Genomic DNA, 56,369 nt, shown 5'->3' with positions numbered 1-56,369 from the left:
CTGCCTGATTTGACCAAAATTCTGCAGGGGATGCCGGGTACCGCACACCAGTTGCTGCAGATCTTCTCCGGGGTGCTACTCAAATACGAACCGCGCCTGAAAAGTATCAATGTCATTCTGCTTGACCAGGAAATCCCCGGCGAATTGCGTTACGCCATTGATGCCGAGCTAAAAGGCATCGGCCTTGTCCGCTACGGCACGGAGTTTATGCCGGAAGGGCGAGTGCTGATTCGCCACCTCAAACAGCAGAATTATCTCGATACCAAATCCCATATACAGGGCTCATTTATCTGACGAAAACCACAGGGAAAGTATGTCAGCCAAAGCACGATTTATGAAAAAACTGCAGGAGCAGCCCCGCAGCCGCGTTTTTGACAGCAAAAGTCAGGCCGATATTGCCGAGTTTTGTGAGCGAATGAACCAGCTTCAGGAAACAATGGAAAGCTGGCTCAGCGGGATGGGCATCAGCATTGAAGCGATGCCGGTGTCGGTTCTCGACGCCTTTGCGGGCAACCATTCCTTCACCGTCCCCGCTATTGCTTTGCGTTATGGAAACCGATTGGTGAAATTTACCCCTGTGTTTTTGTACGGGCAGGGTGTGACGGGGGGGATCGAAGTGACGCTATGCAGTGACGGTCGCATTACGCCGTTATACCGCCTGTTTATGCGTTCGGGAGAGGATGCGAACTGGTCATTCAGTACATTTGGCCGCCCGGCGGCTCCCCGAACGGTATTCAGTGAAAATGCATTTTTCGACATGATTAGCGTACTGCTACCAGAGTAAACCTCGCTTTCTGCTTATCCTCAGGGATGGAACCACTATGCACGATGTTCAACCTCGCCCGGTGAAAACCGGCAGTGACCCACGTCAGCTACCTGATTTTATTGCGCTGCGCGATGAGATGGCCAAACTCACCCATCCGGCACGTCCCGACGTGAACTGGTCGCAGGTGGAGGCGCTATCGCTCTCATTATTTGAGCTAAATGGCGTCGAGTTACAAACCGGTGCGTGGTATACGCTTGCACGTAGCCACCTGGCCCGTATCAATGGCCTGAATGAAGGGCTGGCTATCCTGAATGCCCTGCTGAGCCATCAATGGGCGCAGTTCTGGCCGCAACCGATTCATGCTCGCGCAGAAATCCTCAACGGGCTTTTGCAGCGCTTGCAGAAGCTTTTTCGCACATTTTCACTCGATCATGGTGATTTGTCTGCGCTAGTGCAGACAGAAGGGCTGCTACGATCCATCAATGATATTTTGGTGCGTCAGGAGCTGAAACATGTCTGCCTGACTGCGCCGCTGATGCAGCAGATACAAGGTGCGTTGACACGTCTTGAAAACAGCTCGGCACAAGACAGTGGACTGCAGGCGGTGACGCTGCCACCACAGGCGCTGGTCGCGGAATCGGCCCTGGAAAAACCCTCTTCTGCCAGCCGCCTGGTGTACGTTATTCGTCCTGAGCCAGAGTTGAATGTGCAGGTCGTGCATGCGGCAACACCGCAGCCGAAGCGCTGGCCGGTGTTTCTGGCGGGGGTCTGTTCCGCATTGGTGTTGAGTTCTATTGCACTCACTGGCTGGCACTATATATCCAGGGTAGATGAGGCTACGGATGCGCTTGCAGCTTCGGTGGCTCCTCTTCCTCAGGCGCTGAGCAGTGCTCAAGTGCAGACACTTCAGCAATCTGATAAAGACAAACTTGACCCTACAGGCTGGCTGAAAAATGCATCATTGCAGCTGGACAGTCTGGCCGCACTTCCTCCTGACTGGATATATCAGTATGGCAATGGGTTGCTGGCACAGGCAAAAGTGCTGTGGCCCCAGAAACCCGAAGTCGCTGAACTACAGCAGAAGTGGCAACAACGACAGGCCGAAAACAAACTCTCTGCAAGCGCATTAACTGGCTGGCATGAAGGCATGCAGCAACTTCAGGTGTTGGCCGACAGGCTCAATACGCTGGACGGACAGAAAGGCAAATACATCACCGTCAGCGAACTGAAATCCAGCGTCTACCAGATGATGAACAGCTTTAGCCAGACGATCCCTCTGGAGGAGCAACTACGTGTGATGCAGGGCCAGCAGGGCGATGCCGCACTGGTTACGCAACAGCAAATTCAGCGTCATTTGAACGGGGTGACTCAGTTATTTGCGGAGCAAAAATCTCCCCCTGTAACGCCTTAAAAAGGTGATGACAGCTTCGGTTTGGCAAACAGAAAGGAGGCACTGCAGGAGAAGTAGAATTGTCGAAGACATGATTAGCAAAGTGGAAAGCACTGCAGAAAAAGATCGGGTAACTCGGGATGAAATGATTCTGGTGGTTGCGACGATAATGAAAGCGATGATGGGGCTTAAAACGAAAAACGGACGTCTTTCGACGTCCGTTAATACTGAATTTGGTGCCCGGACTCGGAATCGAACCAAGGACACGGGGATTTTCAATCCCCTGCTCTACCGACTGAGCTATCCGGGCAACGGGGCGCATTAAACCCGATCTGCCCCCGGTCGTCAACGAAATTTGTTGTTTTCGTTACAGACTGCGCAATCTCTCACCATTTCGCCGCAAACTTAAGCGAAAAGGTGCGTCCAGAGCGCAGAGAGCGGCATGGCGATCAATAGTGCAGGCAGCATATTCACCACGGCAAACATCTTAATTCCGCAGATGCGCAACCCGGTTGCCAGCAGGAGCAGTCCGCCAACGGCAGTGAAATCGGCCATCATCGCCGGCGTTGTCAGCGGGAGAATCAATGTGGCGCAGGTGGCGAGCGCCAGCTGGATTATCAGCATCGGGACGCAAATCACCGCAACGGCGACGCCAAGGGTAGTGGCGAAAATGGTGGCGGTGAAGAAATCGAGAAACGCTTTCGCAATCAATATGCTCGGGTCGCCAGTCATCCCTTCCTGCATCGAACCAAAAATCCCCGTACCGCTGGCGCAAAACAGAATAATGATTGCTACATAGTTCTGAATAAACGACTCGTGCGTGCCGTGTTTCGCTTTGCCGCCTGGTCGGGAAATCAGGTTTTTGGCTCTACTCACCGCACTGTTAATGCCTTTTTCCAGATAGCAGAATTCGCCAATCAGCGCGCCGAGCAGGGTCGCCAGCACCATCACCGGCAGGTTGGCGCATTTGATCACCAGCAGAATGCCAATCCCTGACGACGCCAGACCGAATATAGAAGGCATAGATGAGCGAATACGCTCCGGCAACCGCTGACTCAACACTGCGCCGAGAACACCGCCCAGCAATACGGCTCCCGCATTGATAAATGGCCCGATAACCACGCTTAACTCCTGTTACTTAATCATTGGTATTGCATGATTATGACATGTTAGTGCTGCATTACGCTTGGCTTTGGGTGGTTTAATGCATAATGATTCCTTCTTGCACCTGAAAATAAAAGGTGACATTATTGCGCGAATTTTCTCCTCCCTGTCTCACCACTCGGTGAGGGTAACTGCGCTTATGAAAACCATGAAAATCGCCGTCAGCCGCGAGCTGCTCTCTTCTGTGTCTACGCACCGTGAAAAGGTGACGCTGGACAATACTGATTTCACCGATGTGGCGGCAGTCGTTATTTCGACGGCTGACAGTCGCAGCGGCATTCTTGCGTTGTTGAAACGTACGGGCTTTCAGTTACCGGTGTTCATTTTCTCGCAAGAGCCAATGGAAGTGCTGGATGGCGCGGCCGCGGTTATCTCGGGAAAAGCTCAGGAGTTTCTGGAACTCGAAACTGCAGCCAGCCGTTACGAAGAGAATCTGTTGCCACCCTTTTTCGACACCCTGAGCCAGTATGTGGAAATGGGCAACAGCACCTTTGCCTGCCCGGGACACCAGCACGGTGCATTTTTCAAAAAACACCCAGCAGGGCGGCAGTTCTATGATTTCTTCGGGGAGAACGTGTTCCGCGCCGATATGTGCAATGCTGATGTGAAACTGGGCGATCTTTTGATCCACGAAGGGTCCGCTAAGCACGCGCAAAAGTTCGCGGCAAAAGTGTTCAACGCGGATAAAACCTACTTTGTGCTGAACGGTACGTCGGCGGCCAACAAGGTCGTGACCAACGCGCTGTTGACCCGCGGCGACCTGGTGCTTTTTGATCGCAACAACCATAAATCTAACCACCACGGGGCGCTGATCCAGGCGGGGGCCACGCCGGTTTATCTGGAGGCTGCACGTAACCCGTTTGGTTTTATTGGCGGGATTGACGAGCACTGCTTTAATGACGCTTATTTGCGGGACCTGATCCGCGAGGCGGCTCCGGAGAAAGCCGACGAGGCGCGTCCATTCCGCCTGGCGATCATTCAGCTTGGCACCTACGATGGGACGATCTACAACGCCCGTCAGGTGATCGACAAGATCGGTCATCTGTGTGACTACATCCTTTTTGACTCGGCCTGGGTGGGCTACGAGCAATTTATTCCGATGATGGCGGAATCATCCCCGCTGTTACTGGAGCTGAACGAGAACGATCCGGGCATTTTCGTGACCCAGTCGGTGCATAAACAGCAGGCCGGGTTCTCGCAAACCTCTCAGATCCATAAAAAGGATAACCATATCCGCGGCCAGGCACGTTTCTGTCCGCACAAGCGGCTGAACAATGCGTTTATGCTGCATGCCTCCACCAGTCCATTTTATCCGCTGTTCGCAGCGCTGGATGTGAATGCCAAGATCCACGAAGGGGAAAGCGGACGCAGGCTGTGGGCGGAGTGCGTCGAGCTGGGTATTGAAGCGCGCAAGGCAATCATTGCCAACTGTCATATGATCAAACCGTTTATCCCACCAGTGGTGGCGGGGCGGCCGTGGCAGGATCATCCGACGCATGCCATCGCCAGTGAGCTGCGCTTCTTCAGCTTTGAGCCGGGTGCCAAATGGCACGGGTTTGAGGGGTATGCCAGCGAGCAGTACTTTGTCGACCCGTGCAAGCTGCTGCTGACCACGCCGGGCATTGATGCCGAAACGGGGGAGTACACGGATTTCGGGATCCCGGCGACGATTCTGGCACACTACCTGCGTGAAAACGGTATCGTGCCGGAGAAATGCGATCTCAACTCGATCCTGTTCCTGCTGACGCCCGCCGAAAGCAGCGAGAAGCTGGCGCAGCTGGTGGCGATGCTGGGGCAGTTTGAACAGCATATCGAAGACGATACGCCGCTGGCTGACGTGCTGCCGACGATCTTCCAGAAATACCCGGTGCGCTATCGGGATTATACGCTCCGACAGCTGTGTCAGGAGATGCACGATCTCTACGTCAGCTTCGACGTGAAGGATTTGCAGAAGGCGATGTTCCGCAAGGAGAGCCTGCCGGAGGTGGTGATGAATCCGCAGGATGCCAACCAGGCGTATATTCGCGGTAACGTAGAGCTGGTGCGCATACGAGATGCAGAAGGACGCATTGCTGCCGAAGGGGCGCTGCCATACCCGCCAGGCGTACTGTGCGTGGTACCGGGTGAAATCTGGGGCGGGGCGGTACAGCGTTACTTCCTGGCGCTGGAGGAGGGCATTAACCTGCTGCCGGGCTTCTCGCCGGAACTTCAGGGTGTGTACAGCGAGAAGGATGCCGATGGGATCAAGCGGCTGTATGGGTATGTGTTGAGATAGTACAGGCTGTTGCCCTCGCCCTAACCCTCTCCCTGTGGGAGAGGGCACATTTCATCAAACCGCACTACGCCTGTACATCCTCCTCGGATGCCCAATCTTGCCGTACAGCATCTCCACCGTCAGAAACCCCGCTTCCACACAGTGCTCCAGATAGCGCCGGGTAGTAGTTTTACTTAACCCGGTTTCCTGTACCACCTCATCGACTGAAAAACAGTGTGTGGCCTGATCGTTAAACAGCGCCTGCACCCGCGCCAGCGTATTTTCCTCAATGCCTTTGCTGCCGTTGTCCTGGCGGTAGTTTTTCGCCTGTAGCTGATACAGCGAATCCACGTTTTGCTGGTCGACAATCTTCCAGACGCGCTGTTGCTCGGCGAATTGGACAAACCGCTCCAGCGACTGGCTGAGCCGCTTCCAGGAGACGGGTTTGAGGATGTAGTCGAACGCGCCATTACGAATCGCCTGGCTGCAGGTGTCCATATCGCTGGCGGCGGTGATGAAAATCACCGAGCAGTTGGCACGGGCGAGCATGGGGTTATTGATAAGCGAGATACCTTTGCCATCAGGCAGATAGTTATCCAGCAGCACGAGCTGCGGCTGTTTGCTTTCAAGCTCTGCCTGGGCTGCAGCCAGCGACGAGGCAATGCCCACCAGCCTCAGACGCGGATGCTTGCCTATCAGCTCCGCGTGCAGCTGCGCCAGCTCGTTCTCGTCTTCCACAATCAGTACGTCGATAAGTTCATGTCGCATAGTCGGTGTTTTCCAGTTGCCGGGCGGTTCCCGTGGCCGGGATAAACAAGGAGAAAATGGCGCCGCGCGGGGTATTATCGGCAACTTCTATCGCGCCGCCAGCCTGCGTAACATAGCTTTCGATCAGATACAGGCCAATCCCATGATCGCCGCGCGTTTTGGTGGTGATACCGCGTTCAAATATCCTGTCACGGATCTCCGGTTGAATGCCCACGCCCTGGTCCGCCACTTCAATAATCAGCTCCTGTTCGCTGAGCTTAATCAGTACCTCCACCGGCGCGTGGGGCAGTGGCGACCGCTGCGTCGCTTCAATGGCGTTATCCAGCAGGTTACCAATAATTGAAATCAGCTCTTGCTCCCCAAGGGGCAGGAACTGTCTGTCCAGTCGACAGGCCGGGTCGAAACTCAGTTCGACACCTTTCTCCCGCGCGCGGGCGGCTTTCCCCAGCAGCAGACCGCACAGAGTTGGAGAGCTGAAGCGAGAGGAGATAAAGTCCAGCAACTCCTGGGCGTGTTCAGACTGCGCCTGAATGTAGCCAATCGCCTCTTCATAGCGTCCCATATGCAGCAGGCCGGACAAGGTCGTCATCCGGTTTAACTGCTCGTGGCGCATAATGCGCAGGTTATCTACATAGCGTTTTACCTGGCTGAGCTGGGCGCTAAGCGAGTCTATTTCATTGCGATCGCGGAACGTGATCACCCAACCCTGCAGCGACCCCTCAAGCATGATGTGCACCCGGCTGGCAATCACCGTGAGATCGTTAAAACGGCAAATCTCGTCGTGGGTATCTTTCGCCAGCATCGTCTGGGTGTCGAAGAACGGGACCGGATCGATCACCTGGCTTATCAGCTGTCCGCGCAGCTCGCGGGCCGGCTGGCTCAGACCCAGCAGTTTGCGCGCTGCCTGGTTGATCACTTCAATGCGCCGCCGATCGTCAATGGCAATCACCCCTTCATAAATAGACTCCATCATCGCCTTTTGCTGGCGCACCAGCAGGCCGATCTCTCGCGGTTCGAGGGAGAAAATCTGCTTCTTAATGCTGCGGGTAAAGAACCAGGAGAAGATGAAGAGGGCTATCAGCAACAGCACGGCGGCAATCAGGATATTGACGACTTTACTGACGGTAACGGTCTCAAGGTAGCTGGTGAGATAGCCTACCGAAACAATGCCCACTACCTGCCCGGCATCGTTGAAAATGGGGGCTTTACTGCGTAACGAAATGCCCAACCCTCCTTTACGGATGGTGGTGGTACTTTTTCCCTGCAAAACGGCTTCGTTGTCTCCGCCAACCAGCGTAGTACCAACTCTGTCAGCAAAAACGGAATGAAAAAGGTGCTGTCCCTTATTATCTCCAATCACAATAAAGCTGGCGTCACTGTGTGAAGCTATTTTCTGCATAAAGTCGTGAATGCTTTTGATATCTTTTTGTTCAACTTCATCACGTAATGTAGGAATAATCGCAATTTCTTCTGCCTGTATTTTGGCTCGCGCACTCATTTCCTGATAAAGCTGTTTACCGACGTCGACATAATAATATCCGCCCAGTAACGCAAAAAGTACTGAGAAAAAGGCAACCAGCGAAATAAACAGCTTGATCTGGAAAGATACTTTCATAACTATCACGCGAGGTAGCAACAAAGAAAGCCAATATATCATCTTTTCTCGAGTGGATGACCGCTTTGCCGAAAACTTGTGATCCCTTGCACAGCAGGGGCTATAAAAGATTTATCCGGAAGACTTATGCGCTTTAGAGCGCGCAAAAAAATGTTATTTGTTTGTTCAAATCGGAAAAGAAACCATAAAAACCACGATAATAAATAAGGTGTAAATCACATTAAATAAAAGAAACCATTAAAACCATAGCTGCCATTAAAACTTCGCTTTTAATATGCCATCCCTCACATAAAGTAAGCCTTTGTGACTCTAAGCTGAATACACAAAATAACTAAGGGGCTTATTATGAGCACAACTGACGATTCTTTCTCTGTTACCCACGACCCGATTGAAATTCAGCGACCTTCGCTCAAAGAGCGCTGGTGGCATATTATGGATACCTGGAAAGTGGGGATTATTCCTCTGCCGCTGTTCGTTCTGGCGGGTGCGCTGATTGCGATTGATTGTCTGGGCGGGAAACTGCCGAGTGATATCGTGGTAATGGTGGCGACGCTGGCTTTCTTTGGCTTTGCCTGCGGCGAGTTTGGCAAACGCCTGCCGATTGTCGGCAAGCTGGGCGCGGCGGCGATTTGCGCCACCTTTATCCCTTCCGCGCTGGTCTATTACGGCCTGCTGCCGGATGTGGTGGTCGAGTCCACGACCAAGTTCTACAAATCTACCAACATTCTCTATCTCTACATCTGCTGCATCATTGTCGGCAGCATCATGAGTATGAACCGCACGGTACTGATTCAGGGCTTCCTGCGCATCTTCTTCCCGATGCTGTGCGGCGAAATCGTCGGCATGCTGGTGGGAATGGGGGTCGGTCTGGCGCTGGGTCTTGAGCCATTCCAGATCTTCTTCTTTATCATTCTACCGATTATGGCGGGCGGCGTTGGGGAAGGGGCGATCCCGCTCTCTATCGGTTATGCCACCCTGTTGCATATGGACCAGGGCGTGGCGCTCGGTCGCGTGTTGCCGATGGTGATGCTCGGTGGTCTGACGGCGATCATTATCTCCGGCTGCCTTAACCAACTGGGTAAACGCTACCCACACCTGACCGGTGAAGGCCAACTGATGCCAAACCGCGCCAATGCGGATACCTCCGTCTCTCAACCTGCCTTCTCCGGTAAAGCGGATGTCACCACGATTGCTTCTGGCGCGCTGCTGGCGGTACTGCTCTACATGCTGGGGATGCTCGGTCACAAACTGATTGGTCTGCCCGCACCGGTTGGCATGCTGTTTATGGCGGTACTGGTGAAGCTGTGCAACGGTGCTTCCCCGCGTCTGCTGGAAGGTTCTCAGGTGGTCTACAAATTCTTCCAGACCTCAGTGACTTACCCGATTCTCTTCGCCGTTGGCGTGGCGATCACCCCGTGGCATGAGCTGGTGGCCGCGTTCACAGTGAGCAACCTGTTAGTCATCGTCAGCACTGTTTCTGCACTGGTGGCGACCGGTTTCTTCGTCGGTAAAAAGATTGGTATGCATCCGATTGATGTCGCCATCGTCTCCTGCTGCCAGAGCGGCCAGGGCGGTACCGGCGACGTGGCGATCCTGACCGCAGGCAACCGTATGAGCCTGATGCCATTCGCCCAGATTGCAACCCGTATCGGCGGCGCGATTAACGTCTCTATCTCACTGCTGATTCTGGGCAACTTCCTCGTTTAAGTTTTCAGGAAAGAACAATGAAACTCGCAAGCTTTTTATTCCAGGGAAAACGCAGCTACGGCATCGTGCAGGCCGAAGGTGTAATTGATTTAGGTCGCCGTCTGGGCGACCGCTACAGCGACCTTAAAGCGCTGTTGCAGGGCAACGGGCTGGCGCAGGCCACCCGTTATCTGAACGATGCCGTGGATGTACCTCTGAATGCCATCACCTTCTTACCGGTAATTGAGCAACCGGAAAAAATCCTCTGCGTGGGCATGAACTACGCCGATAAGCGCAAGGAGTTTGACCAGCATAACCCGGCCCCGACGCTGTTTGTACGCTTCCCGGATTCCCAGACCGGCCACAACGAGCCGGTACTGAAACCGCGCCATTCCAGCGAATTTGACTATGAAGGCGAGCTGGCGGTGATCATCGGCAAAGGCGGGGAGAACATCAGCCGTGACGACGCGCTGCGCCACGTTGCAGGTTACAGCTGCTACATGGACGGTTCCGCCCGCGACTGGCAGCACACCTGGTTCACCGCCGGGAAAAACTGGCGTCAGACCGGAGCGTTTGGCCCATGGATGGCGACGGCCGATGAGATCCCGGACCCGCATCAGCTGGCGATCCGCACCTGGCTGAACGGCCGTATGGTGCAGGAGGACAATACCAGCAGCATGATCCACAAGGTCGCGGAGCTGATCGAGTACATCAGCACCTTTACCCGCCTCAGCCCAGGCGATGTGATCATCACCGGCTCCCCTGGCGGTGTGGGTAAAAAACGCAACCCGCCGCTGTTTATGAAAGAGGGCGATCGCATTGAGGTGGAGATCGAGCATATCGGTCATCTGAGCAATGTGATCATGGAAGCGCCAGCCACCGGGCTTGCGGTAGCACACTAAGTAAGGCGGCAGTATGCAATCGCAACCCATTGATTTTCGCCACACCCTCGTGGCGAAACACCCGGAACGCTTAAGCCAGATCCGTTACCTGCTGGCAGACAGCGGCCTTGGCCTGGACAACGACATTGAGCTGTTTGTCGAAGCCTGGTCCGGCACGCAGTTAGTGGGTTGTGTCGGACTCGCCGCAAACGTCATCAAGTGTGTGGCCGTAAACGAGCAGCTTCGTGGGGAGAACCTCAGCGCGCGCCTGCTGGCAGAGGTGCAAAATGCGGCGCTGGAGCGCGGCCATTTTCACCTCTTCCTCTGCACCCGCCCGTGCAACAGGGAGCGCTTTGCCCGCAGCGGCTTCTGGCCGATTGCGCAGAGCGGCAACAACGCCGTACTGATGGAGAACACCCCGCAGGGGATTGAGCGCTACTGCCGATCTCTGCGCGCGAAGCGCAAGTGCGGGGAGAAGATTGGCGCGATAGTGATGAACGCCAATCCGTTCACTCTCGGCCATCGTCATCTGGTGGAGCAGGCGGCAGCGCAGTGTGACGCCCTGCATCTGTTCGTGGTGCGCGAAGACGCCTCGTTCTTCCCCTTCAGCGCACGCATCGAGATGGTGCGGGCGGGCGTGGCGCATCTGCCGAACGTGGTGGTGCATGAAGGCTCGCAGTACATCATCTCCCGCGCCACATTTCCGGCCTATTTCCTGAAGGAGACCGGCAAAGTGCAGCAGGCGTGGAGCGAAATCGACGTGCTGATCTTCCGGGACTTCATCGCCCCGGCGCTGGGGATTACCCATCGCTTTATTGGCTCGGAGCCATTTTGCGATATCACCCGTCAGTACAACCAGACGCTGCACGACCTGCTGGCCACGCATATCGAGGTGGTGGAGATGCCGCGCATCAAGGCCACCGGTAACGCTATTTCGGCGTCAGAAGTACGCCGCTTACTCAAGACACAGCAGTTTTCCCGGATCCGGGAGATTGTCCCGGACTCCACCTTCGCGCATCTCGAAACGCATTACCGTGCGAGTGCGGAAGTCGCTTAATTACCAGGAATTTATCATGAAAATTGTTAGGGAGGCGCTGGCCGGAACGCAGGAGTCCAGCGACCTGATGGTGAAAATCGCTCCCGCTCACGGCGAGCTGGAGGTTGTCATCCACAGTGAAGTTATTAAGCAGTTTGGCGAGCAGATCCGCCAGGTGGTCAACGACACATTGCGCGCTATGAACGTGCACCAGGGATTAATCATTATTGAAGATAAAGGGGCGCTGGACTGCGTGATCCGCGCCCGCCTGCAGAGCGCACTCCTGCGTGCTGCGGATGAACAGGCTATCAACTGGGGGGCGCTGAAATGAGCAAACTCCGTCGCAGCATGCTGTTCCTGCCTGGTGCTAACGCCGCCATGCTCTCAACCGCGTTTATCTACCGTCCTGACTCCATCATGTTTGACCTTGAAGACGCCGTCGCTCTGCGCGAGAAAGACACCGCCCGCATGCTGGTGTTCCACGCGTTGCAGCACCCGATGTACCAGGATATCGAAACCGTGGTGCGCATTAACCCGCTGAGCACGCCGTTTGGCTTGCTGGATCTGGAAGCCGCCGTGCGGGCTGGCGTGGACGTGATCCGTCTGCCGAAAACCGATACTCCGGATGACATCTACGAACTGGAAGGCCACCTGGAGCGCATTGAGCAAGAATGCGGGCGCGAGGTCGGTTCTACCCGTGTGATGGCGGCCATAGAGTCAGCCATTGGTGTGATTAACGCCGTGGCAATTGCCCGCAGCTCTCCGCGCTTGATCGGTATCGCGCTGGCCGCCTTTGACTACGTGATGGATATGCAGACCGAGCGCGGCGACGGCACCGAGCTGTTCTACGCCCGCTGTGCCGTGCTGCACGCCGCTCGTGCGGCAGGCATCGACGCCTTCGACGTGGTGTGGTCAGACGTTAACGACGAGGCCGGGTTCCTGCGCGAGGTCGATCTGATCCGCAAGATGGGCTTTAACGGCAAATCGCTGATTAACCCGCGCCAGATCGACCTGTTGCATAACGCCTACGCCCCGACGCAGGAAGAGGTGGATCACGCCAAAAGGGTGATTGAAGCGGCAGAAGAGGGCGAGCGCAACGGGCTGGGCGTGGTGTCGCTCAATGGCAAAATGGTGGATGCACCGATTATTAACCACGCGCAGGTGGTGCTGGAACGCGCGGCGGCTTCCGGCGTGCGTCGTTAAGGATGAGATAATGAATCAGACAGAACTGCTCCATGTGAATTTTCCCCATCTGCGGGACTTAAAACCCTTTGATACCGCCCACAGCGCGACGCCGTGGCTGAACAATCCAGAAGAAAAACATACCCGTAAACTGTGTGCTTCTGTTGAAGAGGCCGTGTTACGTAGCGGCTTGCAGGACGGGATGACCATTTCGTTTCACCATGCGTTTCGCGAAGGCGACCGGGTGATCAATAACGTCGTGGCACTGTTGGCGAAGATGGGTTTCAAAAACCTGACCCTGGCCTCCAGCTCACTGATGACCTGCAACGATGCGTTGATTGAACATATTGAACGCGGCGTGATCACCCGAATTTATACTTCCGGAATGCGCGGCAAGCTGGCGGATGCCATCTCTCACGGCCTGATGGACGAGCCGGTGCAAATTCACTCCCACGGTGGGCGCGTGAAGCTGTTGCAGGACGGCGAGCTGAACATCGACGTGGCGTTTCTTGGCGTGCCATGCAGCGATGAGTTCGGCAATGCCAACGGCACGCACGGCAAATCGAGCTGCGGCTCGCTTGGCTACGCCATGGTGGACGCGCACTTTGCCAGCAAGGTAGTACTGCTGACCGAAGAGCTAGTGCCGTTCCCCAATATGCCCGCCAGTCTGGTGCAGGACCAGGTGGACTACATTGTGCAGGTCGAGAGCGTGGGCGATCCGGCGAAAATTAGCGTCGGCGCGGCGCGCGTCACCAGCAATCCGCGCGAGCTGATGATTGCCCGTTATGCGGCCGATGTGATTGAGCACTCCGGCTACTTCAAACCAGGCTTCTCGATGCAGACCGGCTCCGGCGCGGCGGCCACCGCCTGTACGCGCTTTATGGAAGAGAAGATGGAGCGCAGCGGCGTGAAGGCACGTTTTGCGCTCGGCGGCATCACCGGTAGCCTGGTGGATCTGCACGAAAAAGGGCTGATCGAAAAGCTGCTGGACACCCAGTGCTTTGACGGCCAGGCAGCAGCATCGCTGGCGCGCAACCCGAACCACGTGGAGATCTCCACCAACGTTTATGCCAACCCGGGCAGTAAGGCGGCAAGCTGCGACCAGCTCGACGTGGTGATCCTCAGTGCGCTGGAGATCGACGTTGATTTCAACGTCAACGTTATCACCGGTTCCGACGGCGTGATGCGCGGCGCCTCCGGCGGGCACTGCGACGTGGCCGCCGCAGCGAACCTGACCATTGTGGTCGCGCCACTGCTGCGCAGCCGCATTCCGACGGTCGTGAAGCGAGTCACCACGCGCCTCACGCCGGGCGAAAGCATCGACGTGCTGGTTACCGATCACGGCATTGCGGTCAACCCGGCGCGCCCGGAGATCCGCGAGCGGCTGCTGGACGCCGGGCTGAAGGTTGTGGATATCAACGCGCTTTACGAACGGGCGATTTCCCTGACGGGCGTGCCCAAACCGATTGAATTTACCGACAAGATCGTCGGGGTGATCCGCTACCGTGATGGCAGCGTGATCGACACCGTTCGACAGGTGAAGGAGTAGTTATGACTTTAGCGACACCCGTGCGGGCGGGTGTCAGCCTGGACGAACTGCTGGCGGCGAAAGAGTGCCGCGCAGCGCGTCAGGCTGACTGGCTTACGCACTATCAACAACCGGTGATTTCCCTCACGTTGGTTACGCCAGGAGAAATCAAAGACAGCCTGCGCTATCGCAATACCATGGGCGTGGCATTACAGATGTGCGATCAACTGCTGTGGGAAAACCACTGGCAGGTGCTCGACCGCCAGGTGCTGTGGTTGCCAACCGGGCCCGAAGCGCTTTGGTGTGTGGCCCATCCGGCGGTGGAAATCAAAGCGCACTGTGCGGAGCTGGAGCAAACGCACCCGCTCGGCAGGCTGTGGGATCTGGACGTGATCTGCCCTCAGCACGGCCATGTTGGGCGCCAGTCGCTGGGAACCAATCTCAGGCGCTGTCTGATTTGCGATGAACCGGCCCACGCCTGTTCCCGTTCGCGTAACCATCCCGTTGAACAGGTGGTTTCTCGCGTGGAGAAGATGATCGATGACTGGTTTGCTCGCGACTAAACCGCGCCGGGCTGACGTGCCTGCGCTTGCCGAAGCGGCGTTGTGGCAGGAGCTGGAACTGACGCCCAAGCCGGGGCTGGTGGACAAACTCAATAACGGTTCCCATCGCGATATGGACCACGCGCTGTTTGTCCGCAGTATTGCGGCGATTACGCCGTGGTTTTCGCGCTTTGCTGAACTCGGCAACGCGCATGCAGATAGGCCCGCAGATGAACAGCTACGGATTATTCGCCCTATGGGAATGGCCTGCGAACAGGCGATGTATGCCGCGACGAACGGAGTGAACACGCACAAAGGCGGAATTTTTGCCCTGGGTTTACTGTGCTATGCCGCCGGACGTGTGAAAAATGTCTCCCCAGAAAGCCTCTGCTGTGAGGTAAGTAACATCTGCAGTGGGATGGTGTCGCGGGAGCTGGTCGCCCGCAGCGGACAGGCGACGGCGGGAGAGCGTCAGTTTCAGCAGTACGGTTTAACCGGCGCGCGCGGTGAGGCAGAAAGCGGCTTTGCTACGGTGCGTAAGGCGCTGGCGCAATGGAACGGGCATTCACTTCACGGCCTGCTGTTACGCCTGATGGCAGTCAATCAGGACAGTAATCTGGTGTCACGCGGTGGCATTGAGGGGCTGCGCTATGCGCAGGGATATGCGCACGAATTACTGGTGAACGGCTGGGATCGTGAGGCGTTGCTTAGAATGGATAAGGCATTGATTGAACGCAATCTGAGTCCTGGCGGTAGCGCGGATTTGTTGTCGGTGGGTTGGGTGTTGTCAAAATTACCCCTCTCCTGAAAGGAGAGGGGATAACGATTAATGCGCGATAGGCTGCGCGCCGTGCGCTTCGCGGACGTGCTTGTACTTGAACAGCGCGATAAACGCGAAGAACAGCACCAGCGAATATGCTGCGAAGATGAGCCACACTGGCTGCCAGTTGGTGATGCCGTTAGTGGTATACATCTCAACCACTTTACCGCTCACCACACCGCCCAGAATACAGCCGAAGCCGTTGGTCATCATCAGGAACATGCCCTGCGCACTGGCGCGGATTTCGGGCTTCACCTCTTTTTCCACAAACACCGAACCGGAGATGTTGAAGAAGTCGAAGGCACAGCCGTAAACAATCATCGACAGAACCAGCAGCACGGTACCGAACGGGCTTGGGTCGCCATAGGCGAACAGACCGAAGCGCAACATCCACGCCGCGATACTGATAAGCATCACGTTCTTGATGCCGTAGCGGCTCAGGAAGAACGGGATGGTCAGGATGAACAGCGTCTCAGAGATCTGAGAGATGGACATCATCACTGACGCATGTTCAACGATAAAGCTGCCAGAGAACAGCGGGTTGTTATCGAAGCTGTGCAGGAAGGTGTTGCCAAACATGTTGGTGATCTGCAGCTCAGCTCCCAGCAGCATGGAGAAGATAAAGAAGATCGCCATGCGTTTGTTTTTGAACAGCGCGAACGCGTCCAGGCCGAGCATGGTACTCCAGCTCTGGTTTTTCTGCTGGTTTGAGACCGGAATATGCGGCAGCGTCAGGGTGAAGATCGCCAGCACCACGGAGAGCGCTGCACCGATATAGAGCTGCATATGGCTCAGTTCGAAGCCTGCGAAGCTCACGCCCCACATCGCCATAATAAAGCCGATGGTGCCCCAGATACGGATTGGCGGGAAATCGGTCACGATATCCATATCATTGGATTTCAGGCGGTAGTAGGAGATGGTGTTGATCAGCCCAAGCGTTGGCATGTAGGCCAGCGAGTTAAGCAGGATCACCATGAACATCGCCCCCGGCGTGGTTACCTGGGCTGCCATAAACAGCGTCCCCGCGCCTACCAGATGGCAAAGCATGTACAGCCATTTCGCACTTAACCACTTATCCGCCACGATACCCAGCAGCGTTGGCATGAAAACAGCCGCAATACCGAGCGAGCTGTATACGGCACCGATTGACGCGCCATCGAACTTGAGCGTCACAAACATATAGGAGCCGAGCGTAGTCAGCCAGCTACCCCACAGGCAGAACTGCAGAAACGACAATATTTTAAGCTGCAGCTTAAGGTTCATGTTACTTTCCTCACAAGTGAGCGGGAGATATGTTGTTTTGGGAACATTCAGGGTTGTTATTTGATGCAATTCTATCAGTTGGCAACGATATGTTTTGTTACCTCCCGCAAAAAAATGCAATCCACATTAATTTGCAGTTTGGATTGTGATGCAAATAACATTTTCGTATGGGTGGGGGAAACAGAACACCTTCTCCGTTTAGGAGAAGGTGTGTTGATCAACGGCGGCGGTAGTTTTTCTGTGCCGTATTCACCTTATACAGATAGCGGCGGGATTCCGCAGACGGGTGGCGAGTGGTGAGGGTTGAGTAGACATCCCCCGGCGCCATGCTGTTGATGATGTTTGCGGCTTGAACCTTGTCATTCGAGAACACGCGCAACACGCTGCCCGCACCACCGTTATACGCAGTAATCACCGCATAACGACGTGACGTCGGGTTATCAATTCCGCCCAGGTACACATTGTTGAGCATGGCCAGGTAAGCCGTACCGGTATCAATGTTGCTCTGTGGGTCGAACAGATAACCGCGGCTTGGTGTGCCGGATTTCCCCTGAGCACGGAAGACATCTTTACCGGCGCTGTGTTGCACAACCTGCATCAGCCCCAGAGCATCGGAACGACTTACCGCGTATGGGTTAAAAGAAGATTCCGTTTGCATGATCGCCAGGATCAGCGACTCATCCACACCATATTTACGTGAGGCCTGACGCACCATTCCCAGGTACTTATGCGCACGCTTGTCGAGGTGGTTCGGGACGAGGTTGATGGTGATGCTGTAGATAATCTTCAGGCCGTTTGAGCGGCTTTTCAGACGGGTCTGCAGCAGATAGTCAGCAAATTTTGTGGCGCGACCTTCCCAGCGGATTGGCTGTCCGGTCTGATCGACCACCTGACCGTACAGGAACGGCTCTTTCGAGATCGTAATATCGTCGGCATCGGAGTAGAGATCGATAGAGCCTGGATCGTCACCCATCAGCAGGGTTTTGATAATTGCCTGCCTTAACCGTGCCGCCGGATCCGTACCTGCGATGGTCTCTATCGTGATCGTACCTTCATCAAAGTTGATGTGGCTACGGGTCAGATAAGCGTCGGTGTACTTAACGTAGTCCTTAGGTCCGGCAATAAGAACTTCGTTAAATCCCCATATATTCTCGATGTTGTGGGCAAACTGCCCCATCAAAATGTCAAAACCGTTGGTGTCCTTGATCCAGGCTTCGTTGTATTCTTCGCCTTTTTTTGACGAACACGAGACAAGCAACGGCGCAACAAGGGCTAGCGCTAAAAGTTTTTTCATCATTCCGGGAGTGCGTGTTGTGTTTGCTTTAACGGCGGGGGCATCCCCGCGCGCTGTTATTTTTCCGGCGGCGTATAGCCTTCGATGTGTACGTCTTTGCCTTCAAACAGGAAGCTCACCATCTCCTGCTCCAGCAGCTTGCGGTGTTCCGGGTTCATCATGCTGAGTTTTTTCTCGTTGATCAGCATGGTCTGTTTTTTCTGCCACTGTCCCCAGGCTTCTTTGGAGATTTCGTTATAAATGCGCTTACCCAGATCGCCCGGATAAAGCTGGAAGTCCTGGCCTTCAGCGTCACGCTGCAGGAAAGTACAAAAAATCGTTCTGGCCATACTCATTCCTCTTTTTTAGCCGATGCTAAACCATTGCACCGGCACGTAATTGCTGTAACAGGCGCTCCACGGGAGCCGCCAGCCCGACTGATGGCGGTTGCGCTAAGTTATACCAGAGAGCAGTGCCTTCATCCATGCATGAGGTGAATGAGGACACGGGAAGCCACATCGGAACAATATCCAGATGGAAATGGCTAAAGGTGTGGCGAAACGCGGTCAGTTGCGTCAGATTATCGGCAGCAATCCCGCGCTTTTTAAGCCATTCGCGCAGCAAATCTTCATCTTCAAACTGTGGGAAACAGTACAGACCACCCCACAAACCGCTCGGTGGACGCTGGGCGAGGAAGACTTCGTCGCCGTGTTGCATCAACAACATATAGCCCGTGCGCTCCGGCAGCGTCTGCTTAGGTTTCTTGCCCGGATACTGCGCCCATGAATGGTTGGCATACGCCACGCAGAGATTATTGACCGGGCAGAGTTCGCATTTCGGTTTCGAGCGCGTGCAGACCATTGCGCCGAGATCCATCATCGCCTGGTTAAAACGCTCAACGCCTTTGGCTGGGGTCACGTCTTCACTGATCTCCCAGAGCCGTTTTTCAACGTCTTTCTTCCCTGGCCAGCCATCGACGGCATAGCAGCGTGCCAGTACGCGTTTTACGTTGCCGTCGAGGATCGGGAAATGTTTGCCGAGTGACAACGAGAGAATGGCACCTGCGGTTGAACGTCCGACGCCAGGCAAATCTGCCACCTCGTCGAAGGTTTCCGGGAATTGTCCGTTGTGGCGCGTCGCGACCTGCTGTGCGGCCTTGTGAAGGTTGCGTGCGCGGGCGTAATAGCCAAGCCCCGTCCACAGGTGTAGCACTTCGTCCAGCGGCGCATTGGCCAGATCGGTCACTGTCGGGAAACGCGCCATAAAACGCTCAAAATAAGGAATCACCGTGGCGACCTGCGTTTGTTGCAACATCACCTCGGAGAGCCATACTTTGTAAGGCGTTTTTTCAATTTGCCAGGGCAGGGTTTTACGCCCGTATTTGTCGTACCAGTCCAGCACCTGGGCTGAAAATTGAGAGGCTTGCATGGTCATCGATTCGCATAATCAGGGACGCAGATTGCAGCACAGCGTCAATCTGCTGTAAACCGGATCTTTCCCATGCTTGCATAGAAGCCTTAACTTTGGATAATGCCCGTTTCCCGAACATTCTCACAAGCAGACAACTCTTTTATGAAAAACGACGTCATTTCACCGGAATTTGATGAAAACGGTCGCCCGCTGCGCCGTATTCGCAGCTTTGTCCGCCGTCAGGGTCGCCTGACTAAAGGGCAGCAACATGCGCTGGACAACTACTGGCCGGTGATGGGCGTTGAGTTCACAGAACAGCCTGTCGATTTTGCCGAGCTGTTTGGCCGCGAAGCGCCTGTGACGCTTGAGATTGGTTTTGGTATGGGGACCTCGCTGGTGGCCATGGCCAAAGCCCGCCCTGAGCAGAACTTCCTCGGCATTGAAGTACACTCGCCTGGCGTAGGTGCATGCCTGGCAACGGCTCATGAAGAGGGCGTTGAGAACCTGCGCGTGATGTGTCACGACGCGGTGGAAGTGCTGCACAAAATGATTCCTGACAATTCTTTGAACATGGTTCAGCTCTTTTTCCCTGACCCATGGCACAAAGCACGTCATAATAAACGCCGTATCGTTCAGGCTCCGTTTGCAGAGCTGCTGAAAAGTAAGTTAAAACTGGGCGGTGTCTTCCACATGGCGACCGACTGGGAACCTTATGCGGAACATATGCTGGAAGTAATGTCTTCGCTGGACGGGTATAAAAACCAGTCTGAAAGCAATGACTATGTACCGCGTCCGGATTCGCGTCCGGTAACGAAATTTGAACAGCGTGGCCATCGTCTTGGCCACGGTGTATGGGACTTAATGTTCGAGAGGGTGAAATAATGGCAAAGAATCGTAGCCGTCGTCTGCGTAAAAAAATGCACATCGAAGAATTCCAGGAAGTGGGTTTCTCCGTTGCGTGGCGTTTCCCGGAAGGCACCAGTGTAGAACAGATCGATCAGGACGTAGATGCGTTCATCAATGACGTGATCGAACCTAACAAACTGGCCTTCGACGGTAGCGGCTACCTGGCATGGGAAGGTCTGATCTGCACCCAGGAAGTGGGTAAATGCACCGAAGAACATCAGGCTCTGGTACGCAAATGGCTTGAGGACCACAAACTGGAAGATGTCCGCGTCAGCGAACTTTTCGACGTTTGGTGGGACTAATTAAGAAGTCAAGGGCCAGCATTAGCTGGCCCATTTTGTCTGAGGGAGTGTTTAAGATGCGCAAAACGTTGCTGGCTGTTGCTTTGATGGCAACCGGATTCACCGCCCATGCGGATTACAAATGTAGCGTCACCCCGCGTGATGACGTGGTGTTAAGCCCGCAAACCGTTCAGGTCAAAGGCGAAAATGGCGATCTGGTGATTACGCCGGATGGTAACGTGACGTTTAATGGCAAGGTGTACAACCTGACTGCCGCGCAGCGTGAGCAGGCGAAAGACTACCAGTCCGATTTGCGTACCGCGCTTCCGTGGATTGACCAGGGCGCTCTGACACGCGTTGAGAAAAGTCGCGTTGCGCTGGACAAGATCATTACCAAAGAAGTGGGTGAGAGCAGTAATATGCGCTCCCGCCTGACAAAGCTCGATAAACAGCTGAAAGAGCAAATGAACCGTATTATTGAGCATCGCACCGATGGCCTGACGTTCCACTACAAAGCGATTGATCAGGTCCGTGCTGACGGGCAGCAACTGGTGAACCAGGCGATGGGCGGCATTCTGCAGGACAGTATCAACGAGATGGGTGCTAAAGCGGTGCTGAAGGGCGGCGGTAACCCGCTTCAGGGCGTGCTGGGCAGTCTGGGCGGCCTGCAGACCTCAATTCAGAACGAGTGGAAGAACCAGGAAGATGATTTCCAGCAGTTCGGCAAAGACGTGTGTAAACGCGTGGTGTCGCTGGAAGATAGTCGGAAGGCGCTGGTGGGGACGTTGAAGTAGGATCTCTGCGCGCTGGGCCCCTCACCCCGGCCCTCTCCCACAGGGAGAGGGAGTAAGAGTTCCCTCTCCCTGTGGGAGAGGGTTAGGGTGAGGGCATCAGGCATTGCAGTCGTTGAAGAATGATATTTAACACTTCTTCTTCGTTAACGCGAAATTCATTATTCCAGAACCGCGCAACCTCCCATCCGTTAGTTTTCAAATACGCAGTCCGTCGCTGATCGTAGGCCTCTTGGTTCTGATGCTGTCCACCGTCCAGCTCGATAATCAGCTTTGCCTTAAAACAGGCAAAATCCACGATATACGCGCCAATCGGCATCTGGCGGCGAAACTTATATCCAAAGAAACGACGACCTCGAAGCAAATACCAGAGGCGTAATTCTTCGGGCGTCATTTGTTTACGCAGTTGTTTTGATTTTTCCACCCCCACACTCTGCCAGCCTTTCCCTCAGCTGGCAGAACGGGATGCAAAATCCTGAATCAGCCTTCAGGGATCTTCAGCGAGGAACAGCTCAAGAAGAGAGTTTAAGAACAGTTTGCCGTGCTCAGTGATTTGCCAGTATTCATCACACTCGGTCAGATACCCCTGCGCCAGCGCTTCGTCAATCTGCGGACGAATCACCGCTTCCGGCAGGCCGGTGTAGAGTTCGAACTCTTTACGTGGCGCGGCTTCCAGCAGACGGAAGCGGTTCATAAAGAACTCAAACGGCTTATCCGCCGCCTCGACGTCATGCTGACGCTCCAGGTAGCGGCCTTCCATATACCCACGCGGGTGGCGAGTCTTGGCCGTGCGCAGAATACGCCCGTCCGGGAACGTCACTTTACCGTGAGCGCCGCAGCCAATCCCCAGGTAATCACCGAAACGCCAGTAGTTCAGGTTGTGCTGACACTGGTAGCCCGGCTTCGCGTACGCGGACGTTTCATACTGCTGGTAGCCCGCAGCGGTCAGAAGCTGATGGCCCTGCTCGAAGATATCCCACAGCGCGTCGTCATCCGGCAGTACCGGCGGGCGGGAACCAAACAGCGTGTTCGGCTCAATGGTGAGCTGGTACCACGACAGGTGCGGTGGGTTCAGCTCAATCGCCTGGCGTAAATCGTCCAGCGCCTCGTCCAGCGACTGGTCCGGCAGGCCGTGCATCAAATCAAGGTTAAAGCTGCGCAGGCCCAGGCCTGTCGCCAGCTTTGCCGCACGCTTCGCCTCTTCCGGGCCGTGAATGCGCCCCAGACGTTTTAACTTCGGTTCGCTAAAGCTCTGCACGCCGATGGAGATACGGTTAACGCCCGCACGTTGATAATCGACAAAACGGTCAGCCTCAACAGTGCCGGGGTTGGCTTCCATCGTGATTTCAGCATCAGCTGCCAGGTTCAGGCGAGCACGCACGCCGTCCAGCAGCGTTTGCATCGCCGGACCTGACAGCAGGCTCGGTGTACCGCCACCAATAAAAATGGTCTTAACTTCACGTCCCTGTGCGTAAGGTACATCGGTATCCAGGTCGGCCAGCAGATGTGCAACGTAGTCATCGTGCGGCACTTCACCTTTCAGCGCGTGCGAGTTGAAATCGCAGTACGGACATTTCTGCACGCACCACGGGATGTGAATATAAAGACTCAGAGGTGGCAAATTAGCCATTACGTAACGCTTCCAGTAACAGTTTCAGTGCGCGTCCACGGTGGGATATCGCGCTTTTCTCTTCACGGGTCAGTTCCGCCGCGGTTTTACCCTCAGACGGGACAAAGAAAATCGGGTCATAACCAAAGCCGCCATTGCCTGCTGCTTCACGGGTAATCACACCCGGCCAGCTACCGTGGCAGACGATGGGGGTTGGGTCTTCCGCATGACGCATATACACCAGCACACAGTGGAACTGCGCGGTACGCTGTTCGGCAGGCACATCTTTCAGTGCAACAAGCAGCTTTTCCAGATTCTGCTGGTCGGTTGCATCTACGCCAGAATAGCGCGCGGAGTAGATCCCCGGCGCGCCACCGAGAAAATCCACGGCAAGACCGGAATCATCGGCAATTGCGGGCAGGCCCGTTATCTGCGAGGCATGGCGCGCTTTCAGGATCGCGTTTTCGATAAACGTCAGGCCTGTCTCTTCGGCGGAATCAACACCGAGTTCGGTCTGGGCAACCACATCCAGCCCAAAATCATTTAATAGCGAGGCCAGCTCGCGTACTTTACCGGCATTACCGGTCGCGAGAACAACTTTCTGCATGGTTTAGTCCTGTTCTGTCAGAGCCGCGACTTCCGTCGGGATAGATTGCGGGTTGAGGATTTTTACCTGTTTATGCCGCCCAAGTTCGCCTTTTTCGATGATGACCTGGCTTTTCGCCACGCGAAACTGTTTTGCCAGATATTTGGTCAAATGCGCGTTCGCCTGGCCGTCAACGGGTGGGGCAGTGATGGCGACTTTTAACTCGTCGCCATGCAGTCCAACAATACTGTCGCGGCTGGCTTTCGGCTGAATATACAGCCGCAAAACCAGCCCGTCAGCGCAGGTGCTTACTGCGCTCATAGCGCCATCCACAGCCCCGGCAGCAGCATATCGCCCGTGGACTGTAACAGCTCTGCGATGCCCATGTTGATCACGTAGAGCAGCAGAACCAGGATCATTGGGGAAAAATCGATGCCGCCCATAGACGGAAGCAGGTTACGGATCGGGCGCAGCAGAGGTTCTGCCAGTTGCATCAGCGCGTACTCCACCGGGCTACGACCCTGGCTCACCCAGCTCATGATTGCCATGACCAGCAGCACCCAGAAGATCAGCAGACCGACGGTTTTAATCAGAATCAATACCGCTGCAATCCAGATAATCGGCTGGAAGGTGATGACCATAAACAGCACAATCGCTTTGATAATGCTCAGAATAAACGCCACCAGCACAGAAGCGCTGTCGATGGGACCCATTGCCGGGATAATACGACGCAGCGGTCCGACAACAGGCTGCGTGATTTTCACGACAAACTGCGAGAATGGGTTGTAAAAATCAACACGGGCCCACTGCATCCAGACGCGCAGCAAAAGCGCCATCGTATACAGCTCAATGACCGTTGAGAGCAGGAAAGTCAACGTCTTCATGGCGTTCCTCAGGTTTCCTTATTATTTTGAGTAGTCGCGCGCACCGAAAATTGCCGTACCGATGCGCACCATAGTGCTGCCTGCCGCGATGGCGGCTTCCATATCATCCGACATGCCCAGAGAAAGCGTGTCTACCGTTTGATAGCGCGATTTAAGCGACTCAAATGCTACAGCCATTTGCTGTGCCACGGCAAACTGCCTTTCATAACTTGACTCAGGCGCCGGTATTGCCATCAGCCCACGCAGGGTTAAACGCGGCAATGCGGCGACTTCAGCCGCCAGCGCATCCAGTTCGTCCAGAGTAATGCCGGACTTGCTGTTTTCGTCACTGATGTTGACCTGAATCAGCACATTAAGAGCGGGCATTTCAGCCGGACGCTGCTCGTTCAGGCGGGTAGCGATGCGCAGACGGTCTATGGTATGACACCAGTCGAAGTGTTCCGCGACCAGTCGGCTTTTGTTTGACTGCAGTGGCCCAATAAAGTGCCATTGCAGATCCGTAACCCCCTGTTCCTGGAAGTCGCGAATTTTATCCACGCCTTCCTGCACATAGTTTTCGCCAAACGCCCGCTGGCCAGCATCAATTGCTTCTGCGATGGCGCTCGCAGGCTTAGTTTTGCTGACTGCAAGTAACGTAATTTCTTCTGAAGCACGGCCGCAACGTGTTGCTGCAGCTGAGATTTTGTCCCGGACCTGTGCCAGGTTATGCGCAATGTCGTTCATTTTCCGAGGAGTAGTCTATGGATGTGGAAGAAATTGTGGCCCTTAGTGTAAAGCATAACGTCTCCGATCTACACCTGTGCAGTGATTCACCACCCCGATGGCGCAGATTAGGCCGTCTTGAACCGGCACCGTTTCCGCCCCCTGATGTCGAGTCATTGCTAAAAGCGTGGCTCAACGATGAGCAGCAAGGAGCCTGGTGGGCAAACGGGCAGGTGGATTTTGCCGTAACCATTGCCGGAGGCCAGCGTTTGCGCGGCAGTGCCTTTAAACAGATGAAGGGGGTCTCTGTGACGCTACGGTTGTTGCCGCGAAGCTGTCCGCAACTCTCTTCGCTGGGGGTACCACGGGCTGTGCCGGAACTGCTAACGAACGACAACGGATTGATTCTGGTCACGGGGGCAACCGGCAGCGGCAAATCCACCACGCTGGCGGCGATGGTCGATTTTCTCAACCGCAATACTGACGGCCATATCCTGACGCTCGAAGATCCGGTGGAGTTTATGTACCAGAGTGAACGCTGCCTGATACAGCAACGAGAAATTGGCCAGCACAGTCCGTCATTCGCCGAGGCGCTACGTAGCGCGTTACGCGAGGATCCTGACATTATTCTGCTGGGGGAACTGCGCGACAGCGAAACGATCCGCCTGGCGCTGACGGCGGCTGAAACCGGGCATCTGGTGCTGGCAACATTGCATACGCGCGGTGCATCCCAGGCGATTGAACGGCTGGTCGATACGTTCCCGGCTCAGGAAAAAGATCCGGTGCGTAATCAACTGGCCAGCAGCCTGCGGGCGGTGCTGGCGCAAAAGCTACTCCCCGATCTACAGGGCGGTCGCGTGGCGCTGTATGAGCTACTGGTGAATACCGCTGCCGCGGCGAATCTCATTCGTGAAGGAAAAACATGGCAACTGCCCGGCATCATTCAAACCGGTCAACAAATGGGGATGCAGAACTTTGACCAGAGCCTGGCAGAGAGGCGGGCACAGGGGCGACTTCAGGCTCCCTGTGCTCAGTAGCCCTGTTCGAAATAGCTTTCGAGAATGATGACGGCAGAAGCAGAGTCTACGCTGCCTTTGTTGAGCGCCCGGAAACCCCCGTGCTCAAACAGACCCGCACGCGCTTCGACAGTGCTAAGACGCTCGTCGTGAAGCTTCACGGAGACGCCAAAGCGGCCATGGATTTTATTGGCAAACTTCCGCGCTCTGGCGGTCAGTGGCTGCTCTGTACCATCCATATTCAGCGGTAGTCCAACGATAACATCATCCGGCTGCCACTCTTTGAGCAGACGCTCAATCAGATTCCAGTCAGGCGTGCCGTCGTTGGCCTTCAGAGCCGTTAGCGGACGGGCAGTACCCGTGATGCGCTGACCCACGGCGACACCGATGCTTTTCGTACCAAAATCGAAAGCCAGAAGTGTTCCGCTCATCAGGCGTGCCCCGCTACGCCAGGCATGGTCAGAATATCAATGCCAATCAGTTTCGCCGCCTCACGCCAGCGATCGGCGATAGGGGTTTTAAACAGGATATTCATGTCCGCAGGTGCCGTAAGCCAGGCGTTATCGAGAAGCTCTTGCTCAAGCTGACCTTTTTCCCATGACGAGTAGCCCAGCGCCACCAGTACTTCAGAAGGCTGCTCTGCAGTTCCCAGCGTTTCGAGCACGTCGCGTGAGGTTGTGATGACGGTATTATCAGAGATTCGAATACTGGAAGAGAACTCAGGCGGCGTGTGCAGGATAAAACCACGATCTTCTGCAAGCGGTCCGCCCAGCATCACCGGTTTATCAAGCCGGATTTCCGGCAGGCGGGCTTCAGCCGAAATTTTCAGCTTTTCCAGAATCCCCTCAACCTGGAGGTTTTCCAGCGGTTTGTTGATGATGATACCCATCGCACCGTCTTCGTTGTATTCGCAAATATAAACCACGGCGCGGCGAAAAATCGGATCCTGGAGAGCAGGCATGGCAATAAGAAAGTGATGCTGTAAATTCATTGTCAGAGGTACTGTTTCCTGGTTTAAAAAGCGACAGCACCCAGTATGCGGACAAACTGTGGGGCTGTCACTAATAGTATTAGTAAGTTATTTCTGGATACGTTTCTCGATCGCGTCCATCAGCATTCCGGTAATCGAAATCGGGAATTCCGCTTCGATTTCACGAATGCAGGTCGGGCTGGTAACGTTCACTTCGGTCAGGCGGTCGCCAATGATATCCAGACCCACAAAAATCAGACCTTTGGCTTTAAGCGTCGGGCCGACACGGCGGGCAATTTCCCAGTCGCTTTCTGTCAACGGACGCGGCTCGCCGCGGCCACCTGCCGCCAGGTTGCCACGGGTTTCTCCACCCTGCGGAATACGTGCAAGGCAGTAAGGAACCGGTTCGCCATCCACGACCAGAACACGTTTATCCCCATCTTTAATGGCCGGAAGGTAGTTCTGTGCCATGCAGTAACGGGTGCCGAGTTCAGTCAGTGTTTCAGCAATCACACCAATATTCGGGTCGCTTTCTTTCACGCGGAAGATTGACGCACCACCCATCCCATCCAGCGGTTTCATGATGATATCGCCGTGCTTCTGCCAGAATTCCTTCAGCTGCGCCTTGCTGCGGGTCACCAGGGTTTCCGGCGTCAGGTCAGAGAACCAGGCGGTGTAGAGCTTCTCGTTACAGTCGCGCAGGCTCTGCGGTTTGTTGACGATCAGAGTGCCTTTCTCTTCGGCACGCTCAAGAATGTAGGTGCAGTAGATGTATTCGGTGTCGAACGGCGGATCTTTACGCATCAGGATGACGTTCAGATCGGCAAGCGCAATATCCTGCTCGGTGCCGAATTCATACCATTTGTCGTAGTTCTGCTCGACGTTAACGATACGGGTGCGCGCGCGGGCTTCACCGTTGATCAGGTAAAGATCGTTCATCTCCATGTAGTGGAGTTCATAGCCACGACGCTGCGCTTCCAGCAGCATTGCGAAGCTGGAATCTTTCTTGATATTGATGTTTGCGATGGGGTCCATCACGATGCCGAGCTTGATCATGTTCTTCTCCGTTAATGCTTCAACCCAGATCGCCAAACCGTACCTGTAGCGCGGTAATGGCCGTGAGTGCCGTTGTCTCAGTGCGCAGAACGCGAGGTCCCAACAGAATATCAGTAAACTGGTAACGTGCCGTCATCGCAATTTCGTCGGCCGACAGGCCACCTTCCGGGCCAATCAACAGGCGTACGCGCTCAACGGGCAGCGGCAGCGTATTGATGCTGGCGCTGGCGCGCGGATGAAGATTGAGCTTCAGCCCACTGTCCTCTTCTGCACACCAGTCCTCCAGATCCATCGCCGGGCGGATCTCCGGAATACGGTTGCGGCCACTCTGTTCACAGGCCGCAATAGCGATTTTCTGCCACTGCTGGATCTTTTTGTTCAGACGTTCCGCATCCAGTTTAACGCCACAGCGCTCAGAAAAAAGTGGCGTAATGAGGCTTACACCCAGTTCAATCGATTTCTGGATGGTAAATTCCATCTTTTCACCGCGCGACATTACCTGGCCTAAATGAATATGCAGCGGCGATTCACGGTCATCCACTTCGCCACGCAGCACATTTACGTGGACACTTTTCTTATCCGCGCGTGTGATTTCGGCGTCGAAAACCTGATTAGAGCCGTCAAATAGCTGTATGGCCTGGCCAGCACCCATGCGCAGCACGCGGCCAACATGGTTGGCGGCTTCATCAGACAGTGCGATTTCGCGGCCTGCGGTAATCAGTTCAGGGTGGTAGATGCGAGGGATGCGCATAGTCAGAAATTCCATTAGTCATGCGATGTAAGCGAATTGCCGCTAGTGTAGGTTAGCTCTTTTGCGCCTGGCAAGCCCGCTGGACATAAGGGTTATGATTCCCCTGGACTTTAGCGATACGCTCATCACGCTGGCATTCCCACTCCGTTACCGGGTATTGCTTATCCCATGCATTGAACAGCAGGGTTTGCTGGCGTGAAAGGTTGAGGTCGTAACGGTCACGCATATAGAAGTAGGTGCGGGCGATACTGCCGCGCGCGCGGGCTGGGGGCTCGGCGACTTTCTCTTTGAAATCAACCTTCATACCGCACTGTCCGTACTGGCCTTCGCCACCGTTCCACTGGCTGTACATAAAATTGCCGCGGTCGCCGTTCACTTCACCCACGGCGGGTTGCAGGTTATGCATATCGCTTTCCATCTGGCGATAAACCGGGTCGCTGGCGCAGTTTTTACGTCCGCCATCCTGCCAGCACTGACGCTGGTGGCCAAACTGCCATGCCGGCACCACATGTTCCCATTCGATGCGGCTGGCGCGATTCTCGTTTTTACGCACTTTATAGCCGCAGGACTCCAGGTCAACGATCCCTTTTTTACCCTGCCAGTTAATTTTACAGCCGCAGTAGAAATCGCCTGGCACGTCAGCGTTGACCTTTACACCGGCCGCTTTAGCCTGAGAGAAACTGTTGATACCATCGGCCAGCACATGGCCTGAGAATGCCGTCGCCAGAAAAGCGACCGCGAGAGAGAAATTACGGGACATCTTACACTCCGTGTCAAAACGAGCCCGCAACGTAACGAATGTTGTTCCTGTATGCAATCAGTCAGATCAGGAAAGTTCCTGAAAGTTCAGCTGATTATTCCGCGATCAGCGGCTCGCCGCATTTGACGCAGCGGTAGGTTGCCTCGCCGCGCACCACGCGATTGTGACGGCGAACGGTGAGCTGATGCTGCTGACACTGGCAGCGGTAAGGGAAGGTATTGCGGCGTACTGATTCCAGCTCGAACTGATGGGTTCTGCGAGCCGGAACACCGAGCACGGCTTCCATCATCCATTTCCACTCTTTTCCGTGGGGCGCGACGCGGCCAAATTGTTTCCACACCAGAAGATGGGCCAGCTCGTGCGGAACCACTTCCTCGATAAACGCCTGCTGGTTTTCCATCATTAACACCGGGTTAAGGTGGATCTCGTAAGACTCCAGCCACGCTGTGCCCGCTGCGGTTCCACGCTGCTGGTAGACGAGTTTGGGTTCAGGATAATTGCGGCCGAGCTTCAGGTTCGCCTGGGCGAGTTTTTCCCGCAGGCTGCGCATAACGGCTTGCTGGATGGCAATGGGGAGACGGGGTGCTTTCATAGGGGCAGAGCATAAAACGCGAAGCGGGGAGGTGCAAGGGGCGCCTCCCCGTGAGGGGATTAGTCGTGGGCGCCGATTTCGCGCAGCGGACGACCTTTCATCAGGTTACGTTCTATATGTTCCAGCGAAACGTGTTTGGTTTCTGGAACCAGCCAGATAGTCAGAACAATAAAGAACAGGTTCAGACCGGAGTAAATCCAGAATGTGTTGGCATTCCCCAGACTGTTGAGCATTGTCAGGAAGGTTGCGCCGACAATCATGTTTGCCACCCAGTTGGTCGCAGTTGAGCAGGTGATACCAAAATCACGCCCTTTCAGTGGCTGAATTTCGGAGCACAGCACCCAGATCAGCGGGCCGGCACTCATCGCAAACCCGACGATAAACATCAGCAGCATACCTACCGCGAAGTACTGGGCTGTTGGTGAGTGAATACCCACATGCATCATTGTACCGAGGACGCCCATACCGGCCGCCATCACCAGGAAGCCCAGCGTCAGCGTTGGCTTACGTCCCCAGCGATCAACCAGGCCGATGGCGATAAAGGTCGCCAGCACGTTGGTCAGACCCACGATGACGGTACCCCACATCTGCTCGGTGGTGTTGGTGTAACCCGCCAGTTCAAAGATTTTTGGCGCGTAGTACATGATGACGTTCATCCCGGTGAACTGCTGCATCACTTGCAATAACACGCCCAGGAATACGGCGCGACGGAAGTTACTGTTCTCTTTAAACAGCGCCCAGCCGGACTGTTTCACCTTCAGGCTTTCGCGGATCTCTTCCAGCTCGTTTTTCGCTTCTGCGCTGGTATCACGCAGGCGCAGCAGCACGCGTTCTGCATCAACGAAGCGGCGTTTGGCGGCAAACCAGCGCGGGCTGTCCGGCAGGAAGAAAACACCAATCAGCAACAGAATTGCCGGGATGATGATCACGCCGAGCATCCAGCGCCATGCGCCGCTGTAGCTAAATGCGGTATCGGAAAGGTAGGCCCCCAAAATACCGATGGTGATCATCAGCTGGTACATGGAAATCATACTGCCACGGATTTTCTCAGGGGCGATTTCTGACAGGTAAAGCGGGGCGGTATAAGAGGCAACGCCCACGGCGAGACCCAGCAGCACGCGGGAGACCAACAGCACCTCTACGTTTGGCGCCGCCGCCGAGAACAGTGAACCGGCCACAAACAGAATAGCGCCGATCATCAGGCTTTTTTTACGGCCCAGTTTGAACGAGAGCCAGCCGCTGCCAACCGCACCAACCGCTGCACCGAACATCATGGAGCTCACCACCCATTCCTGAGTGTGGGCACTTATTTGAAACTCATCGGTGATGAAGGGGAGCGCGCCGGCAATCACGCCGATATCCAGGCCAAAGAGTAATCCTGCCAGGGCTGCGAGGAAGCAGACGAAGAAAGTCATCGCCTTGTTGGACGTACGCCCCTGTTTTTTATTGTCAGGCATTATGCCCTCCAGTTGGGTTATCAGTTTTATTGATATTAAGGTTAGGTGAGCGACCCGCAAAAATATGTGAGATAAATCACAATGGTGTAATCGGTTACACTAGCTTGTAACCGTCAATAAAATTAACGCTTTGAAAATATAGAGGAAAATTTGGTGAGGTGCATCGCGAAAGACGACATTTCAGACTTAACTGAAATGAGATGTAACAGCAGAAGAAAGGCGATCATGCAAAGAGATTTTTCTGAAATCGGGGCATATCCAGTGTGGTGTAATCGATACCATTATCTCTAAAATGCAAAAGGCCAGCACGAAGGCTGGCCTTTTAAACAACAACTGTCAGTCGATTATTTCAGACCGGCAGCTTCACGCAGCAGAGCGGCTTTGTCGGTTTTTTCCCATGGGAAATGTTCACGACCAAAGTGACCGTATGCCGCGGTTTCTTTGTAGATTGGGTGCAGCAGATCCAGCATCTGGATCAGGCCGTATGGACGCAGGTCGAAGAACTCGCGCACCAGCAGCGTCAGCTGTTCTGAAGGGACTTTCTCAGTACCGAAGGTTTCAACCATGATGGAGGTTGGTTCAGCGACGCCAATAGCGTAGGACACCTGAATCTCGCAACGATCGGCCAGACCTGCAGCAACGATGTTTTTCGCAACATAACGTGCAGCATACGCCGCAGAGCGGTCAACTTTTGATGGATCTTTACCAGAGAACGCACCGCCACCGTGACGCGCCATGCCGCCGTAGGTATCAACGATGATTTTACGACCGGTCAGACCGCAGTCACCCATTGGGCCGCCGATAACAAAGCGTCCGGTTGGGTTGATGAAGAATTTGGTTGCAGAGCTCAGCCATTCGGTCGGCAGAACCGGCTTGATGATCTCTTCCATCACTGCTTCTTGCAGGGATTTCTGATCGATATCTTCGGAATGCTGGGTAGACAGAACCACCGCGTCAATCCCGACGATTTTGCCGTCGTCATACTGGAAGGTCACCTGGCTTTTTGCATCCGGGCGCAGCCACGGCAGGGTGCCGTTTTTACGCACTTCAGCCTGACGCTGCACCAGACGGTGTGCGTAGGTCACAGGTGCTGGCATCAGCACGTCGGTTTCGTTGGTTGCATAGCCGAACATCAGGCCCTGGTCGCCCGCACCCTGTTCCAGTGGATCGGCGCGATCAACGCCTTGGTTGATGTCTGGAGACTGTTTACCAATTGCGCTCAGTACCGCACAGGAGTTGGCATCAAAGCCCATATCAGAATGCACATAGCCGATCTCACGCACCGTGTTACGGGTGATCTCTTCGATATCAACCCATGCGCTGGTGGTGATCTCACCGCCAACCAGAACCATGCCTGTTTTGACATAGGTTTCACACGCTACGCGCGCTTTAGGATCCTGGGTCAGGATCGCGTCCAGCACTGCATCGGAGATTTGGTCAGCAATTTTATCAGGATGTCCTTCTGATACGGACTCGGACGTAAACAGGTGTTTTGCCATGTTTTATTTCACCTAAGAGGAATTTGGTTAGCTCAAGCTGCTGTGTGGATTAGCCAAAGGAGATAATTCTACCAAGGCCTGCAGGTTTTTGACACTGGCAGTATGAGTGTTAATCAGTATAGATGGATTAACATCTGGACGTCTATTTTAGGTCACTTCTTCACCCGATTTCCAGTTTTTTTTGACTAACCTCTCACTCAGTTGAAATTACGGCTGGCAATAATTCCTGACGGCCCTGGCAACACGCACATTTATCTTTTGCTTTTTACCCCTGTTCTCGGTATAAAACGCGGCGCGCGGCTCATACAAAAAAGCGCTCGATGAACTCATCGTGTCGCCACTTCCAGCCGGGTTAAGCAGTGAACTTTTAGCTTTGGCTTGTGGTCCGTTTCAGCAGAGGCGGCCGTGGAGGTGATACGAGATAATGAACCATCGTTTTCCGCTAATTCAGCGCAGCCGTTCTGGCGCGCATTTGATTCCCGCAACCCGCATTTCTAGTCTGCAAACCTGCCGATGTTATACCCATCTCGGCGCTTCTCAGGATTCCAGGGCCGGTCACGCTTTGTGAAAACTGAACAAGGGCGCTCTTGTTAATACAAGAGTTTTCTCGTGGTTTCGCCGAACCTTGTCATACAGAGTTCGGATACGTGTTTTACAATGATATGAATAAGAAACCGGTCGCACGGTCTGGATTTCAGCATACTCTGCTGGGAAACGGAGCCGTTTATGGGTTGTTATCGCCGTATAACGCTGCGATAGTAGTCAACTGTTTTACACTTAATACAAAGAGTTGAGGTTCGCTATGTCTGACGACATGTCTTCTTTTTCGCCTTCGTCAGCGGGCGAACAGGGTGTACTACGTTCTATGCAGGAGGTTGCGATGAGCTCCCAGGAAGCCAGCAAGATGCTGCGCACTTACAATATTGCCTGGTGGGGCAATAACTACTACGACGTCAACGAACTGGGCCACATTAGCGTTTGCCCGGACCCTGACGTCCCTGAAGCGCGCGTGGATCTCGCCAAACTGGTGAAAGCCCGCGAAGCACAGGGCCAGCGTTTGCCTGCACTGTTCTGCTTCCCGCAGATCCTGCAACACCGCCTGCGTTCGATTAACGCCGCGTTCAAACGTGCGCGTGAATCCTACGGTTATAAAGGCGACTATTTCCTGGTTTACCCGATCAAGGTGAACCAGCACCGCCGCGTGATTGAATCGCTAATCCACTCCGGCGAACCGCTGGGCCTGGAAGCAGGTTCAAAAGCAGAACTGATGGCCGTGCTGGCGCATGCGGGCATGACCCGTTCGGTTATCGTCTGTAACGGCTATAAAGACCGTGAATATATTCGTCTGGCGCTGATTGGCGAAAAGATGGGTCATAAGGTCTATCTGGTTATCGAGAAGATGACCGAAATCGCTATTGTGCTGGAAGAAGCCGAGCGTCTGAACGTGATCCCACGCCTCGGTGTGCGTGCGCGTCTGGCCTCTCAGGGGTCTGGTAAATGGCAGTCCTCCGGCGGCGAAAAATCCAAGTTCGGCCTGGCGGCGAACCAGGTACTGCAACTGGTGGAGATCCTGCGCGAGCGCGGTCGTCTGGACAGCATTCAGCTGCTGCACTTCCACCTCGGTTCGCAGATGGCCAACATTCGCGACATCGCGACAGGCGTACGTGAGTCGGCGCGTTTCTACGTTGAGCTGCACAAGCTTGGCGTGAATATTCAGTGCTTCGACGTGGGCGGCGGCCTGGGTGTGGACTATGAAGGCACGCGTTCTCAGTCTGACTGCTCTGTGAACTACGGCCTGAACGAATATGCTAACAACATCATCTGGGCGATTGGCGATGCGTGTGAAGAACACGGTTTGCCTCATCCGACGGTGATCACTGAGTCCGGCCGTGCAGTAACCGCGCACCATACTGTGCTGGTGTCCAACATTATCGGCGTAGAGCGTAGCGAAATTTCCGAAGCCACACCGCCGCAGGATGATGCGCCTCGTTCCCTGCAAAATATGTGGGAAACCTGGCAGGAGATGCACGAACCTGGCACGCGCCGTTCCCTGCGCGAGTGGCTGCACGACAGCCAGATGGATCTGCACGATATTCACGTTGGCTACTCTTCAGGTAACTTTAGCCTGCAGGAGCGCGCGTGGGCCGAACAGCTCTATCTGAACATGTGTCATGAAGTGCAGAAACAGCTTGACCCGAGCAACCGCGCGCACCGTCCGATTATCGACGAGCTGCAGGAACGTATGGCGGACAAGATTTACGTCAACTTCTCCCTGTTCCAGTCGATGCCGGATGCATGGGGTATCGATCAGCTGTTCCCGGTTCTGCCGCTGGAAGGGTTGAACCATGCTCCGGAACGTCGAGCGGTGCTGCTCGACATCACCTGTGATTCCGACGGCGCTATCGACCACTACGTGGATGGCGATGGTATTGCGACCACCATGCCAATGCCGGAATACGACCCTGAGAACCCGCCAATGCTGGGCTTCTTCATGGTCGGGGCATACCAGGAGATCCTCGGCAACATGCACAACCTGTTCGGTGATACCGAAGCGGTTGACGTGTTTGTCTTCCCGGATGGCAGCGTGGAAGTGGAGCTGTCTGACGAAGGGGATACAGTGGCGGACATGCTGGAATACGTTCAGCTGGATCCGAAAACGTTGCTCACCCAGTTCCGCGACCAGGTGAAAAATACCGGTCTTGACGAAACATTGCAGCAGCAGTTCCTGGAAGAGTTTGAAGCGGGTCTGTACGGGTACACCTACCTGGAAGACGAGTAAGGTAAATCTCCCTTTCCCTATGGGAGAGGGGCGGGGTGAGGGCATCAGACCGCACAATGCCCTATACTCTCTTGAACCCGTATGAATTAGCGGCGATAATTCGCCCCAATATGCTATTTACGAATCAATCCCTTCCTCGTCGGGTTTAACGACGCGGAGGGGATTTTTTTTCATCTGTTTTTAATGAATCGACTTTAAAAGAGGTCAGGACATGAGCACTTTAGGTCATCAGTACGATAACTCTCTGGTATCTAACGCGTTTGGTTTTTTACGCCTTCCGATGAACTTCCAGCCGTACGACAGCGATGCCGACTGGGTTATCACTGGCGTGCCATTTGATATGGCAACCTCCGGTCGTGCCGGTGGGCGTCATGGCCCGGCAGCCATCCGTCAGGTATCGACTAACCTGGCCTGGGAGCACAACCGCTTCCCGTGGAACTTTGACATGCGCGAGCGTCTGAACGTGGTGGACTGCGGTGACCTGGTGTATGCCTTCGGCGACGCGCGTGAGATGAGCGAAAAACTCCAGGCGCACGCCGAGAAGCTGCTGGCTGCCGGTAAGCGCATGCTCTCCTTCGGTGGTGACCACTTCGTGACCCTGCCGCTGCTGCGCGCCCATGCCAAGCACTTCGGTAAAATGGCGCTGGTGCACTTTGATGCACATACCGACACTTATGCGAACGGCTGCGAGTTTGACCACGGCACCATGTTCTTCACCGCGCCAAACGAAGGCCTTATCGATCCAAACCACTCCGTGCAGATCGGTATTCGTACTGAGTTCGATAAAGATAACGGCTTTACCGTACTGGACGCCTGCCAGGTGAACGATCGCGGTGTTGACGACATCATCGCGCAGGTGAAGCAGATCGTGGGCGATATGCCGGTCTACCTGACCTTCGATATCGATTGCCTGGATCCAGCGTTTGCTCCGGGTACCGGTACACCTGTGATCGGCGGCCTGACTTCTGACCGTGCCATCAAACTGGTTCGTGGTCTGAAAGATCTGAACATCGTCGGGATGGACGTGGTGGAAGTGGCTCCGGCTTACGATCAGTCCGAAATTACCGCTCTGGCTGCGGCGACGCTGGCACTGGAAATGCTTTACATCCAGGCGGCGAAAAAAGGCGAGTAAGTTTAGCGGTTAAGTAAAAGCCCTCACCAGCTGGTGAGGGCTTTTTTGTGCTTTTGAAAAGGAGGCACAACAGCCTCCTTCTGAAATTATTTAATTCCGTCTGCGGCCATACGGTCGCGAATATGCTGCGCGCGTTCTTCTGAGGCTGGGTGATCATCAAACATTGAGCTTTGACGTCCTGCTTCCAGTTTGGCCAGTTTTTCGAAGCTGGTGGCTAAACCTGATGGATTAATGCCGCGTTTGCGCAACAGGTCGTAGGAGTAGTCATCCGCTTCGGACTCCTGACGCTGGGAGAACTGAGAATTAACCAACTTCTCTCCGACATCGCCAAGCTGCGACTGCGACAGGCTACCAACAATACCGCCCGCTGAAGCCGCCGCCGCGCGAATAGCATTGGTACCTAAGGCAACTTGCATCCCTTTCTTCACGTGACCGAGCGCAACGTGGCCCATTTCATGGCCGATAACCGCTTCAACTTCGTTGTCGGTCATCATATCCATCAGCCCGCTATAGACGCGGATACAACCGTTCGCCATCGCGAAAGCGTTCACGTCTTTGGCCATGTAAACCTTGTAGTTTACCGGCTGGCCGTTGATGTTATCGCCCAGCGCGGAAGCAATCTTATTCAGACGCTGCGTGTAGGTACTGTTAGCAGGGGCAAGTGTGGCTTTTCCGTCCATATCTTTACAGGCCTGGTCGCTCAGCGCTTTTACCTGCGCGTCGCTCAGGGAATAAGCCTGAAAAGCTTCTGCGCCTGAGGTCATCAGGCCGTTAGAATCCATATTCTGACAGCCACTCAGCAGGAGCGTTGTTCCCAGGGCCAGCACTATTGCACGCATTTTCATGTGGTTGCTTCCGTACTCGTTAATCTGAATAAAATCCGAAAAGTACACCGGCAACGAAGCCGGGGTCGGGCTAAGTATAAGGAATATCTACGGGGCCGGGCGAGCAGATTGCGCAACATGCGAGCATGATCCAGAGATTTCTTAAGCTGCAAAAGAATGCTCCATGTACATGGCATGCCGCTTGGGTTACATTGTTGGCACTTTTTTCCGGCGTAGCCCAAAACGCGCTGTCGTCAAGGGCATGGCCTTTAACAGTCCGATCTGGAGTTAAAATGTCCTCACGTAAAGAGCTTGCTAATGCTATTCGTGCGCTGAGCATGGACGCAGTACAGAAAGCCAAATCCGGCCACCCAGGGGCCCCTATGGGTATGGCTGATATCGCCGAAGTCCTGTGGCGTGATTTCCTGAACCACAACCCGCAGAACCCGGCATGGGCTGACCGCGACCGTTTCGTGCTGTCCAACGGCCACGGCTCTATGCTGATCTATAGCCTGCTGCACCTCACTGGCTACGATCTGCCAATTGAAGAGCTGAAAAACTTCCGTCAGCTGCACTCCAAAACTCCAGGTCACCCGGAAGTGGGTTACACCGCTGGTGTTGAAACCACGACCGGTCCACTGGGCCAGGGTATTGCGAACGCTGTGGGTATGGCGATTGCTGAGAAGACCCTGGCGGCGCAGTTCAACCGTCCTGGCCACGACATCGTAGACCACTTCACCTACGCGTTCATGGGTGATGGCTGCATGATGGAAGGCATTTCTCACGAAGTGTGCTCCCTGGCGGGTACCCTGAAACTGGGCAAACTGGTTGCGTTCTACGACGACAATGGTATCTCCATTGACGGTCACGTTGAGGGCTGGTTCACCGATGACACCGCTAAACGTTTTGAAGCCTATGGCTGGCACGTTGTGCGTGGTGTTGATGGCCACGATGCTGACTCGATTAAACGTGCAGTAGAAGAAGCGCGCGCTGTCACTGACAAACCATCCCTGCTGATGTGCAAAACCATTATCGGCTTCGGTTCACCGAACAAAGCCGGTACCCACGATTCTCACGGTGCGCCACTGGGCGACGCGGAAATTGCATTGACGCGCGAAGCGCTGGGCTGGAAACACCCGGCATTCGAAATCCCATCTGACATTTATGCTCAGTGGGATGCCAAAGAAGCAGGTCAGGCGAAAGAAGCCGCATGGAACGAGAAGTTCGCTGCGTATGCTAAAGCCTTCCCACAGGAAGCTGCTGAGTTCACCCGTCGCATGAAAGGCGATATGCCGTCTGACTTCGATGCAAAAGCGAACGAGTTCATCGCTAAGCTGCAGGCGAACCCATCTAAAATCGCCAGCCGTAAAGCGTCTCAGAATGCGATTGAAGCATTTGGCCCACTGTTGCCTGAATTCCTGGGCGGTTCTGCTGACCTGGCGCCTTCTAACCTGACCCTGTGGTCCGGTTCTAAAGCGATCAATGAAGATACTGCCGGTAACTACATCCATTATGGTGTACGTGAATTCGGTATGACGGCAATTGCTAACGGTATCTCCCTGCACGGTGGTTTCCTGCCGTATACCTCTACCTTCCTGATGTTCGTAGAGTACGCACGTAACGCCGTACGTATGGCTGCGCTGATGAAACAGCGTCAGGTGATGGTCTACACCCACGACTCCATCGGTCTGGGCGAAGATGGTCCAACTCACCAGCCGGTAGAGCAGGTGGCTTCTCTGCGTGTGACTCCGAACATGAGCACATGGCGTCCATGTGACCAGGTTGAATCCGCAGTGGCGTGGAAATACGGTGTTGAGCGTCAGGATGGCCCAACCGCACTGATCCTCTCCCGCCAGAACCTGGCACAGCAGGATCGTACTCCAGAGCAGTTGGCGAACATCGCTCGCGGTGGTTATGTGCTGAAAGATTGTGCAGGTCAGCCTGAACTGATCTTCATCGCTACCGGTTCTGAAGTTGAGCTGGCTGTTGCGGCATGGGACAAACTGTCTGCCGAAGGCGTTAAAGCGCGTGTGGTCTCCATGCCGTCTACCGATGCGTTCGACAAGCAGGATGCTGCATACCGCGAGTCCGTACTGCCTAAAGCGGTTACTGCTCGTGTGGCGGTGGAAGCGGGTATTGCTGACTACTGGTTCAAATATGTGGGCCTGAATGGCGCAATCGTCGGTATGACCACCTTTGGTGAGTCTGCACCGGCAGAGCTGCTGTTCGAAGAGTTCGGTTTCACCGTTGAGAACGTTGTAGCGAAAGCGAAAGAACTGCTGTAATCGCCGTTTCGCCCGGTGGCGCTATGCTAACCGGGCCTACAAATGGCTCGAAAGTAGGCCGGGTTAGCGCTAGCGCGCCACCCGGCTTTTTTGTTGTCATTATTCCACCAAAAATGTGACGCAAGTCATATAGCTCGCTTATTCATCTGGACAGACATTCCTTTTATTCCCCGATTCGCTTATTCTTGCTGAAGCGTTTCAGTCGATTAAATGTTCGACAATTGACCAATCAATCGCAGTTTGTGACAGCAAGGATTCCCCTTCGGGCGTAGCTGGATTACTCTTTCAGCCACCTCAAACCCAGGGATAGCTTTGCAGGAGATCTATGACCGTACGCGTAGCGATTAATGGCTTCGGTCGCATCGGACGTAATGTGGTTCGTGCTTTGTATGAATCCGGACGTCGGGCGGAAATGACCGTGGTGGCAATCAATGAACTGGCGGATGCTACGGGCATGGCGCATTTGTTGAAATATGACACCAGCCACGGACGCTTTGCCTGGGATGTGCGCCAGGAAAGAGATCAGCTTTTTGTCGGTGATGACGCTATTCGTGTGCTGCATGAGAACAGCATTACCGGGCTACCCTGGCGTGAATTGGGTGTGGATGTGGTGCTTGACTGTACCGGCGTGTATGGCAACCGCGAACATGGCGAAGCCCATCTGGCAGCAGGTGCGAAAAAAGTCCTGTTTTCTCATCCCGGCAGCAACGATCTCGACGCGACCGTCGTGTTTGGCGTCAATCAGCATGAGCTGCAAGCTGAACACCGCATTGTCTCCAACGCCTCCTGTACCACTAACTGCATTATTCCGGTCATTAAACTGTTAGACGATGCATATGGCATTGAATCCGGCACGGTGACCACGATTCACTCCGCCATGCACGATCAGCAGGTGATCGACGCCTACCATCCGGATTTACGACGCACTCGCGCGGCGAGCCAGTCAATCATTCCGGTGGACACAAAACTGGCTGCAGGGATCACACGTATTTTCCCGCAGTTTAATGACCGTTTTGAAGCGATTGCCGTGCGCGTTCCGACGATTAACGTCACTGCAATTGACCTTAGTGTGACGGTGAAAAAACCGGTAAAATCCTGTGAAGTCAACATGTTGCTGCAAAAAGCGGCACAGGGTGCATTTCATGGTATAGTTGACTATACGGAATTGCCGTTGGTCTCAGTAGATTTTAACCACGACCCGCACAGCGCCATCGTTGATGGCACTCAAACGCGCGTCAGTGGCGCACACCTTATCAAGACGCTGGTTTGGTGTGATAACGAATGGGGCTTTGCTAACCGAATGCTCGACACAACGTTAGCAATGGCCGCTCAAGGTTTCAGGTAAGACGCATCGTGCGTCTGCAAAACTTTAAGAATCAACGAGAGGATTCACCATGTCTGTAATTAAGATGACCGATCTGGATCTGGCTGGTAAACGCGTTTTCATCCGTGCTGATCTGAACGTACCGGTTAAAGAGGGTAAAGTGACCAGCGACGCGCGTATCCGTGCATCTCTGCCAACCATCGAACTGGCTCTGAAGCAGGGCGCTAAAGTGATGGTAACCTCCCACCTGGGTCGTCCAACCGAAGGCGAGTACAACGAAGAGTTCTCTCTGCTGCCAGTTGTTAATTACCTGAAAGACAAACTGTCCAACCCGGTTCGCCTGGTGAAAGATTACCTGGACGGCGTTGAAGTTGCTGCCGGTGAACTGGTTGTTCTGGAAAACGTTCGCTTCAACAAAGGCGAGAAGAAAGACGACGAAGCACTGTCCAAAAAATACGCTGCACTGTGCGACGTATTCGTAATGGATGCTTTCGGTACGGCTCACCGTGCGCAGGCTTCTACCCACGGTATCGGTAAATTCGCAGACGTAGCCTGTGCAGGTCCTCTGCTGGCTGACGAACTGGAAGCGCTGGGTAAAGCACTGAAAGAACCAGCTCGTCCAATGGTTGCTATCGTTGGTGGTTCTAAAGTTTCTACCAAACTGACCGTTCTGGACTCCCTGTCTAAAATTGCTGACCAGCTGATCGTTGGCGGTGGTATCGCGAACACCTTCGTTGCTGCTCAAGGTCACAACGTGGGTAAATCCCTGTACGAAGCAGACCTGGTTGACGAAGCTAAACGCCTGCTGAGCACCTGTGATATTCCAGTTCCAACAGATGTTCGTGTTGCTACTGAGTTCTCTGAAACTGCAACGGCGACCCTGAAGTCTGTAAACGACATCAAAGACGAAGAGCAAATTCTGGACCTGGGCGACGTTTCTGCACAGAAACTGGCTGAAATCCTGAAAAACGCAAAAACTATCCTGTGGAATGGTCCTGTTGGCGTGTTCGAATTCCCGAACTTCCGCAAAGGGACTGAAATCGTTGCTAACGCTATTGCAGACAGCGAAGCGTTCTCTATCGCAGGTGGTGGTGACACCCTGGCGGCAATCGACCTGTTCGGTATCGCTGACAAGATCTCCTACATCTCCACTGGTGGCGGTGCATTCCTCGAATTCGTGGAAGGCAAAGTACTGCCAGCAGTAGCAATGCTCGAAGAGCGCGCTAAGAAGTAAGCCATTCAAGGGCAGGGAAACCTGCCCAATTTTCAGCGCGCTTTTAAGAGCTCGCACCTTTTCTAACGGCCGAAGATACAGGACTAAGCAACATGTCTAAAATTTTTGATTTCGTAAAACCTGGCGTTATCACTGGTGATGACGTACAGAAAGTGTTCCAGGTAGCTAAAGAAAACAACTTCGCTCTGCCAGCAGTTAACTGCGTAGGTACCGACTCCATCAACGCCGTACTGGAAGCCGCTGCAAAAGTTAAAGCACCGGTTATCGTTCAGTTCTCTAACGGCGGTGCTGCGTTCATCGCTGGTAAAGGCGTGAAAACTGACGTTCCTCAGGGTGCTGCAATCCTGGGTGCTATCTCTGGTGCGCACCACGTACACCAGATGGCTGAACACTACGGTGTTCCAGTTATCCTGCACACTGACCACTGCGCGAAGAAACTGCTGCCGTGGATCGACGGTCTGCTGGACGCGGGTGAAAAACACTTCGCTGCTACCGGTAAGCCACTGTTCTCTTCTCATATGATCGACCTGTCTGAAGAGTCACTGCACGAAAACATCGAAATTTGCTCCAAATACCTGGCGCGCATGGCCAAAATGGACATGACCCTGGAAATCGAACTGGGTTGCACCGGTGGTGAAGAAGACGGCGTGGACAACAGCCACATGGACGCTTCTGCACTGTACACCCAGCCAGAAGACGTTGATTACGCTTACACCGAGCTGAGCAAAATCAGCCCACGCTTCACCATTGCAGCGTCCTTCGGTAACGTGCACGGCGTTTACAAACCAGGTAACGTGGTTCTGACCCCAACTATCCTGCGTGATTCTCAGGAATATGTGTCTAAGAAACACAACCTGCCGCACAACAGCCTGAACTTCGTCTTCCACGGCGGTTCCGGTTCTTCTGCTCAGGAAATCAAAGATTCCGTAAGCTACGGTGTAGTGAAAATGAACATTGATACCGATACCCAGTGGGCTACCTGGGACGGTATTCTGCAGTACTACAAAACTAACGAAGCTTACCTGCAGGGCCAGCTGGGCAACCCGAAAGGCGAAGACCAGCCGAACAAGAAATACTACGATCCACGCGTATGGCTGCGCGCAGCGCAGACTTCCATGGTGACCCGTCTGGAGCAGGCTTTCAAAGAACTGAACGCGGTTGACGTTCTGTAATATGAATTTGCCCCAATAAAAAAGGCTTCCTTCGGGAAGCCTTTTTTTTAGCCTGTAATGCAGGTTCCTTTTTTGCCCGCCAGTATTTGCGGTGCATCGTTGAGCGCGCCGATAAACGCTGTGTTTCCCGTTTGCTGCACGAACTGTATCACTGCTGCTGCCTTCGGCCCCATCGCGCCGTCCGGAGCGGCAAAAGGTGCTAGCTCCTGCAACGTGACATGCCGAAGCGGGCGAGCCTGCGGCGTTCCCCAGTTTTCGTAGACCGCATCGGCATCGGTCAGGATCAATAAATGATCGGCATGAATAGACTGCGCCAGCACCGCTGCGGTCAGGTCTTTATCGATGACCGCTTCCGTCCCCTCATAGCCTTCTCCCTGAGCGATCACCGGGATCCCTCCGCCCCCACAGCAAATCACTAAATGCCCGGCGTCCATCAGCGTCGAGATTGCCTTATCATCAACGATTTTTAGCGGAAGCGGAGAGGGGACCACGCGACGGATATAATTACCGTCTGCTTTCATAATCCAGCCGTAACGCGACTCAAGCGCTGCCTGCTGCTCGGGTTGATATACCGGGCCAATGTATTTTCCCGGCAGGGAAAATGCGGGATCGTGTACATCTACCTCTACGCGGGTCATGAGCGTTGTGACCGGCACGTTTCGCACAAAATGCGTCAGTTCCTGCGCGATGGCGGAACCAATCATCCCCTGGCTTTCAGCTACCAGCAGGTCCAGCGGCCAGGCGGGCGATTCGGTATAGGCCGCATTCTGCAGTGCCAGCAGGCCGACCTGCGGCCCGTTGCCGTGAACGATCACCAGCTGGTAATCACCCGCCAGCGCGGCGACCATTTTGGCAAAGACCTTAATGCTGCGCTGCTGATTTTCTGCGCTCAGGACGTCCCCACGCTGTAATAACGCATTGCCCCCAAGAGCAATAACAATTTTCTTTTTCATTATGACCTCTGTGGTAAATAACTCGCGGTCAACATAAAGGTTTATGAAAACGATAATGTGATAGGCGTTACAACCCGGCGACCACAAAAAATATCTCGTTAATTAATGATGTTTCGCTTTTGTTTATTTAATTAATTTTAAAAGTCATTATTAGATTTTTTTTAATAATATCGATGCCAATTCCCAGGAATTTATAACAATAGATTTTGTGTGACTTTGTTCAAATGAAATAGCGTTATACCCCGATACTGTAACGGCAGTTAAAACATCAAACCTCACGTATCAGCGCGATAACATGAGGTATTCAGCGGTAATTATTACCGGGAGATTGCTTATGTCTGCATCATATGACGTGGCTGAGGCCACAAAGAAAAAAGGAATACCGGCCTGGTGGGTCACAATTTTCCTGTTCTGGCTTGGCTGGATTTTTATGTACGCCGACCGTACGGTACTAAATCCTGTGATGGGCGAACTGGAAAAAGAATTCGGCCTGAGCGGTACGCAGTTAGGGATACTTAATTCAGTATTCTATTTTTCTTATGCTTTATTGCAGGTCCCTGCCGGGATCCTCGGCGATAAAATTGGTAAGAAAAAAGTACTGGTTCCTGGCTTTATTCTTTTTGGCGTTTTTACCGCGGTGACCGGTTGGGCAAAAAGCTGGTACACGCTGCTCTTTGCGCGAGTCGTGACCGGCGCAGGGGAAGGGACATATTACGGCCCTCAGTACGGATTATCCTCTGAACAAATCCCGAAAAAATACCGTTCTCTCGGTAGCGCGATAATTAACAGCGGTATGGCATTTGGTATTGCCCTCGGATTAATGACCTCCAGCTGGCTGGTCTACGACCAGGGCTACTCCTGGCGAATGCCGTTTTACGCTATGGCCATACCTTCTGTTCTGGTCGGGGTTGCAATCTGGCTGTTCGTTAAGGAAAAGAAACGCACCGCCGAAGCCGAAGGACAGACGGTTAAGAAAGGTAAGTTCAGCGATCTCTTTAAGAACCGTAACCTGATCCTGACTTACATCATGGTGTTCTGCAGCCTGTTTGGCTTCTTCGTGATCCTGACCTGGCTTCCTTATTACCTGCAAAACGAACGCGGCATTCCGGGCAGCGAAACCGGGTTTATCTCCTCGCTGGTGGCGTGGATCTCTATTCCGGGTGCGCTGCTGTTCTCCAGCCTCTCCGATAAGTTAGGCAAGCGTAAGCCATTAATTCTGTTTTTAGTACCGGTGGCGATAGTCAGCATGTTGTCCATCGTCTGGATGCCAAATATGACCGGCGTTATCGTCGCGCTTTGCGTGTACGGCCTGGTAGGCAAGCTGGCGCTGGACCCGGTACTGGTGGCGCTGGTTGCCGACAGTGTGGATGAAAACAACTACAGCACCGCATTCGGATTATTCAATTTCATTGGTATGAGCTCATCCATTCTGGCACCGATTATTGCCGGGGCCGTTCGCGATATGACGGGAAGCCTGGCTTCCAGTTTCTATGTTTCCGCGGTACTCCTGGCGATTGGTCTGTGCGGGATGCTGTTCTTAAAAGAAAAACGCGCATAAAGAGGTAGCGGTAATGATTTACGCCTTTGTTAAAAAGGGAAGTTTTCAGGATTCCGTCAGCCTGATGATTATTTCCCGCAAATTAAGCGAGCACCCGGAAGTGGATCAGGTCTCCGTCATGATGGGAACCCCAGCCAATAAATCAATGCTGGATTCAACGGGCTTCTGGCATGACGATTTTTCCCAGTCGACACCAAACGATATATGCGTCGCCGTACGCACCGAATCCGAACAGCCCGAGATCCTGGACGTTATCCGCGAGCAGTTAGAGAAAGAGCTGAACGCGATTGCCACTGCGTCGGGAAGTTCGCACCAGTTGGTGAAAGCACGGCGCTGGGAAAGCGCCTGTCAGAAACTGCCTGATGCCAATCTGCTGCTGGTCTCCGTTGCCGGAGAGTATGCAGCGTCGGTCGCCAAAGAAGGGTTACTGGCTGATAAAAACGTGATGCTGTTTTCCGATAACGTGCCGGTTGCGCAGGAAGTTGAGCTGAAAACGCTGGCTCGCGAGCGTGGACTGATTGTTATGGGGCCGGACTGCGGTACGGCGATGATTGCCGGCAGCCCGTTGGCTTTTGCCAACGTCCTGCCCGAGGGGGGAGTTGGCGTAATTGGCGCGTCCGGGACGGGTATTCAGGAAATCACCTCTCAGATTGCCCTTCACCAGCAAGGCATAAGCCATGCCATCGGTTTGGGGGGACGCGATCTGAGTGCTGACGTCGGTGGCCTTAGTGCGCTTACCGCGCTAGAGATGCTGGCAGGAGATGAGGTAACAAAGGTCATCGCATTCGTTTCTAAGCCGCCGTCACCTCAGGTGCGCACCCGGGTTATTACAGCCATGCAGAGTGTCGGTAAGCAGGTAGTCGCGCTCTTCCTCGGGAGTAAACCGGAGCAGCGTCGCGACGGCAACGTCTGGCTCGCGCACTCGCTCTCCGATGCAGCCCGGCTCGCGGTGCTGCTGATGCGCGTGGCTAAGCAGCGCCAGTCTCAGCCAGAGGTGGTGGGGAAAGGCATTTGCGGTTTGTATGCCGGCGGTACGCTGGCAGCGGAAGCGGCGATGTTGCTTTCCGAGGAGCTGGGCATTCCGCTGAGCGAAAGCCATCAGGATGGAATCATGCTGGCGTTTGAGGAGCATCGTATCGTCGATTTAGGAGATGACAGTTACACCCTTGGCAGACCGCACCCGATGATCGACCCAACTACCCGCAGCATCGAAATTGAAAAGCTGGCGGCTCAGCCTGAGACGGGCGTTTTGCTGCTGGACGTGGTGCTGGGCTATGGCGCCTGTGCCGATCCTGCGGCGGCGGTGGTTGAGGCGATTGAAAAAGTGCGCTCGCAGCGCGCTGAGCCTCTAGCAGTTATCGCCACGCTGACCGGTACCGAGGACGATCCTCAGGGGCGTGACGGGCAGTTAGAAAAGCTGCGGCAGGCCGGCGTCGTCGTTGTTGAGACGCTGGAAGAGGCCGTTTTGCTCGCCAGCAGCCTGATCCAACACCAGACCCCGAGCGCATCAGACAAGCACTGCGCACTTCTCGACGGTGTTCAGGTTATCAATGCCGGACTGCGTAGTTTTGCGCTGGATTTACAAAGCAGCGGAACGCCGGTTGTCCACTATCAGTGGGCACCTGTCGCCGGCGGCAACGCCCGTCTTGCCAGTTTACTCAAACAGTTACATTAAGTTCAGAGGTACAAATATGTATTCATCTATTGCACAGGCCAATGAAGCCATCATTGAACGAATCAAAGCTGCGCGTCCACACTGGGTTGCTGTCCGTCCGGCCAAAGAGGCTGTAACTGAACTTTCTTCCGGGCGTAAGCTATTGCATGCGGGTCCACCGATTGCCTGGGAGGAGATGACCGGTCCAATGCGCGGGGCGTGCATTGGGGCAGCGCTTTTTGAAGGCTGGGCCGAGCGTGAAGAGGATGCGGTGCGCCTGCTGGAGCAGGGAGAAGTGGCGTTTATCCCGTGCCACCATGTTGGCGCCGTGGGGCCAATGGGCGGGATCACCTCGGCGAATATGCCTGTGCTGATTGTGCGTGATGTGGTTCATGGTAACCAGTCTTGCTGCAACCTGAACGAAGGTATCGGCAAGGTGATGCGTTTTGGCGCGTACGGTGATGATGTACAGCAGCGGCTGCGCTGGATGCGAGATACGCTTGCCCCGGTTCTTCAGGCAGCGCTGAGCAAAATTGACAATGGAATCGACCTGACAGCGATGATGGCGCAGGCCATTACCATGGGCGACGAGTTCCACCAGCGCAACATCGCCGCGTCTTCTTTATTACTCCGCACGCTCTCTCCGGTAATTGCAGGGCTGGACCGCCCGCAGGCTGAAATCATCGAGGTGCTGCAGTTCCTGAGCGTAACTGACCAGTTCTTCCTCAACCTGGCGATGGCTTACAGCAAAGCGGTGATGGATACGGCCGCGCAAATCAAAGCCGGTACCGTAGTCACGGCTATGACGCGCAACGGTCGCGAGTTTGGTATCCGAGTCAGCGGTACAGGTGACCGTTGGTTCACTGCACCCGTGAATACGCCGCAGGGTCTGTTCTTTACCGGTTATAGCCAGGCGGATGCGAACCCGGATATCGGCGACAGCGCAATCACCGAAACGCTGGGGATTGGCGGTGCGGCGATGATTGCGGCACCTGGCGTCACGCGTTTTGTCGGGGCGGGCGGCATGGGTGCCGCGCTGGAAACGTCGGAAGAGATGGCTGAAATCTATCTCGCCAGTAACCCGCTCTTCCAGATCCCCTCCTGGGACTTCAAGGGAGCATGTCTGGGGTTAGATGTCCGTAGGGTTGTTGAAACCGGGATCACGCCGCTGATTAACACCGGTATCGCTCACCGCGAGGCGGGGATCGGACAGGTGGGTGCCGGAACGGTGCGCGCACCGCTGCCGTGCTTTGAAAAAGCCCTTGAGGCTCTCGCTGAGCTGTATCACGTTACCGCGTAATGGTTAAAAGGGGCGGTCCTGCCGCCCCGGAGTTCTTGCTATGATCCTGGAGTCTATGGCCTATGGTGGCGTTGAGCGTCTGAGTGACGGAGAGTGGCATCTGCACAGCCGCTTCACTCAAGCGATCAACTACGTTCATGCTGATGGCACGCTGATGTCTTTTATCCGTTACGGCAAAGGGGTTGCGCCTGCCGGTGTATTACTCTCAACGCGGAATTTTGCGAAAGTGTACGATGCCAAACGGTGGACCAAACGGGGTAAAACTCTGCTGGGGTATGACGCCTCTATCTTGTTAAGACGTCGGCTCAACCTGGCCCCTCAACGCGGTACGATGCCCGTGCCGGATTTGCGAGACTACCCCGAACAAACGGGGCTGTGTGGCCCGCTCTGCCAACTGGACGCGGGTGCCATTGCCTTCAGGTTATTGCTGGATGGCCTCGCCCAGTGGAAGAACGGTAATCCCCCTTCCTGGACAGGATTAATTGGCATGGGGCCCGGCCTAACGCCCGGTGGTGACGACATGCTGACAGGCGCGCTGGCAGTGTTACATGCTTCACACTTTTTTCCGCAACTCCAGGCTTGCCCATTTTTACCCTCGGCCGATCAACTCATGACGCTCACAACTTCGGTAAGCTGCAGTTACCTCAACAGCGCCCGCTACGGCGAATTTTCTACTCCGGTTCTTCATCTGCTGCGCTGCCTGCAGGCCGGACGCGATCCGCACAGAGCCATTCGGCGGCTGGTGCTGATGGGGCATACGTCGGGCGCTGATATCGTTGCCGGCATGGTGATTACGTTGCGATGGTTACAGATCCAGAAGGAAAGGCGAGAACATGCTCGATCAGGAAACAGTGCGGACATTTATACGGGTCGCGGAGACCGGGAGTTTTTCGCGAGCAGCCGCTTCACTCCATAAAACGCCCGCAGCGATCAGCTACCGGATTAAAACGCTTGAGGAGCAGACCGGCACGCAGCTCTTTTTACGCACCACCCGTTCAGTGAGCTTAACCCCTGCGGGCACGCATCTGCTCGAAAACTGTCGGCAGTGGCTGAGCTGGCTGGATGCCATGCCGGATGAACTGCAGCAAATTAATGCGGGTGTCGAAAGACAGATCAATATTGTTGTTAACAATCTGCTCTACCAGCCGCGCTCTGCAGCCAGGCTGTTAACCTGGCTGCATCAACGTTTTCCCTTCACGCGTTTCCAGCTTTCCCGACAGGTGTATATGGGGGTGTGGGATACGTTGCTCTATGATGATTTTCATCTCGCCATCGGGGTGACGGGCTCGGAATCCCTGTCAAATACCATTTCTCTTCTTCCACTGGGTGAGATTCGCTGGCGCTTCGTTGTTGCAAGCGATCACCCGCTTGCTTCACATCCAGCGGATCGCTTAACAGACGATATGCTGCGCAAGTATCCGGCAATCAATATTGATGATACCTCGCGTAATCTGACGCGTCGGGTGGCGTGGCTGCTCGGCGGGCAAAAAGAAATTAAGGTGCCTGATATGAGCACAAAAATTGTCTGTCATGTTAGCGGGCTGGGGGTAGGTTTTCTGCCAGAGCGTCAGTGTCAGCCCTATATTGAGTCCGGGCAACTGGTGGCACGAGATGTGGTAAACCCACGCCAAAAATCTCCGCTTTCGGTGGCGTGGAAGTCCGTCGGTAGCGGAAAAGTGATTGATGAGATTGTGACGTTATTTCGCAATAAAGATCTGCTGGTAGCGGAATTTACCAACGAGATTGACCGTCAGCTTAACTAACTCCTGCAGAAATCAGCCGCCGTAAATGGCATATTTTCCTGCTTTTGTTTACCTTTAACACTGGCGTTTTCGTGATTAAGATCTCGTTAGCGCGTGTTTTGGGTTATTAACAAGGAAAATTGAATGGACGATCTCGGTGTAGTAGATGGTATTAACAATGCGGGAACCTGGCTGGTGCGCAACCAGGCATTGCTGCTGAGTTATGCGGTTAATATTGTAGCAGCCATTGCGATCATCATCGTCGGGATGATCGTGGCGCGTATCGTATCGAACGCGGTTAACCGCGTAATGCTGGCCCGTCACATTGACGCCACGGTGGCTGACTTCCTCTCCGCACTGGTGCGCTACGGCATTATCGCCTTTACGCTGATTGCGGCGCTGGGACGCGTCGGCGTACAGACCGCATCGGTAATCGCCGTGCTTGGTGCAGCAGGTCTGGCTATTGGCCTTGCATTGCAGGGCTCGCTCTCGAATCTGGCCGCCGGCGTACTGCTGGTCACCTTCCGCCCATTCCGTTCTGGTGAGTACGTTGACCTTGGTGGGATTGCCGGAACGGTACTTCAGGTACAGATTTTCTCTACCACCCTGCGTACCGTTGATGGTCGTATTGTTGTTGTGCCAAACGGGAAAATTATTGCAGGCAACATCATCAACTTTTCCCGCGAACCTGTGCGCCGAAATGAGCTGATCATCAGCGTGGCATATGATTCTGATATCGATCAGGTGAAGTCGCTGATTAGCAATATCATTGCTTCAGACGATCGTATTCTGAAAGACAAAGAGCAGACCGTACGCCTGAACGAACTGGGTGCTTCTTCGATTAACTTCGTGGTACGTATCTGGAGCAAAAGCAGCGATCTGCAAAACGTCTACTGGGATGTTCTGGAGCGTATCAAACGTGAGTTCGATGCTAACGGCATCAGCTTCCCGTACCCGCAGATGGACGTAAACGTCAAAAAAGTCAAAGAAGCAGAATAACTTCACCACCAGGCCCGGTAAGCGTTAGCGCCACCGGGCATTATTTTTATAAGCACGACTAATCCCCAATTAATATTATCAATTTCCTCTAATGTGATTCGCGCAGTATAGTCTGCTTCCAGAACAACACTGTGAGAGTTTCGTCATGTTATCCTATTACTTTCAAGGGCTTGCCTTAGGTGCGGCCATGATCCTTCCGCTTGGCCCGCAAAATGCGTTCGTGATGAACCAGGGCATTCGCCGCCAGTATCATCTGATGATTGCTCTCCTGTGCGCGGTAAGCGATTTGCTGCTGATCTGCGCCGGGATTTTTGGCGGTAGTGCATTGCTGATGCAGTCGCCGTGGCTTCTTGCATTGGTTACCTGGGGCGGCGTGGCGTTCCTGCTGTGGTACGGTTTTGGCGCACTGAAAACGGCCATGAGCAGCAACCTTGAACTCGCAAGCGCTGAAGTCATGAAGCAGGGGCGCTGGAAGATCATCGTCACCATGCTGGCGGTTACCTGGCTTAACCCGCACGTTTATCTCGATACTTTTGTGGTGCTGGGGAGCCTGGGCGGACAGCTGGATGTTGAGCCGAAGCGCTGGTTTGCGCTTGGCACGGTCAGCGCCTCTTTCCTCTGGTTCTTCGGTCTCGCCATACTTGCGGCATGGCTGGCCCCTCGTCTTCGCACTGCTAAAGCGCAGCGGATCATCAACACGCTGGTGGGTCTCGTGATGTGGTTTATCGCCTTCCAGTTGGCAAAAGAGGGCATTCACCATGTCCAGGAATTGTTCAACTAAGCCATTGTCTTATGGACAACTGAACAAGACCCGCTAAGCTTGCTGGCATGCGCCCTGTTGTTGGGGCACTCTTCGCAACATGGAGGAATGACAGTGAAGTTTAAAGTGATGGCCCTGGCGGCATTAGTGAGTTTAGGTGCGGTGTCGGTGCAGGCAAGTGAACTGCCAGATGGCCCGCACATCGTCACTTCAGGCACCGCAAGTGTGGATGCGGTACCGGATGTTGCAACCCTGGCGATTGAAGTCAATGTGGCTGCGAAAGATGCGGCATCTGCCAAGAAGCAGGCTGACGATCGTGTTGCGCAATATCTCTCTTTTCTTGAGCAGAACGGTGTAGGTAAAAAAGATATCAACTCCGCTAACCTGCGTACTCAACCCGATTACGACTACCAGAACGGCAAAAGCATTCTGAAAGGCTACCGTGCTGTGCGTACTGTCGAAGTGACGGTGCGTCAACTGGACAAGCTGAATGCATTATTGGATGGCGCGCTGAAGGCGGGGCTGAACGAAATTCGCTCTGTGTCGCTGGGCGTTGCGCAACCGGAGAAATACAAAGACGAAGCGCGTAAAGCGGCGATTGATGATGCGATGCATCAGGCGCAACAGCTGGCCGCTGGCTTTAACAGCAAGCTCGGCCCGGTTTACAGCGTGCGTTACCACGTCTCTAACTATCAGCCAAGCCCGATGGTGCGGATGATGAAAGCCGATGCGGCGCCAGTATCTGCTCAGGAAACTTACGAGCAGCCGACTATTCAGTTCGACGATCAGGTTGATGTGGTGTTCCAGCTGGAACCGACTCAAAAGCCAGCTCAGTAACCGGTAGGCCGGGTAGGCGAAGCCGCCACCCGGCTTATTTTTTAATCCTGTCTCAACACCTTATGTCCGTACGCCAGTAGCGCATCGGTCACGTTGCGCATCATGCGGCTTTCCGGCGCAAAACGGTGCCAGTAAAGCATCCGGCGCTGATACAGCCCCGGCGTTAGGTCAATCAGCTCTCCGCTTTTCAACTCTTTCTCAATCTGCAGATGCGGGATCATGCAGCAGGTGGTGCCCTGACGCGCAAGCTGCACGAAGGCTTCAGACGAGTTGACGATATGGCACGGTACGCTGCCCGGCGGCAGGTCAAAGTTTTGCTGCAGGAACGCCTGATGCATATCGTCCAGATGGTCGAACGCTACGGCGGGAGCTTTCAGCAGCGCGGCGCGGGTGACGCCGTTCGGGAAGTAGCGCTCGGCAAAGGCTTTTGAACCGACAAACAGGTAATCCAGAGCACCTAACTGATCGACAAGACAGCTCGGCAGCGCCTGAGGCTGAATACTGACCGCACCAACCACTTCACCACGACGCAGGCGCTCCTGGGTACGGGTTTCATCTTCAACCTGTAAATTCAGACGGATAGGTGAATCTGCCAATACCGGGGCCAGGGCCGGCAGCAGCCAGGTTGCCAGACTGTCGGCGTTGACCGCCAGAGAGAGCAGCAGTGGCGTAGAGCCCGTTTGTTCGTCACCCAACCACTCATCTTCCAGCAGTTCAACCTGGCGCAGCAGGGCGAGGAGCTTTTGCCCTTGCTCGGTTGGACGTGGCGGCACGGTGCGTACCAGCAGCGGCTGGCCGAACATGTTTTCAAGCTGTTTGATACGCTGTGATACGGCGGACTGCGTGATGCAAAGCTTTTGCGCCGCGCGCTCAAAACCTCGTTCACGAATAACTGCATCAAGTGCCTGTAGTGTTCTGTAGTCCGGACGTTTCATTGCTCTGGCTGGCTCCTTAATTTGGCTTATTCTGCACTATGACACAATTTTCCCTTTGTGACAGACGAATTCCACCTCACGTGTTCTATAATGCGGCCTAAGTTTTCACACCACAGGCAAAACGATCATGACGCAGGATGAACTGAAAAAAGCAGTAGGATGGGCCGCTCTCCAGTATGTACAGCCGGGTACCATTGTCGGTGTCGGTACGGGATCAACCGCGGCACACTTTATCGATGCGCTGGGCACGATGAAGGGGCAAATCGAGGGCGCGGTTTCCAGCTCCGATGCTTCCACGGAAAAGCTGAAAAGCCTCGGCATTACCGTTTTCGATCTCAACGAAGTTGACCGTCTGGGGATTTACGTTGATGGCGCGGATGAGATTAACGGCCATATGCAGATGATCAAAGGCGGTGGTGCAGCGCTGACGCGTGAAAAAATCATCGCCTCCGTTGCGGACAAGTTCATCTGCATCGCGGACGCCTCCAAGCAGGTCGATATTCTGGGTAATTTCCCGCTGCCGGTGGAAGTGATCCCGATGGCCCGTAGCGCGGTTGCCCGTCAGCTGGTGAAGCTGGGCGGTCGTCCGGAATATCGTCAGGGCGTAGTCACTGATAACGGTAACGTGATCCTCGACGTTCACGGTCTGGAAATCCTTGATGCTATTGCGCTGGAAAATGCCATCAACGGCATTCCAGGCGTAGTGACCGTAGGGCTATTCGCCAACCGTGGCGCGGATGTGGCGCTGATCGGCACCGCTGACGGCGTGAAAACCATCGTAAAATGATCTGACGGGGGGAGTCCTCCCCCCGCTAAAAAATTTTTGAAAAGCTAAATTCGGTGACTTGTGTCACGTTTTTACGCCTCTTTTGCCGATCCTGCCGCATTCACAAATTTCTGTAGCATTTTCCTCTGTCATTTTACCCTGTATGACTTTTCTTCAGAGTGCCGACGCAAACGTTCATATTGCTGCAATAGTTTTTTTTGATATGTTGGCTATAGCGGATTTAAATCCAGCACAACATCAGTTCAGATAAAATACAGGGTCGGGTAAATGGCAAAGGTATCACTGGAGAAAGACAAGATTAAATTCCTGCTGGTAGAAGGCGTGCATCAGAAAGCGCTTGATAGCCTTCGTGCAGCGGGTTACACCAACATCGAATTTCACAAAGGCGCGCTGGACACCGAAGAGCTGAAAGCGGCCATCCGTGATGCCCACTTCATTGGTCTGCGATCCCGTACCCACCTGACTGAAGATGTAATTGCTGCGGCGGAAAAACTGGTTGCCATTGGCTGTTTCTGTATCGGCACCAATCAGGTCGATCTGAATGCAGCCGCCAAACGCGGTATTCCAGTGTTCAACGCCCCGTTCTCCAACACCCGTTCCGTGGCGGAGTTAGTGATTGGCGAGTTGTTGCTGCTGCTACGCGGTATCCCTGAAGC

57 protein-coding genes and 1 tRNA gene (2 of these 58 running past the window's edge) are annotated in these 56,369 nt (G+C 54.4%); 33 read left to right on the top strand and 25 right to left on the bottom strand.

Going from position 1 to position 56,369, the window contains the following annotated elements; translation table 11 throughout:
* The 3 genes in view from tssE to ACLHV8_RS18600 are tightly spaced (at most 40 nt apart) and all read left to right on the top strand, a layout consistent with a single transcriptional unit that may run on beyond the window.
* A protein-coding gene (gene tssE, locus ACLHV8_RS18610) for a type VI secretion system baseplate subunit TssE (RefSeq protein ID WP_128347264.1) crosses the window boundary here: on the top strand, positions 1 to 294 show its 3' portion. It extends 177 nt beyond the left edge of the window; 294 of the gene's 471 nt are visible here — the last part of the coding sequence; its start codon lies beyond the left edge, outside the window; it ends in the stop codon at positions 292 to 294.
* A gap of 40 nt (positions 295 to 334) precedes the next feature.
* Positions 335 to 784 carry a hypothetical protein gene (locus ACLHV8_RS18605; RefSeq protein ID WP_244250072.1) on the top strand — a complete coding sequence of 150 codons (450 nt, stop codon included), beginning with the start codon at positions 335 to 337 and terminating at the stop codon, positions 782 to 784.
* 37 nt (positions 785 to 821) lie between these two features.
* Positions 822 to 2,177 (top strand): VasL domain-containing protein, encoded by a 1,356-nt coding sequence (locus ACLHV8_RS18600; RefSeq protein ID WP_208594574.1) that lies wholly within the window; start codon positions 822 to 824, stop codon positions 2,175 to 2,177.
* 213 nt (positions 2,178 to 2,390) lie between these two features.
* On the opposite strand, the gene ACLHV8_RS18595 is transcribed toward ACLHV8_RS18600, so the two are convergent.
* Positions 2,391 to 2,466 (bottom strand) — tRNA-Phe (locus ACLHV8_RS18595).
* A 95-nt stretch (positions 2,467 to 2,561) separates the two neighbouring features.
* A complete protein-coding gene (locus ACLHV8_RS18590; RefSeq protein ID WP_208594575.1) occupies positions 2,562 to 3,278 on the bottom strand; it encodes a DUF554 domain-containing protein in 717 nt (238 codons plus the stop codon).
* A gap of 181 nt (positions 3,279 to 3,459) precedes the next feature.
* Here ACLHV8_RS18590 and ACLHV8_RS18585 point away from each other — a divergent pair, with 181 nt between their 5' ends.
* Positions 3,460 to 5,595 (top strand): ornithine decarboxylase, encoded by a 2,136-nt coding sequence (locus ACLHV8_RS18585; protein ID WP_208594576.1) that lies wholly within the window; start codon positions 3,460 to 3,462, stop codon positions 5,593 to 5,595.
* A 54-nt stretch (positions 5,596 to 5,649) separates the two neighbouring features.
* On the opposite strand, the gene ACLHV8_RS18580 is transcribed toward ACLHV8_RS18585, so the two are convergent.
* Together ACLHV8_RS18580 and ACLHV8_RS18575 are read right to left on the bottom strand one after the other, a co-directional pair.
* Positions 5,650 to 6,342, bottom strand: a complete 693-nt coding sequence (locus ACLHV8_RS18580; RefSeq protein ID WP_049004965.1) for a response regulator — start codon at positions 6,340 to 6,342, stop codon at positions 5,650 to 5,652.
* Entirely contained in the window at positions 6,332 to 7,957 is a 1,626-nt protein-coding gene (locus ACLHV8_RS18575) for a sensor histidine kinase (RefSeq protein WP_208594577.1), read from the bottom strand. The genes ACLHV8_RS18580 and ACLHV8_RS18575 overlap by 11 nt, the downstream gene beginning before the upstream one ends.
* 345 nt (positions 7,958 to 8,302) lie before the next feature.
* Here ACLHV8_RS18575 and ACLHV8_RS18570 point away from each other — a divergent pair, with 345 nt between their 5' ends.
* The 8 genes from ACLHV8_RS18570 to citG are packed head-to-tail and all read left to right on the top strand — an operon-like array spanning position 8,303 to position 15,620.
* The gene (locus ACLHV8_RS18570) at positions 8,303 to 9,664 is read left to right on the top strand and encodes a 2-hydroxycarboxylate transporter family protein (protein ID WP_208594578.1); all 1,362 of its coding nucleotides are present in this window, start codon (positions 8,303 to 8,305) and stop codon (positions 9,662 to 9,664) included.
* 17 nt (positions 9,665 to 9,681) lie between these two features.
* Positions 9,682 to 10,545, top strand: a complete 864-nt coding sequence (locus ACLHV8_RS18565) for a fumarylacetoacetate hydrolase family protein (RefSeq protein WP_049004962.1) — start codon at positions 9,682 to 9,684, stop codon at positions 10,543 to 10,545.
* A 13-nt stretch (positions 10,546 to 10,558) separates the two neighbouring features.
* Entirely contained in the window at positions 10,559 to 11,581 is a 1,023-nt protein-coding gene (gene citC, locus ACLHV8_RS18560; protein WP_208594579.1) for a [citrate (pro-3S)-lyase] ligase, read from the top strand.
* A 16-nt stretch (positions 11,582 to 11,597) separates the two neighbouring features.
* Positions 11,598 to 11,891 (top strand): citrate lyase acyl carrier protein, encoded by a 294-nt coding sequence (citD, locus tag ACLHV8_RS18555; protein ID WP_025760234.1) that lies wholly within the window; start codon positions 11,598 to 11,600, stop codon positions 11,889 to 11,891.
* On the top strand, positions 11,888 to 12,763 hold the full coding sequence (citE, locus tag ACLHV8_RS18550) for a citrate (pro-3S)-lyase subunit beta (protein WP_023306921.1): 876 nt from the start codon (positions 11,888 to 11,890) through the stop codon (positions 12,761 to 12,763). Before citD ends, citE begins: the two co-directional genes overlap by 4 nt.
* A gap of 10 nt (positions 12,764 to 12,773) precedes the next feature.
* Positions 12,774 to 14,291: a citrate lyase subunit alpha gene (gene citF, locus ACLHV8_RS18545; RefSeq protein ID WP_208594580.1), complete on the top strand. Its 1,518-nt coding sequence runs from the start codon at positions 12,774 to 12,776 to the stop codon at positions 14,289 to 14,291.
* 2 nt (positions 14,292 to 14,293) lie between these two features.
* A complete protein-coding gene (gene citX, locus ACLHV8_RS18540; protein ID WP_208594581.1) occupies positions 14,294 to 14,833 on the top strand; it encodes a citrate lyase holo-[acyl-carrier protein] synthase in 540 nt (179 codons plus the stop codon).
* On the top strand, positions 14,811 to 15,620 hold the full coding sequence (gene citG, locus ACLHV8_RS18535) for a triphosphoribosyl-dephospho-CoA synthase CitG (RefSeq protein ID WP_208594582.1): 810 nt from the start codon (positions 14,811 to 14,813) through the stop codon (positions 15,618 to 15,620). The genes citX and citG overlap by 23 nt, the downstream gene beginning before the upstream one ends.
* 18 nt (positions 15,621 to 15,638) lie before the next feature.
* Here citG and ACLHV8_RS18530 read toward each other — a convergent pair whose 3' ends face one another.
* From ACLHV8_RS18530 to mutY, 4 genes are all read right to left on the bottom strand, one after another.
* Complete coding sequence (locus ACLHV8_RS18530) at positions 15,639 to 16,895, bottom strand: nucleoside permease (RefSeq protein WP_049004957.1); 1,257 nt, start codon at positions 16,893 to 16,895, stop codon at positions 15,639 to 15,641.
* A gap of 217 nt (positions 16,896 to 17,112) precedes the next feature.
* Positions 17,113 to 18,189: a membrane-bound lytic murein transglycosylase MltC gene (gene mltC, locus ACLHV8_RS18525; RefSeq protein WP_208594583.1), complete on the bottom strand. Its 1,077-nt coding sequence runs from the start codon at positions 18,187 to 18,189 to the stop codon at positions 17,113 to 17,115.
* 56 nt (positions 18,190 to 18,245) lie between these two features.
* Positions 18,246 to 18,518: an oxidative damage protection protein gene (locus tag ACLHV8_RS18520; RefSeq protein ID WP_023309138.1), complete on the bottom strand. Its 273-nt coding sequence runs from the start codon at positions 18,516 to 18,518 to the stop codon at positions 18,246 to 18,248.
* A gap of 25 nt (positions 18,519 to 18,543) precedes the next feature.
* Positions 18,544 to 19,596 carry an A/G-specific adenine glycosylase gene (mutY, locus tag ACLHV8_RS18515; RefSeq protein WP_176691075.1) on the bottom strand — a complete coding sequence of 351 codons (1,053 nt, stop codon included), beginning with the start codon at positions 19,594 to 19,596 and terminating at the stop codon, positions 18,544 to 18,546.
* A 144-nt stretch (positions 19,597 to 19,740) separates the two neighbouring features.
* Between mutY and trmB the strand changes: the two genes are divergently transcribed.
* From trmB to ACLHV8_RS18500, 3 genes are read left to right on the top strand one after another with little or no spacing between them, the layout of a single operon-like run.
* Complete coding sequence (gene trmB, locus ACLHV8_RS18510) at positions 19,741 to 20,460, top strand: tRNA (guanosine(46)-N7)-methyltransferase TrmB (RefSeq protein ID WP_049004955.1); 720 nt, start codon at positions 19,741 to 19,743, stop codon at positions 20,458 to 20,460.
* On the top strand, positions 20,460 to 20,786 hold the full coding sequence (locus tag ACLHV8_RS18505) for a YggL family protein (protein ID WP_014885198.1): 327 nt from the start codon (positions 20,460 to 20,462) through the stop codon (positions 20,784 to 20,786). The genes trmB and ACLHV8_RS18505 overlap by 1 nt, the downstream gene beginning before the upstream one ends.
* A gap of 56 nt (positions 20,787 to 20,842) precedes the next feature.
* Positions 20,843 to 21,559, top strand: a complete 717-nt coding sequence (locus tag ACLHV8_RS18500) for a DUF2884 domain-containing protein (protein ID WP_028018389.1) — start codon at positions 20,843 to 20,845, stop codon at positions 21,557 to 21,559.
* 82 nt (positions 21,560 to 21,641) lie between these two features.
* Here ACLHV8_RS18500 and ACLHV8_RS18495 read toward each other — a convergent pair whose 3' ends face one another.
* From ACLHV8_RS18495 to ACLHV8_RS18470, 6 genes are all read right to left on the bottom strand, one after another.
* Entirely contained in the window at positions 21,642 to 21,980 is a 339-nt protein-coding gene (locus tag ACLHV8_RS18495) for an endonuclease domain-containing protein (RefSeq protein WP_208594584.1), read from the bottom strand.
* A 63-nt stretch (positions 21,981 to 22,043) separates the two neighbouring features.
* Positions 22,044 to 23,186 (bottom strand): radical SAM family heme chaperone HemW, encoded by a 1,143-nt coding sequence (gene hemW, locus ACLHV8_RS18490; protein WP_128347278.1) that lies wholly within the window; start codon positions 23,184 to 23,186, stop codon positions 22,044 to 22,046.
* A complete protein-coding gene (locus ACLHV8_RS18485; protein WP_028018386.1) occupies positions 23,179 to 23,772 on the bottom strand; it encodes an XTP/dITP diphosphatase in 594 nt (197 codons plus the stop codon). The genes hemW and ACLHV8_RS18485 overlap by 8 nt, the downstream gene beginning before the upstream one ends.
* A gap of 3 nt (positions 23,773 to 23,775) precedes the next feature.
* Positions 23,776 to 24,072: a DUF167 family protein YggU gene (gene yggU / locus ACLHV8_RS18480; protein WP_014885193.1), complete on the bottom strand. Its 297-nt coding sequence runs from the start codon at positions 24,070 to 24,072 to the stop codon at positions 23,776 to 23,778.
* A complete protein-coding gene (locus tag ACLHV8_RS18475; protein WP_028018384.1) occupies positions 24,069 to 24,635 on the bottom strand; it encodes a YggT family protein in 567 nt (188 codons plus the stop codon). Before ACLHV8_RS18475 ends, yggU begins: the two co-directional genes overlap by 4 nt.
* A gap of 21 nt (positions 24,636 to 24,656) precedes the next feature.
* A complete protein-coding gene (locus ACLHV8_RS18470) occupies positions 24,657 to 25,358 on the bottom strand; it encodes a YggS family pyridoxal phosphate-dependent enzyme (RefSeq protein ID WP_049004953.1) in 702 nt (233 codons plus the stop codon).
* A 17-nt stretch (positions 25,359 to 25,375) separates the two neighbouring features.
* Between ACLHV8_RS18470 and ACLHV8_RS18465 the strand changes: the two genes are divergently transcribed.
* Positions 25,376 to 26,374 (top strand): type IV pilus twitching motility protein PilT, encoded by a 999-nt coding sequence (locus tag ACLHV8_RS18465; RefSeq protein WP_049004952.1) that lies wholly within the window; start codon positions 25,376 to 25,378, stop codon positions 26,372 to 26,374.
* Here ACLHV8_RS18465 and ruvX read toward each other — a convergent pair.
* The 8 genes from ruvX to metK form a co-directional block, all read right to left on the bottom strand.
* Complete coding sequence (ruvX, locus tag ACLHV8_RS18460) at positions 26,368 to 26,784, bottom strand: Holliday junction resolvase RuvX (RefSeq protein WP_006811925.1); 417 nt, start codon at positions 26,782 to 26,784, stop codon at positions 26,368 to 26,370. The genes ACLHV8_RS18465 and ruvX overlap by 7 nt on opposite strands.
* On the bottom strand, positions 26,784 to 27,344 hold the full coding sequence (locus ACLHV8_RS18455) for a YqgE/AlgH family protein (protein WP_028018381.1): 561 nt from the start codon (positions 27,342 to 27,344) through the stop codon (positions 26,784 to 26,786). Before ACLHV8_RS18455 ends, ruvX begins: the two co-directional genes overlap by 1 nt.
* Positions 27,345 to 27,431: 87 nt before the next feature.
* A complete protein-coding gene (gene gshB, locus ACLHV8_RS18450; RefSeq protein ID WP_028018380.1) occupies positions 27,432 to 28,379 on the bottom strand; it encodes a glutathione synthase in 948 nt (315 codons plus the stop codon).
* A gap of 19 nt (positions 28,380 to 28,398) precedes the next feature.
* On the bottom strand, positions 28,399 to 29,130 hold the full coding sequence (rsmE, locus tag ACLHV8_RS18445; protein WP_028018379.1) for a 16S rRNA (uracil(1498)-N(3))-methyltransferase: 732 nt from the start codon (positions 29,128 to 29,130) through the stop codon (positions 28,399 to 28,401).
* A gap of 52 nt (positions 29,131 to 29,182) precedes the next feature.
* A complete protein-coding gene (endA, locus tag ACLHV8_RS18440) occupies positions 29,183 to 29,890 on the bottom strand; it encodes a deoxyribonuclease I (protein WP_208594585.1) in 708 nt (235 codons plus the stop codon).
* A gap of 94 nt (positions 29,891 to 29,984) precedes the next feature.
* Positions 29,985 to 30,482, bottom strand: coding sequence for a SprT family zinc-dependent metalloprotease (locus ACLHV8_RS18435; protein WP_208594586.1), 498 nt, complete (start codon positions 30,480 to 30,482; stop codon positions 29,985 to 29,987).
* 59 nt (positions 30,483 to 30,541) lie between these two features.
* Positions 30,542 to 31,939: a galactose/proton symporter gene (gene galP / locus ACLHV8_RS18430; RefSeq protein WP_028018377.1), complete on the bottom strand. Its 1,398-nt coding sequence runs from the start codon at positions 31,937 to 31,939 to the stop codon at positions 30,542 to 30,544.
* 344 nt (positions 31,940 to 32,283) lie between these two features.
* Complete coding sequence (gene metK / locus ACLHV8_RS18425; RefSeq protein ID WP_028016974.1) at positions 32,284 to 33,438, bottom strand: methionine adenosyltransferase; 1,155 nt, start codon at positions 33,436 to 33,438, stop codon at positions 32,284 to 32,286.
* A gap of 662 nt (positions 33,439 to 34,100) precedes the next feature.
* Here metK and yqgB point away from each other — a divergent pair.
* From yqgB to speB, 3 genes are all read left to right on the top strand, one after another.
* A complete protein-coding gene (yqgB, locus tag ACLHV8_RS18420; RefSeq protein WP_127312443.1) occupies positions 34,101 to 34,232 on the top strand; it encodes an acid stress response protein YqgB in 132 nt (43 codons plus the stop codon).
* A gap of 8 nt (positions 34,233 to 34,240) precedes the next feature.
* A complete protein-coding gene (speA, locus tag ACLHV8_RS18415; protein WP_028016973.1) occupies positions 34,241 to 36,217 on the top strand; it encodes a biosynthetic arginine decarboxylase in 1,977 nt (658 codons plus the stop codon).
* Between the two features lie 211 nt (positions 36,218 to 36,428).
* Positions 36,429 to 37,349: an agmatinase gene (gene speB, locus ACLHV8_RS18410; protein WP_025757725.1), complete on the top strand. Its 921-nt coding sequence runs from the start codon at positions 36,429 to 36,431 to the stop codon at positions 37,347 to 37,349.
* An 86-nt stretch (positions 37,350 to 37,435) separates the two neighbouring features.
* Here the strand turns inward: speB and ACLHV8_RS18405 are convergent, their stop codons facing one another.
* Positions 37,436 to 38,194 carry a M48 family metallopeptidase gene (locus ACLHV8_RS18405; protein WP_021242066.1) on the bottom strand — a complete coding sequence of 253 codons (759 nt, stop codon included), beginning with the start codon at positions 38,192 to 38,194 and terminating at the stop codon, positions 37,436 to 37,438.
* Between the two features lie 272 nt (positions 38,195 to 38,466).
* On the opposite strand from ACLHV8_RS18405, the gene tkt reads away from it, so the two are divergent.
* The 4 genes from tkt (at position 38,467) to fbaA (ending at position 44,188) form a co-directional block, all read left to right on the top strand.
* Entirely contained in the window at positions 38,467 to 40,458 is a 1,992-nt protein-coding gene (tkt, locus tag ACLHV8_RS18400) for a transketolase (RefSeq protein WP_049004948.1), read from the top strand.
* A 325-nt stretch (positions 40,459 to 40,783) separates the two neighbouring features.
* Positions 40,784 to 41,803 (top strand): erythrose-4-phosphate dehydrogenase, encoded by a 1,020-nt coding sequence (gene epd / locus ACLHV8_RS18395; protein ID WP_208594587.1) that lies wholly within the window; start codon positions 40,784 to 40,786, stop codon positions 41,801 to 41,803.
* A gap of 49 nt (positions 41,804 to 41,852) precedes the next feature.
* On the top strand, positions 41,853 to 43,016 hold the full coding sequence (gene pgk, locus ACLHV8_RS18390) for a phosphoglycerate kinase (RefSeq protein WP_128347284.1): 1,164 nt from the start codon (positions 41,853 to 41,855) through the stop codon (positions 43,014 to 43,016).
* 92 nt (positions 43,017 to 43,108) lie between these two features.
* A complete protein-coding gene (gene fbaA / locus ACLHV8_RS18385) occupies positions 43,109 to 44,188 on the top strand; it encodes a class II fructose-bisphosphate aldolase (protein WP_028016969.1) in 1,080 nt (359 codons plus the stop codon).
* A 47-nt stretch (positions 44,189 to 44,235) separates the two neighbouring features.
* On the opposite strand, the gene ACLHV8_RS18380 is transcribed toward fbaA, so the two are convergent.
* Complete coding sequence (locus tag ACLHV8_RS18380) at positions 44,236 to 45,141, bottom strand: carbamate kinase (protein ID WP_208594588.1); 906 nt, start codon at positions 45,139 to 45,141, stop codon at positions 44,236 to 44,238.
* Between the two features lie 334 nt (positions 45,142 to 45,475).
* Here ACLHV8_RS18380 and ACLHV8_RS18375 point away from each other — a divergent pair, with 334 nt between their 5' ends.
* From ACLHV8_RS18375 to ACLHV8_RS18340, 8 genes are all read left to right on the top strand, one after another.
* Positions 45,476 to 46,699: an MFS transporter gene (locus ACLHV8_RS18375; protein ID WP_208594589.1), complete on the top strand. Its 1,224-nt coding sequence runs from the start codon at positions 45,476 to 45,478 to the stop codon at positions 46,697 to 46,699.
* A gap of 13 nt (positions 46,700 to 46,712) precedes the next feature.
* On the top strand, positions 46,713 to 48,374 hold the full coding sequence (locus ACLHV8_RS18370; protein ID WP_208594590.1) for an acyl-CoA synthetase FdrA: 1,662 nt from the start codon (positions 46,713 to 46,715) through the stop codon (positions 48,372 to 48,374).
* Positions 48,375 to 48,390: 16 nt separating this feature from the next.
* Complete coding sequence (locus ACLHV8_RS18365; RefSeq protein WP_208594591.1) at positions 48,391 to 49,653, top strand: DUF1116 domain-containing protein; 1,263 nt, start codon at positions 48,391 to 48,393, stop codon at positions 49,651 to 49,653.
* Between the two features lie 40 nt (positions 49,654 to 49,693).
* Positions 49,694 to 50,569: a DUF2877 domain-containing protein gene (locus ACLHV8_RS18360; protein WP_208594592.1), complete on the top strand. Its 876-nt coding sequence runs from the start codon at positions 49,694 to 49,696 to the stop codon at positions 50,567 to 50,569.
* Positions 50,487 to 51,416, top strand: a complete 930-nt coding sequence (gene allS / locus ACLHV8_RS18355; RefSeq protein ID WP_208594593.1) for an HTH-type transcriptional activator AllS — start codon at positions 50,487 to 50,489, stop codon at positions 51,414 to 51,416. The genes ACLHV8_RS18360 and allS overlap by 83 nt, the downstream gene beginning before the upstream one ends.
* Before the next feature lie 123 nt (positions 51,417 to 51,539).
* Entirely contained in the window at positions 51,540 to 52,394 is an 855-nt protein-coding gene (locus ACLHV8_RS18350) for a small-conductance mechanosensitive channel MscS (protein WP_208594594.1), read from the top strand.
* Positions 52,395 to 52,539: 145 nt separating this feature from the next.
* Positions 52,540 to 53,175 (top strand): arginine exporter ArgO, encoded by a 636-nt coding sequence (gene argO, locus ACLHV8_RS18345; RefSeq protein WP_021242063.1) that lies wholly within the window; start codon positions 52,540 to 52,542, stop codon positions 53,173 to 53,175.
* A gap of 93 nt (positions 53,176 to 53,268) precedes the next feature.
* The gene (locus ACLHV8_RS18340) at positions 53,269 to 53,991 is read left to right on the top strand and encodes an oxidative stress defense protein (protein WP_114979912.1); all 723 of its coding nucleotides are present in this window, start codon (positions 53,269 to 53,271) and stop codon (positions 53,989 to 53,991) included.
* 41 nt (positions 53,992 to 54,032) lie between these two features.
* Here the strand turns inward: ACLHV8_RS18340 and argP are convergent, their stop codons facing one another.
* On the bottom strand, positions 54,033 to 54,926 hold the full coding sequence (gene argP / locus ACLHV8_RS18335; protein WP_008499727.1) for a DNA-binding transcriptional regulator ArgP: 894 nt from the start codon (positions 54,924 to 54,926) through the stop codon (positions 54,033 to 54,035).
* 127 nt (positions 54,927 to 55,053) lie between these two features.
* Between argP and rpiA the strand changes: the two genes are divergently transcribed.
* Positions 55,054 to 55,713: a ribose-5-phosphate isomerase RpiA gene (rpiA, locus tag ACLHV8_RS18330; protein ID WP_003860091.1), complete on the top strand. Its 660-nt coding sequence runs from the start codon at positions 55,054 to 55,056 to the stop codon at positions 55,711 to 55,713.
* 267 nt (positions 55,714 to 55,980) lie between these two features.
* A protein-coding gene (gene serA / locus ACLHV8_RS18325) for a phosphoglycerate dehydrogenase (RefSeq protein ID WP_028016965.1) crosses the window boundary here: on the top strand, positions 55,981 to 56,369 show its 5' end (the start). Its footprint extends 844 nt past the window's final position; the window shows 389 of its 1,233 coding nt (coding positions 1–389); the start codon lies at positions 55,981 to 55,983; the stop codon falls past the right edge of the window.

The organism is Enterobacter sp. CPE_E863 (assembly GCF_046521465.1).
GTDB lineage: Bacteria > Pseudomonadota > Gammaproteobacteria > Enterobacterales > Enterobacteriaceae > Enterobacter > Enterobacter adelaidei.
The sequence above is the reverse complement of the archived record's forward strand: the minus strand, read 5'-3'. Positions and strand labels throughout refer to the sequence as shown.

Bases quoted from the DNA above. Each gene is read 5' to 3' on its own strand.
- ACLHV8_RS18505 (WP_014885198.1), top strand. From the start codon at position 20,460: ATGGCAAAGAATCGTAGCCGTCGTCTGCGTAAAAAAATGCACATCGAA.
- trmB (WP_049004955.1), top strand. From the start codon at position 19,741: ATGAAAAACGACGTCATTTCACCGGAATTTGATGAAAACGGTCGCCCG.
- speA (WP_028016973.1), top strand. From the start codon at position 34,241: ATGTCTGACGACATGTCTTCTTTTTCGCCTTCGTCAGCGGGCGAACAG.
- ACLHV8_RS18565 (WP_049004962.1), top strand. From the start codon at position 9,682: ATGAAACTCGCAAGCTTTTTATTCCAGGGAAAACGCAGCTACGGCATC.
- ACLHV8_RS18530 (WP_049004957.1), bottom strand. From the start codon at position 16,895: ATGAACCTTAAGCTGCAGCTTAAAATATTGTCGTTTCTGCAGTTCTGC.
- yqgB (WP_127312443.1), top strand. From the start codon at position 34,101: ATGAATAAGAAACCGGTCGCACGGTCTGGATTTCAGCATACTCTGCTG.
- pgk (WP_128347284.1), top strand. From the start codon at position 41,853: ATGTCTGTAATTAAGATGACCGATCTGGATCTGGCTGGTAAACGCGTT.
- ACLHV8_RS18580 (WP_049004965.1), bottom strand. From the start codon at position 6,342: ATGCGACATGAACTTATCGACGTACTGATTGTGGAAGACGAGAACGAG.
- yggU (WP_014885193.1), bottom strand. From the start codon at position 24,072: ATGAGCGCAGTAAGCACCTGCGCTGACGGGCTGGTTTTGCGGCTGTAT.
- speB (WP_025757725.1), top strand. From the start codon at position 36,429: ATGAGCACTTTAGGTCATCAGTACGATAACTCTCTGGTATCTAACGCG.
- ACLHV8_RS18500 (WP_028018389.1), top strand. From the start codon at position 20,843: ATGCGCAAAACGTTGCTGGCTGTTGCTTTGATGGCAACCGGATTCACC.
- ACLHV8_RS18475 (WP_028018384.1), bottom strand. From the start codon at position 24,635: ATGAAGACGTTGACTTTCCTGCTCTCAACGGTCATTGAGCTGTATACG.
- rpiA (WP_003860091.1), top strand. From the start codon at position 55,054: ATGACGCAGGATGAACTGAAAAAAGCAGTAGGATGGGCCGCTCTCCAG.
- ACLHV8_RS18375 (WP_208594589.1), top strand. From the start codon at position 45,476: ATGTCTGCATCATATGACGTGGCTGAGGCCACAAAGAAAAAAGGAATA.
- ACLHV8_RS18380 (WP_208594588.1), bottom strand. From the start codon at position 45,141: ATGAAAAAGAAAATTGTTATTGCTCTTGGGGGCAATGCGTTATTACAG.
- ACLHV8_RS18360 (WP_208594592.1), top strand. From the start codon at position 49,694: ATGATCCTGGAGTCTATGGCCTATGGTGGCGTTGAGCGTCTGAGTGAC.
- metK (WP_028016974.1), bottom strand. From the start codon at position 33,438: ATGGCAAAACACCTGTTTACGTCCGAGTCCGTATCAGAAGGACATCCT.
- gshB (WP_028018380.1), bottom strand. From the start codon at position 28,379: ATGATCAAGCTCGGCATCGTGATGGACCCCATCGCAAACATCAATATC.
- endA (WP_208594585.1), bottom strand. From the start codon at position 29,890: ATGTCCCGTAATTTCTCTCTCGCGGTCGCTTTTCTGGCGACGGCATTC.
- ACLHV8_RS18435 (WP_208594586.1), bottom strand. From the start codon at position 30,482: ATGAAAGCACCCCGTCTCCCCATTGCCATCCAGCAAGCCGTTATGCGC.
- argO (WP_021242063.1), top strand. From the start codon at position 52,540: ATGTTATCCTATTACTTTCAAGGGCTTGCCTTAGGTGCGGCCATGATC.
- citD (WP_025760234.1), top strand. From the start codon at position 11,598: ATGAAAATTGTTAGGGAGGCGCTGGCCGGAACGCAGGAGTCCAGCGAC.
- ACLHV8_RS18370 (WP_208594590.1), top strand. From the start codon at position 46,713: ATGATTTACGCCTTTGTTAAAAAGGGAAGTTTTCAGGATTCCGTCAGC.
- ACLHV8_RS18455 (WP_028018381.1), bottom strand. From the start codon at position 27,344: ATGAATTTACAGCATCACTTTCTTATTGCCATGCCTGCTCTCCAGGAT.
- galP (WP_028018377.1), bottom strand. From the start codon at position 31,939: ATGCCTGACAATAAAAAACAGGGGCGTACGTCCAACAAGGCGATGACT.
- citC (WP_208594579.1), top strand. From the start codon at position 10,559: ATGCAATCGCAACCCATTGATTTTCGCCACACCCTCGTGGCGAAACAC.
- ACLHV8_RS18605 (WP_244250072.1), top strand. From the start codon at position 335: ATGAAAAAACTGCAGGAGCAGCCCCGCAGCCGCGTTTTTGACAGCAAA.
- ACLHV8_RS18520 (WP_023309138.1), bottom strand. From the start codon at position 18,518: ATGGCCAGAACGATTTTTTGTACTTTCCTGCAGCGTGACGCTGAAGGC.
- allS (WP_208594593.1), top strand. From the start codon at position 50,487: ATGCTCGATCAGGAAACAGTGCGGACATTTATACGGGTCGCGGAGACC.
- tkt (WP_049004948.1), top strand. From the start codon at position 38,467: ATGTCCTCACGTAAAGAGCTTGCTAATGCTATTCGTGCGCTGAGCATG.
- fbaA (WP_028016969.1), top strand. From the start codon at position 43,109: ATGTCTAAAATTTTTGATTTCGTAAAACCTGGCGTTATCACTGGTGAT.
- citG (WP_208594582.1), top strand. From the start codon at position 14,811: ATGACTGGTTTGCTCGCGACTAAACCGCGCCGGGCTGACGTGCCTGCG.
- citF (WP_208594580.1), top strand. From the start codon at position 12,774: ATGAATCAGACAGAACTGCTCCATGTGAATTTTCCCCATCTGCGGGAC.
- ACLHV8_RS18470 (WP_049004953.1), bottom strand. From the start codon at position 25,358: ATGAACGACATTGCGCATAACCTGGCACAGGTCCGGGACAAAATCTCA.
- ACLHV8_RS18350 (WP_208594594.1), top strand. From the start codon at position 51,540: ATGGACGATCTCGGTGTAGTAGATGGTATTAACAATGCGGGAACCTGG.
- ACLHV8_RS18405 (WP_021242066.1), bottom strand. From the start codon at position 38,194: ATGAAAATGCGTGCAATAGTGCTGGCCCTGGGAACAACGCTCCTGCTG.
- ACLHV8_RS18485 (WP_028018386.1), bottom strand. From the start codon at position 23,772: ATGCAGAAAGTTGTTCTCGCGACCGGTAATGCCGGTAAAGTACGCGAG.
- ACLHV8_RS18570 (WP_208594578.1), top strand. From the start codon at position 8,303: ATGAGCACAACTGACGATTCTTTCTCTGTTACCCACGACCCGATTGAA.
- rsmE (WP_028018379.1), bottom strand. From the start codon at position 29,130: ATGCGCATCCCTCGCATCTACCACCCTGAACTGATTACCGCAGGCCGC.
- citX (WP_208594581.1), top strand. From the start codon at position 14,294: ATGACTTTAGCGACACCCGTGCGGGCGGGTGTCAGCCTGGACGAACTG.
- ACLHV8_RS18365 (WP_208594591.1), top strand. From the start codon at position 48,391: ATGTATTCATCTATTGCACAGGCCAATGAAGCCATCATTGAACGAATC.
- argP (WP_008499727.1), bottom strand. From the start codon at position 54,926: ATGAAACGTCCGGACTACAGAACACTACAGGCACTTGATGCAGTTATT.
- ACLHV8_RS18585 (WP_208594576.1), top strand. From the start codon at position 3,460: ATGAAAACCATGAAAATCGCCGTCAGCCGCGAGCTGCTCTCTTCTGTG.
- ruvX (WP_006811925.1), bottom strand. From the start codon at position 26,784: ATGAGCGGAACACTTCTGGCTTTCGATTTTGGTACGAAAAGCATCGGT.
- citE (WP_023306921.1), top strand. From the start codon at position 11,888: ATGAGCAAACTCCGTCGCAGCATGCTGTTCCTGCCTGGTGCTAACGCC.
- mutY (WP_176691075.1), bottom strand. From the start codon at position 19,596: ATGCAAGCCTCTCAATTTTCAGCCCAGGTGCTGGACTGGTACGACAAA.
- epd (WP_208594587.1), top strand. From the start codon at position 40,784: ATGACCGTACGCGTAGCGATTAATGGCTTCGGTCGCATCGGACGTAAT.
- ACLHV8_RS18575 (WP_208594577.1), bottom strand. From the start codon at position 7,957: ATGAAAGTATCTTTCCAGATCAAGCTGTTTATTTCGCTGGTTGCCTTT.
- mltC (WP_208594583.1), bottom strand. From the start codon at position 18,189: ATGAAAAAACTTTTAGCGCTAGCCCTTGTTGCGCCGTTGCTTGTCTCG.
- ACLHV8_RS18600 (WP_208594574.1), top strand. From the start codon at position 822: ATGCACGATGTTCAACCTCGCCCGGTGAAAACCGGCAGTGACCCACGT.
- ACLHV8_RS18465 (WP_049004952.1), top strand. From the start codon at position 25,376: ATGGATGTGGAAGAAATTGTGGCCCTTAGTGTAAAGCATAACGTCTCC.
- hemW (WP_128347278.1), bottom strand. From the start codon at position 23,186: ATGGCTAATTTGCCACCTCTGAGTCTTTATATTCACATCCCGTGGTGC.